At 60.2% G+C, this 57,671-nt stretch carries 49 protein-coding genes and 4 tRNA genes (1 of these 53 only partly in view); 23 read left to right on the top strand and 30 right to left on the bottom strand.

What is annotated here, in order from left to right; genetic code table 11:
* Positions 1-37 precede the first annotated feature (37 nt).
* Complete coding sequence (locus V3W40_RS07940; protein WP_330214795.1) at positions 38-1,342, top strand: protein kinase; 1,305 nt, start codon at positions 38-40, stop codon at positions 1,340-1,342.
* A 227-nt stretch (positions 1,343-1,569) separates the two neighbouring features.
* Here V3W40_RS07940 and V3W40_RS07945 read toward each other — a convergent pair whose 3' ends face one another.
* The gene (locus tag V3W40_RS07945) at positions 1,570-2,277 is read right to left on the bottom strand and encodes a YebC/PmpR family DNA-binding transcriptional regulator (protein WP_027606258.1); all 708 of its coding nucleotides are present in this window, start codon (positions 2,275-2,277) and stop codon (positions 1,570-1,572) included.
* A 99-nt stretch (positions 2,278-2,376) separates the two neighbouring features.
* The gene (locus V3W40_RS07950) at positions 2,377-3,234 is read right to left on the bottom strand and encodes a LysR substrate-binding domain-containing protein (RefSeq protein ID WP_074847207.1); all 858 of its coding nucleotides are present in this window, start codon (positions 3,232-3,234) and stop codon (positions 2,377-2,379) included.
* 113 nt (positions 3,235-3,347) lie between these two features.
* Here V3W40_RS07950 and V3W40_RS07955 point away from each other — a divergent pair, with 113 nt between their 5' ends.
* The 3 genes from V3W40_RS07955 (at position 3,348) to V3W40_RS07965 (ending at position 5,983) form a co-directional block, all read left to right on the top strand.
* Positions 3,348-4,457: a 2-aminoethylphosphonate--pyruvate transaminase gene (locus V3W40_RS07955; RefSeq protein ID WP_330214796.1), complete on the top strand. Its 1,110-nt coding sequence runs from the start codon at positions 3,348-3,350 to the stop codon at positions 4,455-4,457.
* Positions 4,458-4,484: 27 nt separating this feature from the next.
* On the top strand, positions 4,485-5,312 hold the full coding sequence (gene phnX / locus V3W40_RS07960) for a phosphonoacetaldehyde hydrolase (RefSeq protein WP_330214797.1): 828 nt from the start codon (positions 4,485-4,487) through the stop codon (positions 5,310-5,312).
* A gap of 113 nt (positions 5,313-5,425) precedes the next feature.
* On the top strand, positions 5,426-5,983 hold the full coding sequence (locus V3W40_RS07965) for a cytochrome b (protein WP_065924135.1): 558 nt from the start codon (positions 5,426-5,428) through the stop codon (positions 5,981-5,983).
* Here the strand turns inward: V3W40_RS07965 and V3W40_RS07970 are convergent.
* Positions 5,973-6,863 carry a 1-aminocyclopropane-1-carboxylate deaminase/D-cysteine desulfhydrase gene (locus tag V3W40_RS07970; protein WP_065924136.1) on the bottom strand — a complete coding sequence of 297 codons (891 nt, stop codon included), beginning with the start codon at positions 6,861-6,863 and terminating at the stop codon, positions 5,973-5,975. The two genes, V3W40_RS07965 and V3W40_RS07970, sit on opposite strands and share 11 nt — an antisense overlap.
* 57 nt (positions 6,864-6,920) lie before the next feature.
* The gene (locus tag V3W40_RS07975) at positions 6,921-8,960 is read right to left on the bottom strand and encodes an NADPH-dependent 2,4-dienoyl-CoA reductase (RefSeq protein ID WP_323147053.1); all 2,040 of its coding nucleotides are present in this window, start codon (positions 8,958-8,960) and stop codon (positions 6,921-6,923) included.
* Positions 8,961-9,171: 211 nt separating this feature from the next.
* Here V3W40_RS07975 and V3W40_RS07980 point away from each other — a divergent pair, with 211 nt between their 5' ends.
* Positions 9,172-10,302, top strand: a complete 1,131-nt coding sequence (locus V3W40_RS07980; RefSeq protein ID WP_065924138.1) for a carbon-nitrogen hydrolase family protein — start codon at positions 9,172-9,174, stop codon at positions 10,300-10,302.
* Between the two features lie 4 nt (positions 10,303-10,306).
* Positions 10,307-11,341 carry an AraC family transcriptional regulator gene (locus V3W40_RS07985; RefSeq protein ID WP_330214798.1) on the top strand — a complete coding sequence of 345 codons (1,035 nt, stop codon included), beginning with the start codon at positions 10,307-10,309 and terminating at the stop codon, positions 11,339-11,341.
* Between the two features lie 8 nt (positions 11,342-11,349).
* Here V3W40_RS07985 and V3W40_RS07990 read toward each other — a convergent pair whose 3' ends face one another.
* Both V3W40_RS07990 and V3W40_RS07995 read right to left on the bottom strand, forming a co-directional pair.
* Positions 11,350-11,607: a hypothetical protein gene (locus V3W40_RS07990; RefSeq protein WP_137212152.1), complete on the bottom strand. Its 258-nt coding sequence runs from the start codon at positions 11,605-11,607 to the stop codon at positions 11,350-11,352.
* 26 nt (positions 11,608-11,633) lie between these two features.
* Positions 11,634-12,110, bottom strand: coding sequence for a MarR family winged helix-turn-helix transcriptional regulator (locus V3W40_RS07995; RefSeq protein ID WP_330214799.1), 477 nt, complete (start codon positions 12,108-12,110; stop codon positions 11,634-11,636).
* 145 nt (positions 12,111-12,255) lie between these two features.
* Between V3W40_RS07995 and aceE the strand changes: the two genes are divergently transcribed.
* A complete protein-coding gene (aceE, locus tag V3W40_RS08000; RefSeq protein WP_330214800.1) occupies positions 12,256-14,916 on the top strand; it encodes a pyruvate dehydrogenase (acetyl-transferring), homodimeric type in 2,661 nt (886 codons plus the stop codon).
* A gap of 1 nt (position 14,917) precedes the next feature.
* Here aceE and V3W40_RS08005 read toward each other — a convergent pair whose 3' ends face one another.
* Both V3W40_RS08005 and V3W40_RS08010 read right to left on the bottom strand, forming a co-directional pair.
* A complete protein-coding gene (locus V3W40_RS08005) occupies positions 14,918-15,700 on the bottom strand; it encodes a DUF2242 domain-containing protein (RefSeq protein ID WP_027606248.1) in 783 nt (260 codons plus the stop codon).
* An 89-nt stretch (positions 15,701-15,789) separates the two neighbouring features.
* Entirely contained in the window at positions 15,790-16,686 is an 897-nt protein-coding gene (locus V3W40_RS08010; RefSeq protein WP_065927027.1) for a LysR family transcriptional regulator, read from the bottom strand.
* A 115-nt stretch (positions 16,687-16,801) separates the two neighbouring features.
* On the opposite strand from V3W40_RS08010, the gene V3W40_RS08015 reads away from it, so the two are divergent.
* Positions 16,802-18,007, top strand: coding sequence for an MFS transporter (locus V3W40_RS08015; RefSeq protein WP_330214801.1), 1,206 nt, complete (start codon positions 16,802-16,804; stop codon positions 18,005-18,007).
* On the opposite strand, the gene V3W40_RS08020 is transcribed toward V3W40_RS08015, so the two are convergent.
* From V3W40_RS08020 to V3W40_RS08070, 11 genes are all read right to left on the bottom strand, one after another.
* Complete coding sequence (locus V3W40_RS08020) at positions 17,954-18,478, bottom strand: GNAT family N-acetyltransferase (RefSeq protein ID WP_141690815.1); 525 nt, start codon at positions 18,476-18,478, stop codon at positions 17,954-17,956. The genes V3W40_RS08015 and V3W40_RS08020 overlap by 54 nt on opposite strands.
* Before the next feature lie 101 nt (positions 18,479-18,579).
* Positions 18,580-20,454, bottom strand: a complete 1,875-nt coding sequence (locus tag V3W40_RS08025) for a SurA N-terminal domain-containing protein (protein WP_027606244.1) — start codon at positions 20,452-20,454, stop codon at positions 18,580-18,582.
* Positions 20,455-20,685: 231 nt separating this feature from the next.
* Positions 20,686-20,958, bottom strand: coding sequence for an HU family DNA-binding protein (locus V3W40_RS08030; protein WP_003174819.1), 273 nt, complete (start codon positions 20,956-20,958; stop codon positions 20,686-20,688).
* Positions 20,959-21,107: 149 nt separating this feature from the next.
* Positions 21,108-23,504: an endopeptidase La gene (gene lon, locus V3W40_RS08035; RefSeq protein WP_065927024.1), complete on the bottom strand. Its 2,397-nt coding sequence runs from the start codon at positions 23,502-23,504 to the stop codon at positions 21,108-21,110.
* A gap of 162 nt (positions 23,505-23,666) precedes the next feature.
* Positions 23,667-24,950: an ATP-dependent Clp protease ATP-binding subunit ClpX gene (gene clpX, locus V3W40_RS08040; protein WP_003238279.1), complete on the bottom strand. Its 1,284-nt coding sequence runs from the start codon at positions 24,948-24,950 to the stop codon at positions 23,667-23,669.
* A 112-nt stretch (positions 24,951-25,062) separates the two neighbouring features.
* Entirely contained in the window at positions 25,063-25,698 is a 636-nt protein-coding gene (clpP, locus tag V3W40_RS08045) for an ATP-dependent Clp endopeptidase proteolytic subunit ClpP (RefSeq protein WP_003174822.1), read from the bottom strand.
* Between the two features lie 91 nt (positions 25,699-25,789).
* Positions 25,790-27,100: a trigger factor gene (gene tig, locus V3W40_RS08050; RefSeq protein ID WP_330214802.1), complete on the bottom strand. Its 1,311-nt coding sequence runs from the start codon at positions 27,098-27,100 to the stop codon at positions 25,790-25,792.
* A 397-nt stretch (positions 27,101-27,497) separates the two neighbouring features.
* Positions 27,498-27,573, bottom strand: a tRNA-His gene (locus V3W40_RS08055).
* A 76-nt stretch (positions 27,574-27,649) separates the two neighbouring features.
* A tRNA-Leu gene (locus V3W40_RS08060) sits at positions 27,650-27,734 on the bottom strand.
* A gap of 56 nt (positions 27,735-27,790) precedes the next feature.
* Positions 27,791-27,866: transfer RNA gene (locus V3W40_RS08065), tRNA-His, on the bottom strand.
* Between the two features lie 32 nt (positions 27,867-27,898).
* Positions 27,899-27,975 (bottom strand) — tRNA-Arg (locus V3W40_RS08070).
* 275 nt (positions 27,976-28,250) lie between these two features.
* On the opposite strand from V3W40_RS08070, the gene folD reads away from it, so the two are divergent.
* Entirely contained in the window at positions 28,251-29,105 is an 855-nt protein-coding gene (folD, locus tag V3W40_RS08075) for a bifunctional methylenetetrahydrofolate dehydrogenase/methenyltetrahydrofolate cyclohydrolase FolD (protein WP_065927023.1), read from the top strand.
* A gap of 208 nt (positions 29,106-29,313) precedes the next feature.
* The gene (gene pbpG / locus V3W40_RS08080; protein WP_115488534.1) at positions 29,314-30,237 is read left to right on the top strand and encodes a D-alanyl-D-alanine endopeptidase; all 924 of its coding nucleotides are present in this window, start codon (positions 29,314-29,316) and stop codon (positions 30,235-30,237) included.
* Positions 30,238-30,280: 43 nt separating this feature from the next.
* Here the strand turns inward: pbpG and V3W40_RS08085 are convergent, their stop codons facing one another.
* A complete protein-coding gene (locus V3W40_RS08085) occupies positions 30,281-30,943 on the bottom strand; it encodes a peptidase C39 family protein (RefSeq protein WP_065948396.1) in 663 nt (220 codons plus the stop codon).
* Positions 30,944-31,154: 211 nt separating this feature from the next.
* On the opposite strand from V3W40_RS08085, the gene V3W40_RS08090 reads away from it, so the two are divergent.
* A complete protein-coding gene (locus V3W40_RS08090) occupies positions 31,155-31,316 on the top strand; it encodes a hypothetical protein (protein ID WP_330214803.1) in 162 nt (53 codons plus the stop codon).
* Here V3W40_RS08090 and V3W40_RS08095 read toward each other — a convergent pair.
* Positions 31,313-31,723 carry a PA0061/PA0062 family lipoprotein gene (locus V3W40_RS08095; RefSeq protein ID WP_065927021.1) on the bottom strand — a complete coding sequence of 137 codons (411 nt, stop codon included), beginning with the start codon at positions 31,721-31,723 and terminating at the stop codon, positions 31,313-31,315. The genes V3W40_RS08090 and V3W40_RS08095 overlap by 4 nt on opposite strands.
* Positions 31,724-31,930: 207 nt before the next feature.
* Between V3W40_RS08095 and V3W40_RS08100 the strand changes: the two genes are divergently transcribed.
* From V3W40_RS08100 to V3W40_RS08110, 3 genes are read left to right on the top strand one after another with little or no spacing between them, the layout of a single operon-like run.
* Positions 31,931-35,152: an efflux RND transporter permease subunit gene (locus tag V3W40_RS08100; RefSeq protein ID WP_330214804.1), complete on the top strand. Its 3,222-nt coding sequence runs from the start codon at positions 31,931-31,933 to the stop codon at positions 35,150-35,152.
* On the top strand, positions 35,142-36,311 hold the full coding sequence (locus V3W40_RS08105) for an efflux RND transporter periplasmic adaptor subunit (RefSeq protein WP_330214805.1): 1,170 nt from the start codon (positions 35,142-35,144) through the stop codon (positions 36,309-36,311). Before V3W40_RS08100 ends, V3W40_RS08105 begins: the two co-directional genes overlap by 11 nt.
* Complete coding sequence (locus V3W40_RS08110) at positions 36,295-37,713, top strand: efflux transporter outer membrane subunit (RefSeq protein WP_074843751.1); 1,419 nt, start codon at positions 36,295-36,297, stop codon at positions 37,711-37,713. Before V3W40_RS08105 ends, V3W40_RS08110 begins: the two co-directional genes overlap by 17 nt.
* 97 nt (positions 37,714-37,810) lie before the next feature.
* On the opposite strand, the gene V3W40_RS08115 is transcribed toward V3W40_RS08110, so the two are convergent.
* Both V3W40_RS08115 and V3W40_RS08120 read right to left on the bottom strand, forming a co-directional pair.
* A complete protein-coding gene (locus V3W40_RS08115; protein ID WP_074847219.1) occupies positions 37,811-38,263 on the bottom strand; it encodes a hypothetical protein in 453 nt (150 codons plus the stop codon).
* Complete coding sequence (locus V3W40_RS08120; RefSeq protein WP_065927017.1) at positions 38,241-38,624, bottom strand: polymorphic toxin type 44 domain-containing protein; 384 nt, start codon at positions 38,622-38,624, stop codon at positions 38,241-38,243. Before V3W40_RS08120 ends, V3W40_RS08115 begins: the two co-directional genes overlap by 23 nt.
* Before the next feature lie 369 nt (positions 38,625-38,993).
* On the opposite strand from V3W40_RS08120, the gene V3W40_RS08125 reads away from it, so the two are divergent.
* Complete coding sequence (locus tag V3W40_RS08125) at positions 38,994-39,452, top strand: REP-associated tyrosine transposase (protein ID WP_053138490.1); 459 nt, start codon at positions 38,994-38,996, stop codon at positions 39,450-39,452.
* Positions 39,453-39,574: 122 nt separating this feature from the next.
* Here V3W40_RS08125 and V3W40_RS08130 read toward each other — a convergent pair whose 3' ends face one another.
* On the bottom strand, positions 39,575-40,858 hold the full coding sequence (locus tag V3W40_RS08130; RefSeq protein WP_330214806.1) for a Zn-dependent hydrolase: 1,284 nt from the start codon (positions 40,856-40,858) through the stop codon (positions 39,575-39,577).
* 25 nt (positions 40,859-40,883) lie between these two features.
* On the bottom strand, positions 40,884-42,365 hold the full coding sequence (locus tag V3W40_RS08135) for an NCS1 family nucleobase:cation symporter-1 (protein WP_065948399.1): 1,482 nt from the start codon (positions 42,363-42,365) through the stop codon (positions 40,884-40,886).
* Between the two features lie 591 nt (positions 42,366-42,956).
* On the opposite strand from V3W40_RS08135, the gene hydA reads away from it, so the two are divergent.
* The 3 genes from hydA to preA all read left to right on the top strand — a co-directional run bounded on the left by hydA (position 42,957) and on the right by preA (position 47,194).
* Entirely contained in the window at positions 42,957-44,396 is a 1,440-nt protein-coding gene (hydA, locus tag V3W40_RS08140; RefSeq protein WP_330214807.1) for a dihydropyrimidinase, read from the top strand.
* Between the two features lie 156 nt (positions 44,397-44,552).
* Entirely contained in the window at positions 44,553-45,920 is a 1,368-nt protein-coding gene (locus V3W40_RS08145) for an NAD(P)-dependent oxidoreductase (RefSeq protein ID WP_330214808.1), read from the top strand.
* Complete coding sequence (gene preA / locus V3W40_RS08150) at positions 45,920-47,194, top strand: NAD-dependent dihydropyrimidine dehydrogenase subunit PreA (RefSeq protein ID WP_065927011.1); 1,275 nt, start codon at positions 45,920-45,922, stop codon at positions 47,192-47,194. Before V3W40_RS08145 ends, preA begins: the two co-directional genes overlap by 1 nt.
* 312 nt (positions 47,195-47,506) lie before the next feature.
* On the opposite strand, the gene V3W40_RS08155 is transcribed toward preA, so the two are convergent.
* The 5 genes from V3W40_RS08155 to V3W40_RS08175 form a co-directional block, all read right to left on the bottom strand.
* On the bottom strand, positions 47,507-48,127 hold the full coding sequence (locus tag V3W40_RS08155; protein ID WP_027606227.1) for a TetR/AcrR family transcriptional regulator: 621 nt from the start codon (positions 48,125-48,127) through the stop codon (positions 47,507-47,509).
* 125 nt (positions 48,128-48,252) lie between these two features.
* A complete protein-coding gene (locus V3W40_RS08160; protein WP_330214809.1) occupies positions 48,253-48,681 on the bottom strand; it encodes a TetR family transcriptional regulator in 429 nt (142 codons plus the stop codon).
* A complete protein-coding gene (locus V3W40_RS08165; RefSeq protein ID WP_330214810.1) occupies positions 48,678-50,558 on the bottom strand; it encodes an integrase in 1,881 nt (626 codons plus the stop codon). The genes V3W40_RS08160 and V3W40_RS08165 overlap by 4 nt, the downstream gene beginning before the upstream one ends.
* Positions 50,551-52,224, bottom strand: a complete 1,674-nt coding sequence (locus V3W40_RS08170; protein WP_330214811.1) for a hypothetical protein — start codon at positions 52,222-52,224, stop codon at positions 50,551-50,553. Before V3W40_RS08170 ends, V3W40_RS08165 begins: the two co-directional genes overlap by 8 nt.
* The gene (locus V3W40_RS08175; RefSeq protein WP_330214812.1) at positions 52,224-53,369 is read right to left on the bottom strand and encodes a tyrosine-type recombinase/integrase; all 1,146 of its coding nucleotides are present in this window, start codon (positions 53,367-53,369) and stop codon (positions 52,224-52,226) included. The genes V3W40_RS08170 and V3W40_RS08175 overlap by 1 nt, the downstream gene beginning before the upstream one ends.
* A 260-nt stretch (positions 53,370-53,629) precedes the next feature.
* Here V3W40_RS08175 and copC point away from each other — a divergent pair, with 260 nt between their 5' ends.
* From copC to V3W40_RS08200, 5 genes are all read left to right on the top strand, one after another.
* Entirely contained in the window at positions 53,630-53,995 is a 366-nt protein-coding gene (copC, locus tag V3W40_RS08180; protein ID WP_065927010.1) for a copper homeostasis periplasmic binding protein CopC, read from the top strand.
* 3 nt (positions 53,996-53,998) lie between these two features.
* Positions 53,999-54,856, top strand: coding sequence for a copper homeostasis membrane protein CopD (gene copD / locus V3W40_RS08185; RefSeq protein ID WP_330214813.1), 858 nt, complete (start codon positions 53,999-54,001; stop codon positions 54,854-54,856).
* A gap of 191 nt (positions 54,857-55,047) precedes the next feature.
* Positions 55,048-56,298: an OprD family porin gene (locus V3W40_RS08190; protein ID WP_330214814.1), complete on the top strand. Its 1,251-nt coding sequence runs from the start codon at positions 55,048-55,050 to the stop codon at positions 56,296-56,298.
* Positions 56,299-56,554: 256 nt separating this feature from the next.
* Positions 56,555-57,373: an NAD-dependent epimerase/dehydratase family protein gene (locus V3W40_RS08195; protein WP_092490251.1), complete on the top strand. Its 819-nt coding sequence runs from the start codon at positions 56,555-56,557 to the stop codon at positions 57,371-57,373.
* A 30-nt stretch (positions 57,374-57,403) separates the two neighbouring features.
* Positions 57,404-57,671: the 5' end (the start) of an SMP-30/gluconolactonase/LRE family protein gene (locus V3W40_RS08200; RefSeq protein ID WP_330214815.1), read on the top strand. It continues 608 nt past the right edge of the window; the window shows 268 of its 876 coding nt (coding positions 1-268); it begins with the start codon at positions 57,404-57,406; its stop codon lies beyond the right edge, outside the window.

Below are 57,671 nucleotides of genomic sequence, written 5' to 3' on the forward strand. Positions count from 1 at the left end.
GCCATTTACGCCCCCTTGCCGAGTGATCGCGCCGTTCATGAATACCCTCGCCCAACTCAAGGCCGGCCACTTGGCCGGCATTACGCGCCTGGACCTGTCCTGCGGACTCACCGAATTCCCTGAGGAAATCTTCGGGCTGGCCGACTCCCTGGAAATCCTCAACCTCAGCGGCAATGCCCTGAGCCGCCTGCCCGACGACCTGCACCGCCTGCCGCACCTGCGCGTGCTGTTCTGCTCGGACAACGCCTTTACCGAACTGCCGGAATGCCTGGGCCAATGCGCCAAACTGAGCATGATCGGCTTCAAGGCCAACCAGATCAGCCACGTGCCCGCCGCCGCGCTGCCGCCGTTGCTGCGCTGGCTGATCCTCACCGATAACTGCATCAGCCAGCTCCCCTGCGAGTTGGGCGAGCGGCCGCTGCTGCAGAAACTGATGCTCGCCGGTAACCAACTGACGCAGTTGCCGCAGAGCCTGGCCAACTGCAGCAATCTGGAGCTGATCCGCATTGCCTCCAACCGCCTCACACGCTTGCCCGAATGGCTGTTGACGCTGCCGAGCCTGACGTGGCTGGCCTATGCGGGCAACCCGGTGGAAATGGCCGTGGATGTGGCGGTGGACGACACGACAGCGGCTATTCCCTGGACGGAACTGGAACTCGCCGACGTGCTGGGCGAAGGTGCCTCGGGGGTGATTCGCAAGGCCCTGTGGACCCCCATGGCCAAGCCCGTCGCCGTCAAGCTGTACAAGGGCACGATCACCAGCGACGGCTCGCCGCTGCACGAAATGCAGGCCTGCATCGCCGCCGGGTTGCACCCTAACCTGATCAAGGTGCAAGGCCGCGTGGTGGGTGCCCCCGAGGACCAGGCCGCGTTGGTCATGGACCTGATCGACCCGAGCTACCGCAACCTCGCCGCCCTGCCGAGCCTGGCCTCGTGCACCCGCGATGTCTACGACCCCGCCACCCGCTTCAGCCTCGACGTAGCCTTGCGCATGGCCCGGGGCATCGCCTCCTTGGCCGCGCATCTGCACCGGCACGGCATCACCCATGGCGACCTGTACGGGCACAATATCCTGTGGAATGACGCGGGCGATTGTTTGCTCGGGGACTTTGGCGCGGCGTCGTTCCATGCCAAGGCAGACACCTTGGAAACACGAGCCTTGCAACGCATTGAAGTGCGCGCGTTCGGGGTGTTGCTGGGGGAATTGCTGGAGCGGGTTGAAGCGGGGTTGATTGACGAGGCGCTGGTAGCGTTGCAGAAAAGCTGTTGCCAGCCCGACGTGTTGGCACGGCCGAGCTTCGAAGAAATCAACGCCTTGCTGCAATCCATCCAACACCACTAAGCAACTGTGGGAGGGGGCTTGCCCTAATGCCAGTCAGTTAAGCGTAGATCGCCTCCTGTAGGAGCGAGCTTGCTCGCGAAAAACGTCAACGATAACGCGTGCTTCCTGAATGAGCGCGGCGCCTGTGAGTTTTTCGCGAGCAAGCTCGCTCCTACAAAAAGCCTTAACTGACTGGCATTAAGGCTTGCCCCCTCCCACATTTTGAATGCGTTTCTTCAGCGGATAAATCAGCCCGCCAGTCCGACGAACATATCCTGCACGTCGTCGTGGTTGTCCAAGCCTTCGAGGAAGGCTTCGACTTCAGCCATCTGCTCATCGGTCAGGCCACTTACCGGGTTCTTCGAGATGTAGCCCAACTTGGCCGACAGCACGGTGAACCCCTGTTCCGGCAGGGCTTTTTGCACGGCGTCCAGGTCGGTGGTCTCGGTGATGAACAGGGTGGTGCCTTCCTCTTCGCCGTCTTCAAAGTCCTGCGCACCGGCTTCGATCGCGGCCATTTCCGCATCGGCATCCGGGGTGTCCGGCGAGGCTTCGATCAGGCCGACATGGTTGAAATCCCAGGCCACGGAGCCGGAAGCACCCAGCTGCCCCTTGCGGAACGCCACGCGGATTTCCGCCACGGTGCGGTTGATGTTGTCGGTCACGCACTCGACGATCAACGGTACCTGGTGCGGGGCGAACCCTTCGTAGGTCACGCGGTGGTATTGCACGGTTTCACCGAGCAGACCGGCGCCCTTCTTGATCGCGCGTTCCAGGGTTTCCTTGGGCATCGAGGCCTTTTTGGCCTGTTCCACCACCAGACGCAGGTGGGCGTTGGTCGCGGTGTCGGCACCGTTGCGGGCGGCGATGGTGATTTCTTTCACCAGCTTGCCGAAGATCTTGCCCTTGGCATTGGATGCCGCTTCTTTATGTTTGACTTTCCACTGTGCGCCCATGACTCACTCTCTTCTATACATCGCGCCGAAACGTCTACTGGCCGGCGCTTTGGGGGCAGAGTTTATAGCGCGAGAACGCATCGTTCCACCAAAAAACCCTCAGGGCGCCAACTCGAAAAACGCCTGAATCAGGCGCAACGAACGGCGCCGCTCCATGCAACCGAGCAGGTGCCGGTTGAGCAGCCCCTCGCCCTCAATCGGCACCGCCTGCACCCGCGGGTCGGGGCTGACTTCCATGGACGAGACCACGCCCACCCCCAGCTCAGCGGCGACGGCTTCGGTCACCGCCTCGCGGCTGTCCAGCTCCAGCAGCACCTTGGGCTGCACATTCGCGGCCATGCAGGCCTCATCGAAGGTACGCCGGGTGATCGAGCTGGGCTCGCGCAGCACCATGATCATGTCGTTGAGTTGCTCGAGGCGAATACCCTCGGGTTGCTGCGCCCACGGGTGGCTGGCCGGCACCAATGCGCACATCCGCGACTCGCTCAACGGTTGCAGGTGCAGACCGTTGCGCGGTTCCACTTCGGTGAGCACCGCCACATCCGCATGCTCGGACAACAGCGCGGCCAGGGTTTCCTGGGCATTGCCCAGGCGCAGGTTGACGGTAATCCCGGGGTAGCGCGCGCGCAGGCTGGCAATCATCGGCATCACCAGGTGCGGGCCGTCCGCCGCGACTTCCAGGCGCCCGCTCAGCAGTTGGCGGTTGGCCTCCAGCATGGTCTGGGCTTCGTCCACCAGGCCAAAGATCGCCCGTGTGATCGCCGCCAGCCGCGCGCCCTCTTCGGTCAACTCCACCCGCCGCGCGGTGCGGCGCAGCAACGGGATCTGGTAGTGCTCCTCCAGGGCCTTGATATGCCCGGTCACCGCCGGTTGGCTGATGAACAGCCGCGCGGCAGCACGGGTAAAACTGCCCTCGCGGGCCACGGCATCGAATGCGCGCAGTTGGAACAGGTTCATGGTTATCGGCCTCACTGATAGCTCGCATAACAACAAACAATTTGATTGATGACAAGCCAAACTGCAATTTAGGCGTCGTAGCTTCAACCCCCGATGCCTTGCGAGGACTTGAGATGACCACTGCCGCGCCGATCCTGCTGACACCTGGCCCCCTGACCACATCGAACCGCACCCGCCGGGCCATGATGGTGGACTGGGGTTCATGGGATGACCGCTTCAACCAACTCACTGCCAGCGTCTGCGCGCAATTGCTGGCGATCCTCCACGGCGAAGGCAGCCACCATTGCGTGCCGTTGCAAGGCAGCGGCACCTTTGCGGTCGAGGCCGCCATCGGCACCCTGGTCCCGCGTGACGGCAAGGTACTGGTGCTGATCAACGGCGCCTACGGCAAGCGCCTGGCCAGGATCTGCGAAGTGCTCGGCCGTGATTTGAGCACCTTTGAGACCGCCGAGGACCAGCCTACTACCGCCGCCGATGTGGACCGCCTGCTGGCGGTAGACAGCGCCATCACCCACGTTGCGTTGATCCACTGCGAAACCAGCACCGGCATTCTCAACCCGCTGCCGCAGATCGCCGAGGTCGTCAAACACCACGGCAAGCGCCTGATCATCGACGCCATGAGCTCCTTCGGTGCGCTGCCGATCGATGCCCGCGAAGTGCCGTTCGACGCACTGATCGCCGCGTCCGGTAAGTGCCTGGAAGGCGTGCCGGGCATGGGCTTCGTCTTCGCGAACAAACAGGCGCTGGCCACCGCCCAGGGCAACTGCCATTCCCTGGCGATGGACCTGTTCGACCAGCACAGCTACATGACCAAGACCGGCCAATGGCGCTTTACCCCGCCGACCCATGTGGTCGCCGCCCTGCACGAAGCGCTGCTGCAATACCAGGAAGAAGGCGGCCTGCCCGCGCGCCACCGACGCTATGCCGACAACTGCCAGGCATTGCTCGACGGTATGGCCGCACTGGGCCTGCGCAGCTTCCTGCCGACGGCGATCCAGGCACCGATCATCGTGACCTTTCACGCACCGCAGGACCCGCGCTACCAGTTCAAGGACTTCTACGAACGGGTCAAGGCCAAGGGGTTCATTCTGTACCCGGGCAAATTGACCCAGGTGGAGACGTTCCGCGTGGGCTGCATCGGCCATGTCGATGCGCAAGGGATGCGCGCAGCGGTCAAGGCGATCGCCGAGGTGCTGGAAGAAATGGAAGTGTCGGACATCTGATTGCCCCTTACCCACAGGATCTGAACCATGAACTATCAAAACCCCAACACCCTCCAGGCCGTCATCCTCGACTGGGCCGGCACCGTGGTCGACTTCGGCTCCTTCGCCCCCACGCAGATTTTCGTCGAGGCCTTCGCCGAATTCGATGTGCAGGTATCCATCGAAGAAGCCCGTGGCCCGATGGGCATGGGCAAGTGGGACCATATCCGCACCCTGTGCGACCAGCCGCAAGTCGCCGAGCGCTACCGCCAGGCATTCGGCCGCACGCCCACCGATGACGACGTGACGGCCATCTACCAGCGCTTCATGCCGTTGCAGATCGAGAAGATCGCCGAACACTCGGCGCTGATCCCCGGCGCCCTCGACACCATCGCCCGACTGCGTGTGCAAGGCATCAAGATCGGCTCTTGCTCCGGCTACCCCAAGCAAGTCATGGACAAGGTCGTCGCGCTGGCCACCACCAACGGCTACGTCGCCGACCACGTGGTCGCCACCGACGAAGTGCCCAACGGCCGCCCATGGCCAGCCCAGGCACTCGCCAACGTGATCGCCCTGGGCATCGACGATGTGGCGGCGTGCGTCAAGGTCGACGACACCGTGCCAGGCATCCTCGAAGGCCGCCGCGCCGGGATGTGGACCGTGGCCCTGACCTGCTCCGGCAATGCCCTGGGCCTGACCTACGCGCAGTTCCGCGCCCTGGACAGCGCCACGTTGGCCAGCGAACGCACGCGCATCGAAGCGATGTTCGCAAGCTCCCGCCCCCATTACCTGATCGATACCATTACCGACCTGCCGGCCGTCATCGCCGACATCAACCAGCGCCTGGCCCGTGGCGAAATGCCGCAAAGCGACTGATAGAGGTCAAGACAACGACATCGCACCGGGCAAACCGCGCAAAACAGGCTTACAGTAAAAGGACTTCGTCGCCAAAGAACGAAGGTTCGCCCTGATGAGTGAGGAACCCAGCGATGCCGTGGAAAAATTCCGATACGCGCTACAGCACCATGTCGATTGCGCTGCACTGGTTGATGGTGGTGCTACTGGCGGTGGTCTACGCCTGCATTGAGTTACGCGGACAGTTTCCCAAAGGCAGCGGTGCACGGACGTTGATCGTCGAGATGCATTTTATGTTCGGCCTCACCGTGTTTGTGCTGGTGTGGCTGCGCCTGTTCGCGCGCAGCCTGGGGGTTGCGCCGAGGATCGTCCCCGCCCCGCCGCAATGGCAAAGCCTGCTGGCCACGCTGATGCACTTCGCGCTGTACGCCTTGATGATCGGCATGCCGATTGCCGGTTGGCTGATCGTCAGTGCCGAGGGGCATTCGGTGATGTTCTATGGGATCGAGTTGCCGCCGCTGATCGCTGAAAACAAGGCGCTGGCCAAAGAGATTGAAGGCTGGCATGTGTGGTTCGGCAAGGCCGGTTACTGGCTGATCGGGCTGCATGCGTTGGCGGGGATCTTTCATCATTATGTGATGCGTGATAACACGGCGCTGCGGATGATGCCGGGTAAGCGTGCTAGGCTGTAAACCCTCGGCGGCCCTGCAAGCCGCCGGTATGCACGAAGATCAGGCGAGTGCCGGGTACGAACCGCCCGGCCTCGATCTGCTGCTTCAACGCCAACAACGCCTTGCCGGTATAGAGCGGTTCCAGCGGTACACCGCAGGCCTGTTCAGCGGTCTCGATAAAGTCCAGTAGCAGCGGATCTACCTTGGCAAAACCGCCCCGACTGGCGTCCAGCAATTCATAACCACCCTGCACCAGAGCACTCACGTTCTGTGCCACACCATGATCATCCGGTACCGCCATGGCGCCATACACCGGATGCGCACCCGCCTCCGCCAACGCCAACCCCGCCAACGTCGTACCGGTGCCTGCCGCCAACCACCAGGCATCGTAATCGGCCCAGCCCACGGTGCTCAATTGCCGGCGTGCCTGCTCGACCAAGACCCCGCAACCCAATGCCCCGGCCATCCCGCCGCCGCCTTCGGGCACGGGGTAAAGATCGGGATATTGCGCGCGCCACGGCAACCAGAAATCCTCCGCGTGGCGCGCGCGGTAGCCGGCATAGCCCAGCCAATGCAACTGCATGCCAAAGGCTTTCAGATCGAGGACTGTGGGGGTGTCTTGAGGGTGACCACGCAACAGGCCGACGGTGGGAAAACCAAAGCGCTTGCCCGCCGCTGCCAGCGCGTGCAGATGGTTGGAGTAAGCACCGCCGAGGCTGACGATGCCGCTGGCACCGGCCTGCTGCGCCTGGGCCAGATGTTGGGTGAGCTTGAACCACTTATTGCCGCTGATCAGTGGGTCGATACGGTCCAGGCGCAGCACGGCCAGCTCGACGCCGTTCAGCCACTCCAGCGCTAACGGTTCAAGCGGTGCATGGGGAAGCCAATCGAAAGGACCCATCGGGCGGCATCTGCATCGAAAAAGGGGCGGTAGTCTAACACCGCCCCTTGCGTCGCCTTACAGCTCGGCGGCGAGCCGTGAGCCTTGGTTGATGGCGCGCTTGGCGTCCAGCTCGGCCGCCACATCGGCGCCGCCGATCAGGTGCACGTTCTGCCCTGCGGCGACCAGGCCGTCCTGCAACTCGCGCAGCGGGTCTTGCCCGGCGCAGATGACGATGTTGTCCACGGCCAACAGCTGCGGCTCACCTTCGGCACCGATGCGGATATGCAGGCCGTCATCGTCGATCTTCAGGTACTCGACGCTGTTAAGCATCTGCACGCGCTTGTTCTTCAAGCCGGTACGGTGGATCCAGCCGGTGGTCTTGCCCAGGCCGTCGCCGACCTTGGAAGCCTTGCGTTGCAACAGGAACACATCACGGGCCGGGGCATGGGGTTGCGGCTTGATCCCGGCCACACCGCCACGGGCTTGCAACTGGGTGTCGATGCCCCACTCTTTCCAGAACGCTTCGCGGTCGAGGCTGGTAGACACGCCTTCATGCACGAGGAATTCCGACACGTCAAAACCAATGCCGCCGGCGCCGATCACCGCGACGCGCTTGCCCACCGGCTTGCGCTCGAGGATCACGTCCAGGTAGCTCAGCACTTTGGCATTTTCAACGCCCGGAATCGCCGGCGTGCGCGGCGCAATGCCGGTGGCCAGGACGATCTCGTCGTAACCGCCCGCCACCAGTTGTGCGGTGTCGACACGGGTGTTGAGGCACAGCTCGACGTGGGTGGTCTGCAACTTGCGATTGAAGTAGCGCAGGGTCTCGAAAAACTCTTCCTTGCCCGGTACGCGCTTGGCGATATTGAATTGGCCGCCGATCTCACTGGCCGAATCGAATAAGGTCACCTGGTGGCCACGCTCAGCCGCCACGGTGGCGGCGGCCAGGCCTGCGGGGCCGGCACCGACCACGGCGATTTTCTTGATCTGCTTAACCGGCAGGTAGTTGAGTTCGGTTTCATAGCAGGCCCGCGGGTTAACCAGGCAGGTGGTCAACTTGCCGCCAAAGGTGTGGTCCAGGCAAGCCTGGTTGCAGCCGATGCAGGTGTTGATTTCATCGGCGCGGCCGGCGGCGGCCTTGTTGACGAACTCGGGGTCGGCGAGGAAAGGCCGCGCCATCGAGACCATGTCGGCATCGCCTTCGGCGAGGATCTGCTCGGCAATCTCCGGTGTGTTGATGCGGTTGGTGGTGATCAGCGGGATCTGCACCGCACCGCGCAATTTGGCCGTGACTTTGCTGAACGCGCCACGGGGTACTTTGGTGGCGATGGTCGGGATACGCGCTTCGTGCCAGCCGATGCCGGTGTTGATGATGGTCGCGCCGGCCTGCTCGATGGCCTTGGCCAACTGCACAATTTCTTCCCAAGTGCTGCCGCCTTCCACCAGGTCGAGCATCGACAGGCGGAAGATAATGATGAAGTTCGGGCCCACCGCTTCACGCACGCGGTGCACGATCTCCACCGCCAGGCGCATACGGTTTTCGTAGCTGCCGCCCCAACGGTCGGTGCGGTGGTTGGTGTGGGCGGCGAGGAACTGGTTGATGAAGTAACCTTCGGAACCCATGATTTCCACGCCGTCGTACTCGGCGACCTGGGCCAGCAGCGAGCAGGTGACGAAATCCTGGATCTGCTTCTCGATGCCCTCCTCGTCCAGCTCCTTGGGCTTGAACGGGTTGATCGGTGCCTGGATCGCACTCGGCGCCACCTGTTTGGGGCTGTAGGCGTAACGGCCGGCGTGGAGGATCTGCATGCAGATCTTGCCGCCCGCCTCATGCACGGCCTGCGTGACGATCCTGTGCTTCTGCGCTTCTTCTTCGGTGGTGAGCTTGGCCGCGCCGGAATACACCCCGCCTTCATCATTCGGGCCAATGCCGCCGGTGACCATCAGGCCCACGCCGCCACGGGCGCGCTCGGCAAAGTAGGCCGCCATGCGTTCGAAACCACCGGGCTTTTCTTCCAGGCCCGTGTGCATCGAGCCCATCAGGGTGCGGTTACGCAAGGTGGTAAAACCCAGGTCCAACGGGGCCAGCAGGTGCGGGTAGGCAGCAGCGGTCATGGTACAGCTCCACAACGGATCATCACGGGACGTGGAGGGCTCGAATGGCACCCCATCGGTTTATGTCCCACAGACTAAGAGGCGGTGGACGACGGCTCAATGACTGAAACTGACAAGTTATTGATCCAAATGCACAGCGCCCCTTGGCAAGCCGCTGCCGGGGCCCTACCCTAGTCGCGAACCCTGCACCCGGTCTGTTGTCTGTTGCCCCATGCGTAAACTTCTCGCTTTTACCGTCTCCATGGCCCTGGTTGCCGCAGTCGCCGCGTATCTGGTCTGGACCCAGGAGCGCCCCGTGGGGCATTACCTGTCGGACCTGCGCATCACCCTCGCCGTCAACGAAGGCCTGCCCGCCGATCGCGGCAACTTGCTGGGCATCCAGCCGGAGCTGTTTCCCGCCGATTACCAGAGCCTGGAACGCTTGCACCTGAAGCTCGCGGCCTATCTGCAAAAGGCCCGGGACCAGGGGTTGATCAACGAAAAAACCATCGTGGTGCTGCCTGAACATATCGGCACCTGGCTGATGTTGACCGGTGAAAAAAATGAGGTGTACCAGGCGCTGCACGTGAAGGATGCGATGAACTGGCTGTCGGTCAGCAACCCGCTGCTGTTTGCGCGTGCCTGGATCAGCGCAACCGGCGATAACCGCACCGATGACGCCTACCTGCGCATGAAAGCCTCCGGCATGGCGCGGGACTATCAGGTGCTGTTCGGCGGCCTGGCCAAGGAGTTTGGCGTCACGCTGGTGGCCGGCTCCATCGCCCTGCCCAACCCCAGCGTCAGCCAGGGCCAACTGCAGGTCGGCCATGGCGCCTTGTACAACGCCAGCGTGGTGTTCGCGGCGGACGGATTGCCCCTCGGTGATCCCCAGCGCCAGCTTTATCCGATCTACGATGAACGCGGTTTTATCGAACCCGGTGACGAAAACATCGTCAGCGTGGTCGACACCCCGGCCGGGCGCCTCGGCGTGTTGGTCGGCAGTGACAGCTGGTACCCGGACAACTATCGCAAGCTCAACGAGCAAGGTGCGCAACTGATTGCGGTACCGGCCTTTGTGCTGGGTCGCGATACCTGGGATCGACCATGGCGCGGCTTCAAGAGCGTGTCCACGCCACCGGAAATCAGCCTCAAGCCTGAAGAACTCAGCGAAGGTGAGGCCTGGCGGCGCCTGACGCTGATCAGCCAGCAACCCGTCAGCCAGGCAACCGCTGGCATGAGCGTATTCCTGCGTGGGCAGTTCTGGGACCTGGGCACGGCCGGGCACAGCTTTCTCAGCAGCTACGGGCAGATCAGCGCCGACGGCGACGCCCGTGGTGCGCGCCTGCTGAATATCTGGCTGTAACCCCGTGAAGCCGGTGCGCCTGGGTGATTTGTCGGTGGGCTTCGTGCACACTCTGGCCGACGCGATCCACAGCCACGGCCTCGACCCGCAACCGCTGCTGCTGCAATACGGCCTCGACCCCGCGCGCCTCGCCGAAGCGGGTGCACGCTTGTCGATCCCCCGTTATATGCGCCTGGGCCATGCGGCCATCCAACTCACCGGCGACCCCGGCCTGGGCCTGCGCATGGGCCAGCTCAGCCGCCTGAGCCAGGCCGGGCTGGCCGGGGTCACCGCCGCCCAGGCACCCAACGTACGTGAGGCGGCGCGCACCCTGACCCGCTTCGAGGCGCTGTACGGCTCCAACTATCGCGGCCAATCAAGTTTTCACGAGGACGCCGAAGGCGCCTGGCTGCGTTTCTATTCCATCAGCCCCTATAACGCCTACAACCGCTTCGTGGTGGACTCGATCATCGCCGGCTGGCTGCAGCAACTGTCGAGCCTGGCCCAGCAAACGGTGCAGGCGCAGCGGATTGAAATCGAGTTTGAAGCGCCGGACTACAGCGAACAGTACGCGGTGCTGGGCGATGGCCCGATCCAGTTCGGCGCCGACGCCAATCAACTGCGCCTGAGCCACCAAACCCTGGCCCTGCGCAACCCGCAGCATTGTCCGAGTACCTGGCACCTGTTGCTGCAACTGTGTGAACGGGAACTGGAGCAGTTGACCCGCACCCGCAGCCTGCGCGAGCGCATTACCCGGTTGCTCGGGCCGATGCTCAATGGCGGCCGGGAACCCGACCTGGAAGAAGTGGCGGCACGCTTGAAGCTGCCGACCTGGACACTGCGCCGCAAACTGGCCGAAGAAGGCACACAGTTTCGCGCGATTCTCAACGATACCCGCCGCGACCTGGCCATGACCTACATTCGCGATACGGAACTGGCATTCGGCGAAATCGCCTACTTGCTCGGTTTTGCCTCGGCCCAGGCGTTTCAACGGGCGTTCAGGCGATGGAACAACCAGACCCCAGGGGAATTTCGCCGCAGTCAGCGGCATTCCGCCTGAAGTCGGTCTTACAGCTCGGTGGCGTCATCGGCCGGATCCAGAGGATCCAGTTCAAAGGCCTGGTACTCCAGCAGTTCTTCCTGATATTCGTCCATGGTGGGCTCCTTGTTTTGAATTAAAAGCGGCTGCAGATAAATGACCTGCACAGCCAGCCTAAAGTGCCGTGATGACGAAAAAATGTCGACGTCATGACGTTCCTGCACTCCAGGATTAAACGTAGCAGCGTTGTGCGGATTTAGCACCGGGGTTTTGAGGCGCGATTGCAATCAGGGATGCACTGAAATGGAATGCATCAAGTTTCAGACTTGCGTCGACCACGGGTTTGGACACCCGCCTCCACCGCCATCCCGGCGGTACGCTCCAACGCCTCGGCAAACGCCTGGCGCTGCTGCGGTTCGATCTGCGACAGGAACAACTCGTCCACCGTACTTTCGTAGATCTTCCACATTTTTTTACGCAACGCCCGGCCGGCATCGGTGATCGACGCAAAGGCCGCGCGCCCATCGCCGTCGGAACGTGAACGCAGCACCAGGCCGTCCTTTTCCAGGCGATCTACCAGGCGCGTGAGGTTATAGCGCTCGATGGCCAGCACATCGGCCAATTCGTGCATGCGGCGGGTGCCTTCGGGGCCGCTTTCAAGGCCCCACAGTGCATCGTACCAGGCGTAAGGCGGCAAGGCGGCGGCCGCCAGGCGGCGCTCGATTTCGCGGATGACGGTTCTGTGGGCCCTGACAAAACGGAACCATACATCAGGCTCTTTCGACGACATGCAACACCATCCGGCGGATTTCAAGAAGGTTGCAATAGTAGCTCATCCCGCGCTAGATTCGGCCATGTAGTTGCAATTGCAACAACTTTGACGACGTTCCCACAAGGAGCCCGCCACTTGAAATCCGCCGACCGTGGAGCCTCACATGACCCCGAATAACGTAGTCAGACGCGACGTCGATCCACAGGAAACCCGCGAGTGGCTGGAGTCCATCGAATCGGTGCTGTCCACCGAAGGTCGCCCGCGCGCCCATTACCTGATCGATCAGTTGCTGGATTTCGACGTGGCGCGGCATGGTGATTTCTACGGGCGGGTGACCACGCCTTACGTCAACACCATCCCGGTGGAACGCCAGTTGCCCTACCCCGGCAACCTGGTCATCGAACGCCGTATCAACGCGTTTATCCGCTGGAACGCCATGGCCATGGTATTGCGTGCAGGCAAACACTCCGGTGTGGGTGGGCATATCGCCACTTATGCGTCAGCCGCTGTGCTGTACGACGTAGGTTTCGACCACTTCTTCCGTGGCCGCACCGACAACTTCGACGGCGACCTGGTGTACATCCAGGGCCACTCCTCGCCAGGCATCTACGGCCGTGCCTACCTCGAAGGCCGCATCAGCGAAGCACACCTGGATAACTTCCGCCGCGAAGCCGGTGGCGAGGGCATTTCGTCCTACCCCCACCCACGGCTGATGCCGGACTTCTGGCAATTCCCCACCGTGTCCATGGGCCTCGGGCCGATCACGGCGGCCTACCAGGCGCGCTTTATGCGCTACCTGGAGTTTCGTGACCTCAAGCAACACCAGGGCCGCAAGGTCTGGGCATTCCTCGGTGATGGCGAAATGGACCAGCCGGAATCCCTGGCCGCCATTTCCCTGGCCGGGCGCGAGAAACTCGACAACCTGATCTTCGTGGTCAACTGCAACCTGCAACGTCTGGACGGCCCGGTACGCGGCAATGCCAAGGTGATCCAGGAGTTCGAAAGCCTGTACCGCGCCGCCGGCTGGAATGTGATCAAAGTGATCTGGGGCGGTGGCTGGGATGCGCTGCTGGAAAAAGACACCGGCGGCCTGCTGCGCCAGCGCATGATGGAGTGCGTGGACGGTGACTACCAGAACTACAAATCCCAGAACGGCGCCTATGTGCGCGAACATTTCTTCGGCAAATACCCGGAGTTGCTGGCACTGGTTGCAGACCTGTCCGACGACGATATCTGGAAACTCTCACGGGGCGGCCATGACCCGGACAAGGTCTACAACGCCTATGCTGCCGCCGTACGCCACAGCGGCCAACCAACGGTGATCCTGGCAAAGACCGTCAAGGGCTTTGGCATGGGCGAAGCCGGCGAAGGCCAGAACATCAATCACCAACTGAAAAAGATGGGCGCCGATGCCGTCAAAGCCTTCCGCGACCGCTTCGGCCTGGAAGTGCCCGATGAGCAACTCGCTGAAATTCCGTACCTCAAGCCCACCGCCGACAGCGAAGAAGCCCGTTACTTCGCCGCGCGTCGCCAGGCCCTGGGCGGCTATGTACCCGCGCGCCACACGGCGGTCGAACCGTTGCAGATCCCCGAACTGAGCGCCTTCGCCACTCAGCTCAAGGACACTGGCGAGCGCGCGATATCAACCACCATGGCCTTCGTGCGCATCCTCGGCACCCTGCTGAAAGACCCGCACCTGGGCAAGCTGATCGTGCCCATCGTGCCGGACGAATCACGCACCTTCGGCATGGAAAGCCTGTTCCGTCAGATCGGTATCCACTCTGCCGTCGGCCAGCTCTACACCCCACAGGACTCCGGGCAACTGAGCTATTACAAGGAGAGCAAGGACGGACAGATCATGCAGGAAGGCCTGAATGAGTCCGGGGCCATTTCCTCGTGGATAGCGGCGAGTACGTCCTACAGCAATCACGGCCTGATGACCGTGCCGTTCTACATCTTCTATTCGATGTTCGGCTTCCAGCGCGTCGGCGACCTGGCCTGGGCAGCGGGCGATGCACGGGCACGTGGTTTCCTGCTGGGTGCCACGGCCGGGCGCACCACGTTGATGGGCGAAGGCCTGCAGCATGACGATGGCCATAGTCATATCCTGTCGTCGGTGATTCCGTGCTGCGTGTCCTATGACCCGACCTTTGCCTACGAACTGGCGGTGATTATTCGCGAAGGCATGCGGCGTATGTATGTCGAACAGGAGGATATTTACTACTACATCACCCTGCTCAACGAAAACTACCCGCACCCGGCAATGCCCGAAGGTATGGAGGATGGCATTGTTAAAGGCATGTACCGCCTGAGCGGCAGCCAGCACGCCAAGGTGCAACTGATGGGCAGTGGTTCGATCCTGCGCGAAGTGATCGCCGCCGCCGACCTGCTCGCCAACGACTTTGCCGTGCAATGCAATGTATGGAGCGTGACCAGCCTGACCGAATTGCGCCGTGACGGGCACGCGGTGGAGCGCTGGAACCTGTTGCACCCCGAGCGTGAGCCACGCGAGAGCTACGTCGAGCAATGCCTGGCCGGGCAAACGGGACCGGTGGTGGTGGCGACGGATTACGTGAAGCTGTTCGCCGATCAGATCCGTCCGTTCGTGCCGGGCCGACGCTTTGTCGCACTGGGCACTGATGGTTTCGGGCAATCAGACACCCGGGAAGCCTTGCGCGCGTTCTTTGAGGTGGATCGCCACTTCATCGCCCTGGCTGCCCTGAAGGCACTGGCGGATGACGGCGTGATCGGTCGCGACAAGGTCAGTGAAGCGATCAAACGCTACGGGATCAACGTCGACAAGGCCGACCCCGTAGCGGTTTGATTTACTGCGCAGGCGTCGGCAGGGGCGGAATCGCTTCTGTCGGCGGCGGCAGGTCCGGCGTGGTGGCAGCGGGTGCGGGCTCGGCCTGCGGCGCAATCGGTGCAGCCTCAGGCGCGGGCACAACCGGCTCCGAGGCAGCCGGTGCGGCAGGCTCTTCCTTCGGCGCCTCGACTTTCTCTGCAGCCGGTGCGGCCTTCGGCTCCGGCACACCGAGGTCGGCCTTGGGCTGCTCGGGGATATGCTCGGCCTTCTTCACTTCCTGTGGCAGGAACACATCCACCAACGCAAAGTAACGGTCGTAGAACTTCGGCGCGGACACCGTCTCACTGGCCACCTTCACCATCGAGTCATCGGTAGAGCCGATCGGCATCGACACCGACCCCAGCACGCCCACGCCCAGGCTCGCGGAGTTGTTGACCTTCTTCAGCGCATAACGATCCTGCAGGGCATTGGCGAACATCGTCGAGTGGTTCTTGCCTTTGCCATCATCGGCGCACACCACGTTGAAGCTGATCTGCAGGTGCGTTTCGCCGGTCTGCTGGAAGCTCTTGTTACCCACGACCAGTTTCGGATCGCTGCTGGTGATGATGTAGCCCTGGCTCAGCAAGGCGCGCCGCGCGGCCTCGCACGCCGCTACATCGGTAACCGGGTAATCCCGGGAAAATGTACCGGAGTCGTCGAAGTTCTCATGTTCATAAATAGCGGTCTTGGGTGACGAGCAGCCCGCGGCGCCCGCCAGCACCAGCGCCAGCCCGAGGCTACGCAAGTGGAATGATGTCGACATTGATAATCCTGAGGAAAACGGTCTGGGCGGTATTGTGCAACAGAACGAGGCCTTGGCGCGCGCATTCCTGTCGGTAAAACGTCACAGGGTTACGCGCCAGGGCCTGCAGGGAAAAGCCCGGCGCACATATGGTCAATAAATACGCGGAGCTTGGCCGAGGTATGGCGACCGGGCCACAATATCCAGAAATTGCCCCGATGCTCCAGGTCATCATCCAGCACCCGTTGCAAGCGCCCTTCGTCCACGGCCTGGTTGACCATGTAGTCCGGCAGGCAGGCAATGCCCAAGCCCTCGAGCACCACATGCTTGAGGGACTCGATGGTGGTGCTGACCAGCGGCGTACGCAACAGCGGTTCCGCAGCCCCCGGGGCAAGGCGCAACGGCCAGGGCTCGAGCTTGCCCGTGGCGCAGAACTTGTGGCGCAGGCAGGCGTGGCCATTGAGGTCCTGTGGTTGCTGCGGCGTGCCGTGTTGGGCGAAGTAGCCCGGCGTGGCGACGAGTACCAACTGGTAGTGGCCCAGATGACGCGCCATCAAACGCGAATCTTCCGGCTTGCCCGTGCGAATCACCGCATCGAAACCTTCCTCGATCACGTCCACCATGCGGTCGGAAAAATCCACGTCCAGCTCGATCTCCGGGTAGGTGCGCATAAAGTCACTGAGCACCGGCATCAACAAGCCGCGCACCTGCGGCACACTGATGCGCAACTTGCCCCGTGGCGTTGCAGCGGCGTCCGTCAGCTCCTGCTCGGCCGCTTCCACCTCAGCGAGAATCCGCCGCGAGCGCTCAAGGAACAGTGCACCTTCACTGGTCAAGGTGATACTGCGCGTGCTGCGGTGAAACAGCCGCACGCCCAGGCGCTCTTCCATCCGCGCAATGCTTTTGCCCACGGCCGACGACGACACCCCCAGCACGCGGCCGGCGGCGGTGAAGCTGAGCGTCTGCGCCACCTGCACAAATACCGACAGGCTGCCCAAGCTGTCCATGATCTGCCTCCAATTACGGACATCCGCGTCCGATAAGTTCGGAACCTTAGCCTGTTTTTCCGTCAACCACAGCCCCCTACTCTGCCTGCTTGCCCTTTTACCTGGATAAAACGTCATGAGCAGCAGCCCTTCACTCACCGCATCAGCCCAACGGGATTCTTTACCCTTGGGCGGTCTAATGGCCCTGGCCAGCGCCGGCTTTATTACCATCCTCACCGAAGCCATACCCGCCGGGCTTCTGCCGCAGATGGGCGACGGCCTGGGCGTGTCGCCCGCCTTGGTCGGCCAATTGGTTACCCTCTACGCCCTTGGCTCCCTGCTGGCAGCCATCCCGCTGACGCTGCTGACCCGCGGCTGGCGCAGGCGGCCGTTGTTGCTGCTGGCCATTGGCGGCTTTGCCTTGGTCAATAGCGTAACCGCGCTGTCCAGCCATTACGGGTTGACCCTGGTGGCGCGCTTTTTTGCCGGGGTCTTCGCCGGGTTGCTGTGGGCGTTGCTGGCGGGTTATGCGAGCCGAATGGTGGCGCCACACCTGCAAGGTCGCGCCATTGCCGTGGCGATGCTGGGTGCACCCCTGGCGCTGTCGCTGGGTGTACCTGCGGGCACCTTCCTCGGCACCGCCGTTGGCTGGCGCTTGAGCTTTGCGATCATGACCGGGCTGACCCTGGTGCTGCTCGCCTGGGCACGCTGGCAACTGCCGGACTTTGCCGGCGAACGGGCGGATAAACGCCTGGGGCTGCGCCAGGTGCTGAACCTGCCGGGCATTCGTCCGGTGCTATGGGTGACGTTTACCTACGTGCTGGCCCACAACATTCTGTACACCTACATCGCCCCGTTGCTGGTGCCCGCAGGGGTCGATGCGGACGTTGACCGAGTACTGCTGGTGTTCGGCCTCGCGGCAGTGCTGAGCATCTGGCTGGCAGGTGTATTGATTGACCGGTGGTTGCGCGCCTTGCTGCTGATCAGTTGTGCGCTGTTTGGCCTGATCGCCCTTGCGCTGGCGTTGTGGATCAATGTGCCGGCAGTCATCTATATCGCCGTGACGTTATGGGGCCTGGCGTTCGGCGGTTTGCCGGCATTGCTGCAAACCGCACTGGCCCAATCGGCGGGCAAGTCGGCGGATGCCGCACAATCCATGCTGGTGACCGTGTGGAACCTGGGGATAGCCGGTGGCGGCCTGGCGGGTGGCGTATTGCTTCAAGGTTGGGGCGTCACGGCCTTTCCATGGGCGGTTGTGCTTCTGATGCTGCTGGCCTGGGCCGGTGCATCACAGACGGCGCCCCAGCAGTTGGCCCGGCCACCCCGCCAAGTCGAACGTTGAAATGCGCTGGTAGCCACAGGACTCATAAAAACGCACCAGATCCCCTGTCCCGCCGCCGTAGCAGTCCACACGCAAGCGCGTGACTCCTGCTGCGCGGGCCTGGTCATCGGCAAAGGCCATCATGCGCCGGCCAAGGCCGCGAACACTCGGGTCACGCGCGGCAATCAACAGGCGCACATACACCTCGGGCTCAGTCGCCGAAGGTACATAAGGCATGGGATCGCCCACCACCAGCGCTCCTCGGAGATGCCCCTCGGGGTCCTCGACAACCCAGGCCCCGGGCAACGCGCAGGCTTCAGCCACTTGCGCGACCCGCCGGGGCGACCCCGACCAGGGCTCGGTGCCCCACTGATGGGTATTGCCCCTGCCAACGAACCAGGCGATCACCTCGTCGAACACCTGCAGCACCGCAGGAACATCCGCCACGCTGGCGCGGCGGATCAGCAAGCCATCCATTCCTTGAATCAACACGCTTGGAACTCCTGGGTCGACGATACCGAGTACCCAGTCTAGCGCACACATAAAAAAGCCCCCGGTCTTTTCAGGCCGGGGGCTTCTTGTTCAAAGCGACATCAGTACTTCTTGATATCAGCCTTGGTTTCCAACTGCTTGCGGTACGCCGCAAAGTCCTGCTGGCCGACACGGGAAGCGAGGAAGCGGCGGTATTGCGCCTTTTCTTCGTCCGTTGGGGCGGCCGCTTCGTTGACGCCGTTCAAGCGCACGATCACCAGGCTGCCATCAGCCAGGGTCACGGTGGTGAAGGTCGGCTTGTCCTTGGCCGCAGGCTTGGGCATGCGGAACAGGGCTTGCAGCACGGCCGGGTCAATCGCTTCCTGGCTACGGGTAGCCGCTTCAGTGACTTTCCAGGCCTGGCCGTCGACCGGCTGGTTCAGCGGGGTCTTGCCATCACGCAGGCTGGCGATCAGTTCGTCAGCGTGAGTCTTGGCAGCCGCGCTGGCGCGCTCCTTGGCCATCTGTGTGCGAATCGCCGCGGCAACGCTTTCCAGCGGCAGTTGCGCCGGTTTGCGGTGCTCTTTGGCACGCAGCACGATGATGGTTTCCGGGTCCAGCTCGATGGCGCTGCTGTTGGCACCCTCATCCAGCACTTCCGGGCTGAACGCAGCGGTGACCACGGCGCGGTTGGCCGCGACACCGTCACCACCTTCACGGCCAAACGGCGCGGAGGTGTGTACGGTCAGCTTCAGGTCCGATGCTGGTTGGGCCAGGTCGGAGGCTTCGAATGCCGCATCTTCCAATTGCTTGGTTGCTTCGACAAAACGCTGCTCGACCTGTTGGGTCTTGAGCTCGCGGGTCAGCTTGTCTTTCAGGCTGGCAAACGTCGGCACTTGCGGTGCTTCAACGCCCAACAGCTTGATCAAATGCCAACCGAAGGTGCTGCGCACCGGCGCCGAAACCTGGTCTTTGTTCAACGCGTACAAGGCAGCTTCGAAGTCAGGGTCGTAGACGCCAGGGCCGGCAAAGCCCAGATCGCCGCCATTGTTGGCCGAACCTGGATCCTGGGAGAACTCCTTGGCCAGGGCCTCGAACTTCTCACCCTTGGCCAGGCGTGCCTGGATTTCTTCGATCTTGGCCTTGGCTTGCGCGTCGGTGACCTTGTCGTTGACTTCAATCAGGATGTGCGCGGCACGACGTTGTTCAGCGAGGTTGGCGGTTTCTTTCTGATAGGCAGCCTGCAGTTCATCGTCCTTGACGCTGACCTGGTCGAAGAAGGAAGACTTCTTCAGTTCCAAGTAGTCAATGACCACCTGGTCCGGGGTCATGAACTCCTTGGCGTGCTGGTCATAGTAAGCCTTGACCTCGTCGTCGGTGAGTTTCACCGCCGCAGGGTTGGCCTTGATATTGACGGTAGCGAAATCGCGGGTCTGTTTTTCCAGACGGGCGAATGCCAGCACTTCGGCGTCGGTCACGAAACCGCTGCCGGCGATGCCTGCGCGCACCTGGCCGATCAGCATTTCCTGGGTCAGCATCTGACGGAACTGCAGACGGCTGTAGCCCAGCTGACGGATCACCTGGTCAAAGCGTTCGGCGTTGAACTTGCCGTCCACCTGGAATTCCGGCGTCTGCAGGATCACCTGGTCCAGTGCAGCTTCAGAGAAGCCAAACTTGGAGTCGGCAGCGCCTTGCAGCAGCAGCTTGCGATCGATCAGGCCCTTGAGGGCCGCTTCGCGCAGCAGTTTTTCGTCCAGCAGTGAAGCATCGAAATCCTTGCCCAGCTGTTGCATCAGCTGACGACGTTGCATGTCGACGGCCTGGCTCAGTTCAGTCTGGGTGATTTCTTCACCGTTGACCTTGGCCACGTCCTGCTTGGTGTTGGTCGAAGCCTGGAAAATGGCCTCGATACCGGTGAACGCCATCAATGCGACGATGATCCCGATAATGGTCTTGGCAATCCAGCCTTGTGAATTGTCCCTGATATTTTGCAGCATGCGTCCCCCAGAAACGGTTGAACTTCAAAAATTGGCAACCGTGGAGCGTGGGTAGAGTCCGGATAGAAGAAAGGCGCATCCGAGGATGCGCCTTCTCGTAACTGGCGGAGCGGACGGGGGGGTTGAATCTACACCCCCGGCTTGGCGACCCGATGGATACTTGGGTCAGCTTTCGCTCCGCTGCCAGGCCAGACCTGCGTCCGACCCGGGTAGCAAAGGCTTGATCGAAGCTTAGTTAACCGCTTCTTTCAGGGCTTTACCGGCTTTGAAACCTGGTTTCTTGGCAGCAGCGATTTGCAGTGCTTTGCCAGTCTGTGGGTTACGGCCAGTGCGAGCTGGGCGGTCAGTCACAGAGAAAGTACCGAAGCCTACCAGTACCACGGAGTCGCCGGCCTTCAGAGCGCCAGTGACGGATTCGATTACTGCATCCAGCGCACGGCCGGCAGCAGCTTTCGGGATATCAGCGGATGCAGCGATAGCATCAATCAGTTCCGACTTGTTCACTCTAAGTCCCCTTATATATCTATTGAGTATGATTCTAAGTTTTTTGGTAAACAGCAAAAACCAGTGCTGAATGGCCTACAGACACTTAAGAGCCGCTTTATAACAAGGGCTCTAAAAAGCTGTCAAGGAAGCCCCCAGGCTTATTCACATTAATGCGTGCTAATTCTTTCCTTGGAATCAGACTCTCGTTTTTCGTCCTTTGCAACTATCTCCGGAACCACATCCGGCAAGGGCTCCGGCGCGTATTGCAGCGCAATTTGCAGGACCTCGTCAATCCATTTAACCGGTTTAATCTGAAGATCCTGCTTGATATTGTCAGGAATTTCCTTCAAGTCGCGAACATTCTCTTCAGGAATGATCACAGTCTTGATGCCACCGCGGTGTGCAGCCAGCAATTTCTCTTTCAGGCCACCAATGGCCAATACCTGGCCACGCAGGGTGATTTCCCCGGTCATCGCAACATCGGCGCGCACCGGTATGCCGGTCAATGCCGAAACCAGGGCCGTGCACATGCCTACGCCAGCGCTCGGACCATCCTTCGGTGTAGCCCCTTCCGGCATGTGGATGTGGGTGTCGTGCTTCTCGTGGAAGTCCAGGGGGATCCCCAGGCTCCTGGCGCGGCTGCGCACCACGGTCTGCGCGGCGGTAATGGATTCGACCATCACGTCACCGAGGGAGCCGGTCTTGATCAACTGGCCCTTGCCGGGGATCACCGCAGCTTCGATGGTCAGCAATTCGCCGCCCACCTGGGTCCACGCCAGGCCAGTCACCTGCCCTACCTGATCCTGCTGCTCTGCCAGGCCGTAACGGAATTTACGCACACCCAGGAAGTGCTCAAGAGCGTCGGCCGAGACCTTCACCGAGAAGCGTTTTTCCAGCGCGTGCTCCTTGACCGCCTTGCGGCAAATCTTCGCGATCTGGCGCTCAAGGCCCCGGACACCGGCCTCGCGAGTGTAGTAGCGCACGATGTCGCGGATCGACTCGACGTCGAATTCGATCTCGCCCTTCTTCAGGCCATTGGCCGAAATCTGCTTGGGCGCGAGGTATTTGACGGCGATATTGATCTTCTCGTCTTCGGTGTAACCCGGCAGACGAATCACCTCCATCCGGTCCAGCAATGCCGGCGGGATGTTCATGGAGTTGGAGGTGCACAGGAACATTACGTCGGACAGGTCGTAGTCGACCTCCAGGTAATGGTCGTTGAAATTGTGGTTCTGCTCAGGGTCGAGCACTTCCAGCAAGGCCGATGCCGGATCACCACGCATGTCGCTGCCCATTTTGTCGATTTCATCGAGCAGGAACAGCGGGTTGCGCACACCCACCTTTGTCATTTTTTGAATCAATCTTCCTGGCATCGAACCGATGTAAGTCCGGCGATGGCCACGAATTTCCGCCTCATCGCGCACACCACCGAGGGCCATGCGCACGAATTTACGGTTGGTGGCATTGGCGATGGACTCGGCCAGGGAGGTTTTACCTACCCCAGGCGGGCCAACCAGGCACAACACCGGGCCACGAATCTTCTTCACGCGCTTCTGCACGGCGAGGTATTCGAGGATGCGTTCTTTGACTTCTTCAAGGCCATAGTGGTCGGCATCAAGGATATCTTCGGCACGGGCCAGGTCCAGGCGTACCTTGGTCTGGGCCTTCCACGGCACCTGCACCAGCCAGTCGATGTACGAGCGCACCACGGTGGCTTCGGCCGACATCGGCGACATTTGCTTGAGCTTGTTCAACTCGGCGGTGGCTTTGGCCAGGGCGTCTTTCGGCAGGCCGGCAGCATCGATGCGCTTTTTCAGCTCTTCGATTTCGTTGTGGCCTTCCTCGCTGTCGCCGAGTTCCTTCTGAATGGCCTTCATCTGCTCATTCAGGTAGTACTCGCGCTGGCTGCGCTCCATTTGTTTTTTGACCCGACCCCGGATGCGCTTCTCGACCTGGAGCAGGTCGATCTCGGCATCCAGCAACGCCAGCACGTGTTCGACACGGGCCGACAGGTCAATGATTTCGAGGATGTCCTGCTTCTGCTCGATCTTCAGCGCCATGTGCGCGGCCATGGTGTCGACCAGGCGGCTTGGCTCATCGATGCTATTGAGGGAAGACAGGACTTCAGCCGGGACTTTCTTGCCCAACTGCACGTACTGCTCGAACTGCGAGAGCAGGCTGCGCACAAACACTTCGGACTCGCGCTCAGGGGCCTCGACTTCGTCGATCAGCACCACTTCGGCGCGCAGGTGGCCGTCCACCTCCATGAAACGCTCTACCGCACCGCGCTGCTCGCCTTCCACCAGCACCTTGACGGTGCCATCGGGCAGCTTGAGCAGTTGCAGGACAGTGGCAATGGTGCCGACGCGATACAGGGCATCTTCGCCTGGATCATCATCGGCAGGATTTTTCTGGGCCAACAGCAGGATCTGCTTGTCGCCCGTCATCGCGGCCTCGAGGGCTTCGATAGACTTCTCGCGCCCCACGAACAGCGGGATAACCATGTGCGGATAGACGACGACATCACGCAACGGCAGGAGAGGCAATTCGATGGTTGTCTTCATGATTTCGCCTCTATGACAGTTGAAAAATAAGCTTGAAACCAAGATGGGGGCTGCGTGTAAAAAAAACAAGCTCAATGCTGGCAGTTACACGCAGTAAAAATCCTTACGAAAAACAAAGGAGCCCCTAGAGGCCCCTTCGTTTGTACCAAAACTGCGAAACGCTTACGCGTCTGGCGCAGCCTTGGCAGTCGGCTCACTGTTTTCGTAGATATACAGTGGCTTGGACTTACCTTCTATAACGCTTTCGTCGATCACCACTTTACTCACCTCGGACTGCGAGGGGATTTCGTACATGGTGTCGAGCAATACACCTTCGAGGATCGAACGCAGGCCACGTGCACCGGTCTTGCGCTCCAGTGCCCGCTTGGCCACCGATTTGAGCGCGTCGGTTCGGAACTCGAGGTCCACACCTTCCATCTCGAACAGCTTGGCGTATTGCTTGGTCAGGGCGTTTTTCGGTTCGGTGAGGATCTGAATCAGAGCCGCCTCATCCAACTCGTCCAACGTGGCCAGGACCGGCAGACGGCCAACGAATTCCGGGATCAGACCGAACTTGACCAGATCGTCAGGCTCGACTTCACGCAGGGACTCGCCCACCTTCTTGCCTTCTTCCTTGCTGCGCACTTCTGCACTGAAACCGATGCCGCCACGGGTAGACCGTTGCTGAATAACCTTCTCCAGGCCGGAGAATGCACCGCCACAGATAAACAGGATGTTGCGCGTATCAACCTGAAGGAATTCCTGCTGCGGGTGCTTGCGGCCGCCTTGTGGCGGTACGGAAGCAACCGTGCCTTCGATCAGTTTCAACAGGGCCTGCTGCACGCCTTCACCGGAAACGTCCCGAGTGATCGACGGGTTGTCGGACTTGCGCGAGATCTTGTCGATTTCGTCGATGTAGACAATACCCATCTGGGCCTTCTCTACGTCGTAGTCGCACTTCTGCAGCAGTTTCTGAATGATGTTCTCGACATCTTCGCCCACGTAGCCAGCCTCGGTGAGGGTGGTGGCGTCAGCGATGGTGAACGGAACGTTCAGCAGGCGAGCGAGGGTTTCTGCAAGCAGGGTCTTACCCGAGCCTGTAGGACCGATCAGCAAGATGTTGCTCTTGCCGAGTTCGACTTCGTCGCCTTTCTTGTCACGCTGGTTCAAGCGCTTGTAGTGGTTGTATACCGCTACGGCCAGAACCTTCTTTGCACGCTCTTGACCAATCACATACTGATCAAGGATGCCGCTGATTTCTTTAGGCGAAGGCAATTTATGCGCGCTGCTTTCGGCCTGGGCTTCCTGCACCTCCTCACGGATGATGTCATTGCACAGGTCGACGCACTCGTCGCAGATAAAGACCGAGGGGCCGGCAATCAATTTGCGCACTTCATGCTGGCTTTTGCCACAGAAGGAGCAATAGAGCAGCTTGCCGTTGTCCTCGCCGTTGCGGGTGTCAGTCATTCGTTCGATCCAAATCCGATAGGCTTGCAACACAAGATGAAGGCTTATGCGGGCTTTTTCAAGCCCGCAGATGATCGGGAAACCCGACCAGCCCTATTTTGAGCGGCTTATATTAAGCGGGGCGCTTTTCGATCACTGCGTCGATCAACCCATATTCACGTGCGGCTTCGGCGCTCATGAAGTTGTCACGGTTGGTGTCGCGCTCGATTTCTTCCAGGGTGTGCCCGCTGTGCTTGGCCATCAGCGTGTTGAGACGTTCGCGGATGAAGAGGATTTCCTTGGCGTGGATTTCGATGTCCGACGCCTGGCCCTGGAAACCGCCCAGTGGCTGGTGAATCATCACGCGCGAGTTCGGCAGGCAGTAACGCTTGCCCTCGGCACCTGCGGTCAGCAGGAACGCGCCCATGCTGCAGGCCTGGCCAATGCAGGTAGTCGATACGTTCGGCTTGATGAACTGCATGGTGTCGTAGATCGACATGCCCGCTGTCACCGAACCGCCCGGCGAGTTGATGTAGAGATGGATGTCCTTGTCCGGGTTTTCCGCTTCAAGGAACAGCAGTTGCGCACAGATCAGGTTGGCCATGTAGTCCTCTACCGGGCCCACCAGAAAGATCACTCGCTCCTTGAGCAGGCGCGAGTAGATGTCGTAGGCGCGTTCGCCACGAGCGGACTGCTCGACAACCATCGGGACCAGGCCGCCTGCGGCCTGGATATCAGAGTTCTGCTGAATATAGGAATTACGGAACATGCTCTGCAGTTACTCCCAAATAGTCATGTCTTGAAAACGCATAAGCCAGCGCGAGGCTGGCTTATGGTTGAATTTCCAACGAGTTGGACAATCAGTCGGCTTGTGCTGCTTCCGCCGGCTTGACTGCTTCTTCGTAAGAGACCGCTTTATCGGTCACCTTAGCCTTCTGCAGAACAGTATCCACAACTTGTTCTTCCAGCACAACCGAACGTACTTCGTTCAGTTGCTGGTCGTTCTTGTAGTACCAGGCCACGACCTGCTCAGGCTCCTGGTAGGCCGAAGCCATTTCCTGGATCATTTCGCGGACGCGATCTTCGTCAGGCTTGAGGTCGAACTGCTTGACCACTTCAGCCACGATCAAACCCAGCACCACACGGCGCTTGGCTTGCTCTTCGAACAGCTCGGCCGGCAGCTGGTCTGGCTTGATGTTGCCGCCGAACTGCTGGACAGCCTGTACGCGCAGGCGATCCACTTCGTTGGACAGCAGGGCCTTAGGCACTTCGATCGGGTTGGAGGCCAGCAGACCGTCCATGACCTGGTTCTTGACCTTGGACTTGATAGCCTGGCGCAGCTCGCGCTCCATGTTCTTGCGAACTTCGGTGCGGAAGCCTTCGATACCGGTTTCCTTGATGCCGAACTGATTGAAGAATTCTTCGTTCAGCTCTGGCAGCTTAGGCTCGGAAACGCTGTTGACGGTCACGGCGAACTCGGCGGCTTTGCCAGCCAGGTCCAGGTTCTGGTAGTCAGCAGGGAATTCCAGGTTCAGGACCCGCTCTTCGCCAGCCTTGGCGCCAACCAGGCCGTCTTCGAAGCCAGGAATCATGCGGTTGGAACCCAGCACCAGCTGAGTACCCTTGGCGGAGCCGCCAGCGAATGCTTCGCCGTCAACCTTGCCAACGAAATCGATGTTCAACTGGTCTTCGTTCTGGGCAGCACGGTCGACCACTTCGAAACGGGTGTTCTGCTTGCGCAGGATTTCCAGCATGTTGTCCAGGTCCGAATCAGCCACTTCGGCGCTCAGGCGCTCGATAGCGATACCGTCGAAACCGGCCACTTCGAACTCGGGGAACACTTCGAATACGGCAACGTATTCCAGGTCCTTGCCCGCTTCCAGGGACTTGGGTTCGATCGAAGGCGAACCAGCCGGGTTCAGCTTTTGCTCAACCACTGCTTCGTAGAAAGAAGCCTGGATCACGTCACCGACGGCTTCATTGCGTGCATCAGCACCAAAACGGCGCTTGATTTCGCTCATTGGCACTTTGCCTGGACGGAAACCAGCGATCTTGGCCTTTTGGGCAGTCTGCTGCAGACGCTTGTTGACCGCAGTCTCGATGCGCTCAGCCGGCACGGTGATGCTCATGCGGCGCTCGAGAGCAGTAGTATTTTCAACAGAAACTTGCATGGATATTCCTCGTTGCACAGACGTTAGCCGGCCATTTCCGACCCCAATCAAGGGCATGCATTCTAGTGGGTCAAACTCAAGAAGTCACCCTACTGGAAATACGCCCGTAAACAGCCGGCAATTTATCGATACGAAGGCACTGTCGCGCCCCGCCCCGGTGACAAATAAAGCCAATCACGCCAGGGCTCTGCGCCGCCCCTTCTATATATAGAAGGGGTCGTCGCTCATCTCCCTGACGCCCACCCCGCAGTGAGGGCAGATAACAACGCAGTATCATCGAGACACATAAATACGATGAAACGCACCGCCATCGCGACCCAGAACCTGCAGCCACGACAATCCGAACCGCCAAAACCAAAAAAGGCGCCAGACTGTTAAATCTGGCGCCTTTCGAATATGGGGTGGACGAAGGGGATCGAACCCTCGACAACGGGAGTCACAATCCCGTGCTCTACCAACTGAGCTACGCCCACCATATTGCGTTAACAAAGAAACCAAACCACTTCTTTGTCGAGCCCTACCCTGCGTATAGACCGAGTAAAGCTTTATTGGTGCGGATGAAGAGACTCGAACTCTTACGCCTTGCGGCGCTGGAACCTAAATCCAGTGTGTCTACCAATTCCACCACATCCGCGCTTGAAGCTCTTAAAGCAAAGGCGCCAGACGGTTAATCTGGCGCCTTTCAAAATATGGGGTGGACGAAGGGGATCGAACCCTCGACAACGGGAGTCACAATCCCGTGCTCTACCAACTGAGCTACGCCCACCATATAGCGCTACTTGTGCCAAAGCTGCCTAATGGCGCACCCGGCAGGACTCGAACCTGCGACCATCCGCTTAGAAGGCGGATGCTCTATCCAGCTGAGCTACGGGCGCCTTATTAATCTGTACTCTTGGAGGATTACAAACTAAGTGCTTCCAGCCTTGCAGAACAACGATTCTGCTCGACCTTCTTAACCAGTGCTAGGCTGTGCCCGACAAGTGCGACGAATAGTATAGAGGGCCTGGAAACCCGTCAAATCTTTTTTGAAAAAAATTCATTTTATTTAAGGGGTTAGGCCAATTTGCGGACCAAGCGCCTTTGCCCTCACGCCGTGGCGTGCGAGAATGCGCGCACTTTTCCTCCCCCTCTCGATGGTTAATCACGCGTAATGACTGCACAACTTATCGACGGCAAATCAATCGCCGCCAGCCTGCGCCAGCAGATCGCCAAACGAGTCACCGAGCGCAGCCAGCAAGGCTTGCGCACGCCTGGCCTCGCGGTGATCCTGGTCGGCAGCGATCCTGCCTCTCAGGTTTATGTCTCGCACAAGCGTAAAGACTGTGAAGAGGTCGGCTTTCTTTCCAAGGCCTACGACCTGCCTGCCGACACCACCCAGCAGGCCCTGACCGACCTGATCGACAGCCTCAACGACGACCCGGCGATGGACGGCATCCTCCTGCAATTGCCATTGCCCGCGCATCTGGACGCGTCCAAGTTGCTCGAGCGCATCCGCCCTGACAAAGACGTCGACGGTTTCCATCCCTATAACGTCGGCCGCCTGGCCCAGCGTATCCCGCTGCTGCGCCCGTGCACGCCCAAAGGCATCATGACCCTGCTGGAAAGCACCGGTGTCGACCTGTACGGCCTCGATGCCGTCATCGTCGGCGCGTCCAACATCGTGGGCCGCCCCATGGCCATGGAGTTGCTGCTGGCCGGTTGCACCGTCACCGTGACCCACCGTTTCACCAAGGACCTCGCAGGCCACGTTGGCCGTGCCGACCTGGTCGTCGTGGCCGCCGGCAAGCCGGGCCTGGTCAAGGGCGAATGGATCAAGGAAGGCGCCATCGTCATCGACGTGGGCATCAACCGCCAGGAAGACGGCAAGCTGGTCGGCGACGTGGTGTATGAAACCGCCCTGCCCCGCGCTGGCTGGATCACCCCGGTGCCGGGTGGCGTTGGCCCGATGACCCGTGCCTGCCTGCTGGAAAATACCCTGTACGCCGCAGAAACCCTGCACGGTTAATAACCAGTCGTACTGAAAAAGCCCTGCCTTATCGCAGGGCTTTTTATTGCCCGGAAGAAAACCTGTTTTTTCTTAGTTTTTAAGCACTTTCGTCTGGTTTTAGAAGAACATTCGACAGTCTCTCGTCCATACTCCTAAAATGTAATGCCATTTGTCACAAAACCCGTTTCCCAACGGTATTTCTTACTTTTTTAGCGAGTTCATCCGCGTGAAAATTCGTCTTTCCATTGTCAGCCTATTTTTTGCTTTCACCGGCACCTTTGCGCACGCCGCCGAATCCACCCTGGCGCCGCGCGATCCGTCCAAACTGCAGATCGCTTCCGGCAGCGCCATGCTGGTGGACCTGCAAACCAACAAGGTCATCTATGCCAGCAACCCCGACGTGGTAGTGCCTATCGCTTCGGTGAGCAAGCTGATGACGGGCCTGATCGTGCTTGAAGCCAAGCAGAACATGGACGAGTACATCGACATCAACATCACCGACACGCCGGAGATGAAAGGCGTGTTCTCCCGCGTGAAGATCGGCAGCCAGATGCCGCGCAAGGAGATGCTGCTGATCGCCCTGATGTCCTCGGAAAACCGCGCCGCCGCGAGCCTGGCGCACCACTATCCGGGCGGCTACGCGGCCTTTATTGCCGCGATGAACGCCAAGGCCAAGGCCCTGGGCATGACCAGCACCCATTATGTCGAGCCCACCGGCCTGTCGATCCACAACGTGTCCACCGCCCGCGACTTGAGCAAGCTGCTGGCCTACGCGCAAAAATTTCCGATGCTGAGCCAGTTGAGCACCACCAAGGAAAAGACCGTAGCGTTCCGCAAGCCCAACTACACCCTGGGTTTCTCCAATACCGACCACCTGATCAACCGCGCCAACTGGGATATCAAGCTGACCAAGACCGGTTTCACCAACCAGGCCGGTCATTGCCTGGTGCTGGTCACCCGCATGGGTAATCGTCCGGTGTCGCTGGTGATCCTGGATGCTTTCGGCAAATTCACCCACTTTGCCGATGCCAGCCGTATCCGTAGCTGGGTCGAGACCGGCAAGGGCGGCTCGGTGCCGGACGTCGCTCTGCGCTACAAGGCTGACAAGAACCTGAAGAACCGCGCGAATGCCGCCGAAGTCCGCCGCTAAGGAACACCGAGAACGCATTTAGGAGGGGCTCGCCCCTCCCATTTTATTTGTGTTCCGCCAACACCTTGAGCGCCTGCGCCGCCGCCCGCTCCTGCCCGGCCTGGGCCGTTGCGTTCGCCGAGTCCCGCCAGCGCTGCGCATCCACATTGGCCGGCAACTGGCTCGGGCGCTGAGTGAGGATTGCCCAGTGCCCGGCACTGCTCCACTTCGACTCAAAGTCGCTGAAGCTCATCAGCAGGCGTCGGTCCATGCCTGAACGCAACAGCACCGTGCTTTTCTGCTGGTTGAAACCCACCACGACCACGTAGCGCGCGTCAGACAACAGGCCGCCGCCAATCCGCGCCATCACCGGGTAACCCGCCGCCACCTGCGCCAGTACCGCGGTCAGCTTGGCATCCAGCGGGTACACCATCAGCCCGTACTCACGGGCCAGCACCTGCATGTTGCGCTCCAGGTCCGCTTCCCCGCCCGGCAAATGCAACGGTTTATCCAACAAGCCCGGTGTCATCACAATGCCTTGTTGCGACAGCATGCTGGCTAACGCTGTAGGACCACTCTGATAAGCCTCGCTGCGAAAGGTCGGCACACCATTGAGTTCGACACGTTCCGGCAGGCCCGGAAGTTTCGACGGCTGCCCGGAACAGGCCGCGAGCCCCAGGGCACAGGCCAGCAACAAGGATGTTTTAAGGTTCGACCGTAACCGCAATTTTTTACTCTCTTGATCAACTGCCGGTGAGGGCCCTGATCATAGGACGCTCTGCCACGCGGGTATAGCCCACAGGCTCAGTAAAGCGTCGCGGATAGAGCAAACGAGTTGGACGAACACGACCATTGGTCAATAGCAGGCAACCGCCGGGTAGCTAGACTGTCCATTGAGAAGACTGTGTGTGCCCCCTGCGGGGCGAAAGGAGGCCAAAATGAGCCTTGCAACAACGATTTTCCTGTTGATCTGCGGTTGGCTGGCGGTAGCCGGCGCCATGTTGTGGGGGGTGTTGCGCATTACTCGCCGGCACCATCACCCCCACGTCAAACCTACGGCACCCGCCAAGCCCCATAGAGCGGCGGTGCACCACGCCTAGCCAGGCATGCAATTGAAATCCTGAGTCGCTGCGACTTCCTTACCGTGCCCGTCCATCAGGGATGCGCGCACGGTGGTGCCCAGGCTCGACTCCACCAGGGTGTAATGCTCACCCGCCTTGAAATCCTTGTACTCGACCCGACCCTGGCAGTCCTGCTGGTTGTCGTCGCCTGCCTCTTCCTCGAACAACGTCACGTCCAGGCGGTGATCCCCGGGGGTCACCTCGAAAAAGCGCCCGTCGTCGACACGCTTGCCGTCCACACGTTCGGCCATCAGGTCGTTCGGCGCTTCTTCTTTCAAGCCGATCCAGGCTTCGCTGGGGTCCGCCTTGGGAATCGGGCCGGCACAGGCCGACAACAACAAAACAGCCCCCAGGGCGGGGATCAACAATAAAGGTTTGAGTGACATGGCAGGGCTCCAAAGAACATCAGTTAAAAGACAAGTCGTCCGATGGGATGCAAGCTTGGGCAGCCACGCCCTGTAGAACAAATGAATCCATATGAAACGATCTTCAGCCCTTACCTAAATGTTCCTTCACCTGGCTGAAAGGCGCGTGTTAGGTGGGTCGGGCAAGACTGCCGGGGTTTGCAATCCTGCTCCCTCGGAGGTTCACGCATGCTCGGGCTGGTAAAGACCGCACTGCAAAAGCCGTACACGTTTATCGTGTTGGCCATATTCATCTGCATCATCGGGCCGATGGCGGCCCTGCGAACCCCCACCGACGTGTTTCCCGATATTGGCATCCCTGTGGTCGCTGTGGTCTGGCAGTACAACGGCCTGTCACCGGACGCCATGGCCGGCCGGGTGATCTACACCTATGAACGCTCCCTGAGCACCACCGTCAACGACATCGAACATATCGAATCGCAATCGCTGCCCGGCATGGGCATCGTGAAGATTTTCTTCCAGCCCGACGTCGACATCCGCACCGCCAACGCCCAAGTGACCGCCGTATCACAAACCGTGCTCAAGCAGATGCCACCGGGCATCACGCCGCCGCTGATCCTCAACTACAGCGCCTCCACGGTGCCGATCCTGCAAATGGCGTTCTCCAGCCCCACGCTGTCGGAAGCCAAAATTCGCGACCTGGTGCAGAACAATATCCGCCTGCCCCTCAGCGCCCTGCCCGGCCTGGCTATGCCCACGCCGATGGGTGGCAAGCAGCGGCAGATCACCCTCGACCTCGACCCCCAGGCGTTGGCGGCCAAAGGCTTGTCGGCCCAGGATGTGGGCAATGCCCTGGCGCTGCAGAACCAGATCATCCCGGTGGGCACCGCCAAACTCGGCCCCAATGAATACACGATCCTGCTCAACAACAGCCCCAAGGCCATCGATGAGCTCAACGACCTGCCGATCAAGACCGTCGACGGCGCGCTGATCACCATCGGCCAGGTCGCCCACGTGCGCGACGGTTCGCCGCCGCAGACCAACATCGTGCGCGTCGACGGCCATCGAGCGGTGCTGATGCCGGCGTTGAAAAACGGCAGCATTTCCACCCTGTCGATCATCGACGGTATCCGCCAGATGCTGCCGCGCATCAACGAAACCCTGCCGCCGTCATTGAAGACCTCGTTGCTGGGCGACGCCTCGGTATTCGTCAAGCAATCGGTGGGCAGCGTGGCCCAAGAAGGCATCATCGCCGCGCTGCTGACCAGTGCGATGATCCTGCTGTTCCTCGGCAGCTGGCGCTCCACGATCATTATCGCGGCGTCAATTCCCCTGGCGGTGCTGTCGGCCATTGCGTTGCTGGCGGTCAGCGGGCAGAACCTCAACGTCATGACCCTTGGCGGGCTGGCGTTGGCGGTGGGGATCCTGGTGGACGACGCCACGGTGACCATCGAAAACATCAACTGGCACCTGGAACAAGGCAAGGCGGTGAAGACCGCGATCCTCGACGGCGCCGCGCAAATTGTCGGCCCGGCGTTCGTCTCGCTGCTGTGCATCTGCATCGTGTTCGTGCCGATGTTCCTGCTGCAAGGCATCGCCGGTTATCTGTTCCGGCCGATGGCGCTGGCGGTGATCTTCGCCATGGCCAGCTCATTCATTCTTTCGCGCACCCTGGTGCCGACGCTGGCGATGTTCCTGCTCAAGCCGCACACGCCGGAGCCAGGCGTGGGGCACCATCCCGAAGATGCATTCATCAACCACCATGAGGGCGAGCAGCACCCGAAACCGCGCAATGCCGGACTGCAAGCGGTGCTGAATTTCCAGCAGGGTTTCGAGCGTCACTTCTCGAATATCCGCGACACCTACCACGGCCTGCTGACCTCGGCCCTGGGCAATCGCAAGGGTTTTATCGTCGGTTTCCTGGCCTGCGTGCTCGCCTCATTCCTGCTGTTGCCCAGCCTGGGCCAGGACTTTTTCCCGGCGACGGATGCCGGTGCGCTGGCCCTGCATGTGCGCCTGCCGCTGGGCACGCGCATCGAAGAAAGCGCCGCCGCCTTCGACCGCATCGAATCGCGGATCCGTGAAGTGATCCCCGCCGAAGAGCTGGACACCATCGTCGATAACATTGGCATTCCGCTCAGCGGCATCGACATGGCCTACAGCAGCAGCGGCACCATCGGCCCGCAGGATGGCGACATCCAGGTCAGCCTGAAAAAGGACCATGCGCCCACCGCCGACTACGTGAAAAAACTGCGTGAAGCGCTGCCGCAAAGTTTCCCTGGCAGCCACTTTGCGTTCCTGCCGGCGGACATCAGCAGCCAGATCCTCAACTTCGGTGCGCCGGCGCCGCTGGACGTGAAAATCTCCGGGCGCAGCGATGCAGAAAACCGCGCCTATGCCGTCGAGTTGGAACGTCGCCTGCAACACGTGCCTGGTATCGCCGACCTGCGCATCCAGCAGTCCACCGGCTACCCGTCGCTGCAGGTGAGTGTCGACCGCATGCGCGCCAACGGCCTGGGCATCACCGAGCGGGACGTGACCAACAGCATGGTGGCGTCGCTGGCCGGCAGTTCGCAGACCGCGCCGACCTTCTGGCTCAACCCGGCCAACGGCGTGTCCTATTCCATTGTCGCCGCCACCCCGCAATACCGCCTCGACAGCCTGCCGTCACTGGAAGCGCTGCCCGTCACCGGCGCCGATGGGCAGTCGCAGATCCTCGGCGGCGTGGCAACCATCTCCCGCGTGCAAAGCCCGGCGGTGGTGACCCACTACAACATCGAACCGACCCTGGACCTGTACGCCAACGTGCAGGGCCGCGACCTCGGCGGCGTAGCCCGCGACGTGCAAAAGGTGCTGGATGACACCGCGCATCTGCGTCCCAAAGGCGCGACGATCAGCCTGCACGGACAGATCGATGCGCTACATGAAGCCTTCAGCGGCTTGAGCCTTGGCCTGCTGGGTGCGGTGGTGCTGATCTACCTGCTGATCGTGGTCAACTTCCAGTCGTGGGCCGACCCATTCGTCATCATCACCGCGTTGCCGGCGGCGCTCGCAGGCATCGTGTGGATGCTGTTCCTCAGCGGCACCTCCTTGTCGGTGCCGGCACTCACCGGCGCCATCCTGTGCATGGGCGTCGCCACGGCCAACTCGATCCTGGTGGTGAGCTTCTGCCGTGAGCGCCTGGCCGAACATGGTGATGCGTTGAAAGCCGCCATGGAGGCCGGTTACACGCGCTTCCGCCCAGTGTGCATGACCGCCCTGGCGATGATCATCGGCATGTTGCCCCTGGCGATTTCCGAGGAGCAGAACGCCCCGCTCGGGCGCGCCGTCATCGGCGGTTTGATCTTCGCCACCCTCGCCACATTGTTGTTTGTTCCCGTGGTCTTCAGCCTGGTCCACGGTCGTCACCCTACTCGCGCAGTTGCAGGAGAAACCCCACATGTCGTCTGATCACAAACCCTCGCGCAAGCGTCTGATGCTCATGGGTGTCGGCGGCCTGACCCTGGCCGCCCTGTTGGTCGCCAACGGCCTGCATGCCCGTACGCTGCACGAACAATCGGTCACGGCCTGGACCGAGACCGCCGCCATCCCGCACGTGATGGTGTTCCAGCCCAGGCAGAATGTGGCCGGCGATACCTTGCGCCTGCCGGCGCACCTGGAAGCCTGGAGCAAGGCGCCGATCCACGCCAGGGTCAGCGGTTACCTGAAGGATTGGAAAGTCGATATCGGCAGCCACGTCAACGCCGGGCAAGTCCTCGCGGAAATCGACAGCCCCGACCTTGATCAACAGTTGGCGCAGACCCATGCACGCCTGGTGCAGGAACAGGCCAACGCACGCCTGGCCGAAACCACCGCCACGCGCTGGCAAAACCTGCTGGCCAGCCATTCGGTATCGCGCCAGGAGGCGGATGAAAAAACCTCCAATGCCGCTGCCGCCAAGGCCAACGCCGAGGCCGCCGCTGCCGACTACGCCCGGCTGTCGGCGCTGGAAAGCTACAAGACCCTTCGCGCCCCGTTCGCCGGCACCATCACCGCGCGCAACACCGATATCGGCCAGCTGATCAAGGCCGACACCGACAGCGATCCGGAACTGTTCAACATTGCCGACACCCATCAATTGCGCCTCTATGTACCGGTGCCGCAGAACTACGCAGCGGTCATCCATCCCGGCCTTGAAGCCGAGCTGACCGTGCCCGAGCACCCCGGCAAGCATTTCAAGGCGCGCCTGATCGGTGACTCCACCGCCATCGACCGCCGCTCCGGCACCCTGCTCGCCCAGTTCGTCGCCGACAACCCCGACGGCGAACTGCTGCCCGGTGATTATGCCGAAGCCACCTTGCCGATTCCGGCCGATACCCATGGTGTGAGTATCCCGGCCAGCGCGCTGATCTTCCGCGCCCAGGGCACCCAGGTGGCGGTGTTGGACGGGCAGAACCATGTGCACCTGCAGGCCATCCATATCGGCCTCGACCTGGGCGAACGCCTGGTGATCGACCAGGGCTTGAAACCCACCGACCGCATCGTCGACAACCCGCCCGATGCCCTGCGCGAAGGTGATCCCGTGCAACTCGCCGATACCTCCGGAGGTGCGCATGCGCATAAGGCTTAAACCGCTCGCCGCATTGACGCTGCTGGTCTTGCAGGGTTGCTCGATGGCGCCGACCTACAAGGTGCCGGCGATCGACCTGCCGGCCAACTACCGCGAACAGACCAGCGATGGGCCCTGGCACAGCGCCCAGCCCTCCGACCAACTGGCGCCCGAATGGTGGAAGCTCTACAACGATTCGCGCCTGAATGACCTGCAACAGCAGCTGCTCAAGGCCAACCCGGACCTGGCGGCGGCGCTGGCGCACTTCGACGCTTCCCAGGCGTATGCCAGCCAACTGCACGCAGGCCTGTTCCCGCAGATCAGCGCCAGCGCGCAACCGCTGCGCCAGCGGCAATCGGATTCGCGACCGTTGCGGGGGGATACGCAACCGTCGGTGTACAACAGCAACATCGCGGGCTTTTCGTTGAGCTATGACCTGGACCTGTGGGGCAAAATCCGCAACCAGGTCGCGGCCGGCGATGCCCAGGCGCAAGCGTCCGGGGATGACCTGGCGGTGGCACGCCTGAGTTTGCAGCGTCAGTTGGCGACCTTGTACGTGCAGCTCAATGGGCTGGATGCACAGAGCCGGATTCTCACTCGCTCGCTGGATGATTTCAGCCAGGCATTGCAATTGACCCGCAGCCGCTACGAGGGCCAGATAGCCTCGGAGCTGGACCTGACCCGTGCGCAAAATCAACTGGCGCAGGCCAGGGCGCAATTGGATGAAGTGCGTGGGCAACGCAACCTCACCGAGCACGCCATCGGCGAGTTGGTGGGTGTGGCAGCCAGCGACTTTACCTTGCCGCCCGGCCAGCAACTGATCGCCCTGCCGGGAATTCCGTCGCAGTTGCCAAGCCACCTGTTGCAACGTCGCCCGGATATTGCAGCGGCAGAGCGACGGGTGTTTGCGGCCAACGCAAATATCGGCGTGGCCAAGGCGGCGTGGTATCCGGACTTCAGCTTGACCGGGTTGATTGGCGGGCAGACACAGGGCGTCGGCAATCTGCTGTCGGCGGGTAATCGGTATTGGGCACTGGGCCCGTTGGTGAACCTGCCGATTTTCGACGGTGGCCGCTTGAGCGCCAATGAACGCCAGGCCAAGGCCGAGTTTGAAGAGGCGTCGGCGCAGTACCGTAGCCAGGTGCTGAAGGCCGTGCGCGAGGTGGAAGATAACTTGGCGCAACTACGGGATTTGCAGCAGGAAGCGCAGGATGAACAGGCGGCGGCGGATGCGGCGCAGCATACACAATCATTGGCGATGAACAGCTATCAGGCGGGGGCGGTGAGTTACCTGGATGTGGTGACCGCGCAGACCGCGGCGTTGCAGGCGCAGCGGACATTGCAGGCGGTGCAGACGCGGCAGTTGCAGGCCAGTGTAGGACTCGTGACCGCACTCGGCGGCGGCTGGCAACCTGGCGCCTGACATCGCCCCAAGGCACAGTTCAGGCTAAATGCAGGAGAGAGCTTGCCCCCGATGGCGGTGGCTCAGTCAACCACCACTGACTGAGCCACCGCACATTTCAGCCCTCTGGCCGACTATTAAGAAAAACACTCACCACTGTGTAATCACTACCATTGGCATGCCGATACAGGGTACTGCTGTGATAGTCGGATACATCCCCCGACACCGAAACCGTAATCGAACGGCTCTCGACATCAACTTTTACCGCCCCGTCACGCGTAACTAGAAACGGATTGGCATCTTTCAATACAGCCAATATTTCACTATCGGTTCCCAAGGTGCGGTAAACGTAATATCGGTAACTGAACGGCACAGTGGCCCCTCCGCGATCATCCTTGACGCCATAGATCGAAGCGTCATCACTGATCGGCACGCGGAGTACAACCTCCGTCAATTGCGGACGGCCCGGCGAGAGCAGCCAATCACCAGCGATATACACCAAGCAAAGCGCCAGCAAGATCGTTGTGACCGTTGAATAAAGCGACTTTCTAGTAGTTCCTGAACCTGGCATAGCTGATTCCTTTCTTGATCCAATATTGGTCGACTGGATCGTCACCGAAAGGCGCATCCCCCCACCAACGACCAAACTCGGGTTTATCCGTACCCGCTCTGGTTTGAGCAAGTCCCGCTGCGCGTAAAAGCACTTCCTCGCTGAAACCCGCCGCAATCCCCACCGCACCATAGTGAAAATTTCCAAACGCTTCATATTCTTTGGAAATTTGCTTGTAGTCCCACGGGCCGCGATTGCGGACCTGAGTATAAAACCAAGAGTACATAAACGCTGAACCGGCTTTCAGTACATTCTTTTTATGAAAAGCGGTGGCCATATTTTCGTCAACAGATACACCAGGCGGGGGTATAGGGTTCGCCATTGCATGCTTCCTCTGCATTAGGTTTTTGCGCGGCAGAACCTAACACCAGATAGCCAAGATGATGAGCGAGGAGAAGAACAAAAGAGACTTCGTACAAAGGAGTAAGACATGCCTTACACCACAGCCTCAAAACAAGGTACTTCCACGTCCAATGAGGTTTCGGCAGCGTCAGTTCCGGCCTCATCGGGAGCAAGCCCCCTCCCACACTGGTCCCACGTCAGACACACAATGTATGAACACCGCTGAGCCAATGTGGGAGGGGGCTTGCCCCCGATCGCGACCGTCCAGACACATCCTGCCAAAAGCCCGCCCATCAACCTCTTGCTCTCCAATCTAGCCTCTCTAAGCACATCTAGAGAGGGCCAGGGAATGGCAGATTTACCCGCTTCACACCGCCTGCGCATCGGTCGATTCAGCGACCCCAACCGCATCTACCTCATCACCACCAACACCCACGAACGCATACCGATATTCGACAATTTCCAACTCGCTCGCCTGGTGGTCTGGCAATTTCGGTTAGCCCAGTACCAAGGGCTGGCCAACTCCCTGGCATGGGTCATCATGCCGGACCATTTCCATTGGCTGCTTGAACTGAAAAAAGGCTCGCTGGCGGACTTGATGTGCCAGGTGAAGTCAAAAAGCACCAGGACCGTCAATGCTGTGAGTGGTCGCAAAGGACGGCTTTGGCAAGAAAGCTTTCATGACCGGGCACTGCGCAAGGAAGATGACTTGGTGAAAATGGCCCGGTATGTGGTGGCTAATCCATTGCGAGCGGGTCTGGTCGAGCGGATTGGCGACTACCCACTGTGGGATGCCATCTGGGTTTAACGTCAAACACAGTTCAAATGTGGGAGGGGGCTTGCTCCCGATTGCGGTAGGTCAGTCAACTTATCTGTAACTGATACACCGCTATCGGGAGCAAGCCCCCTCCTACATTTTTTACCCGCATTTCAAGCCGCGAGTTTGCCGCTGGCGATGGCGGCTGAAGCGGCCACCATGGCCCGCAACAACACCGCACACCCCGCCGCCAGGTCATCCGGGGCGGCGTTCTCGATTTCGTTGTGGCTGATGCCCCCTTCACACGGCACAAAGATCATCCCCGCCGGCCCCAACTCGGCGACGAAAATCGCGTCGTGCCCTGCCCCGCTGACGATGTCCATGTTCGACAAGCCCAGCCCATTGGCCGCATCGCGCACGGCGTCCACACAGCCTTTGTCGAAGTACAGCGGCGGGAAGTCAGCCGTGGGTTCCATTTCAAAACTCAGCCCATGCTTGGCGCAGGTCTCGTCAATCACCTGGCGCACCTGGGCAATCATCGAATCCAACCGCGCTGGTTCCAAGTGACGGAAGTCCAGGGTCATGCGCACTTCGCCCGGAATGACGTTGCGTGAACCGGGATACGCCTGCAGGCAACCGACGGTCCCGCACGCATGGGGCTGATGCCCCAACGCCGCGGCATTGACCGCCGCAACCACCGCCGCTGCGCCTACCAGGGCGTCCTTGCGCAGGTGCATCGGCGTCGGCCCCGCATGGGCCTCGACACCGCGCAGTTTCAGGTCGAACCACTTCTGCCCGAGGGCGCCGAGCACCACGCCGATGGTCTTTTTCTCATCCTCCAGAATCGGCCCTTGTTCGATATGTGCCTCGAAATACGCGCCGACCTTGTGCCCACTCTCAGGACGGGTTCCCGCGTAGCCAATCGCATTCAGCGCATCACCCACGCTGACCCCATCCGCATCGACCTTGGCCAAGGTATCCGCCAGGGTGAATTTCTTGGCAAATACCCCCGAGCCCATCATGCACGGCGGGAAGCGCGAGCCTTCCTCGTTGGTCCACACCACCACTTCCAAGGGCGCCTCGGTTTCGATCTTGAGGTCGTTCAGCGTACGCAGCACCTCCACCCCCGCCAGCACACCGAAACAGCCATCGAACTTGCCGCCCGTAGGCTGGGTGTCGATATGGCTGCCGGTCATCACCGGCGGAAGGTTGGGATGACGACCGGGACGACGCGCGAAGATATTGCCGATGCCGTCGACGGTCACGGTGCAACCGGCGTCTTCGCACCATTGCACAAACAGGTCGCGGGCCTTGCGGTCGAGGTCGGTGAGGGCCAGGCGGCACACGCCGCCCTTGGGGGTGGCACCGAGTTTGGCCAGGTCCATCAACGACTGCCACAAGCGGTCGCGATTGATGTGCTGGTGGGGCGATTGCAGAACGTCAAGGGCAGCGTTCATGGGGATCTCCTCAGGCTTGTATTTCTTATGAATTGACAACCACCGGGCTGGCTCCACGCCTGGCATTCAGGCCGTAATACAACAACCCGCCCAACGCCGAACCGGTAAACCAGCCGTAGCTGTAGAACCAGCTGAACGCATCACTGCCCAGGGACAGCAAGGTCAGCACCACCGGCACACCGAAGGCGATAAAACCGCTCCAGTTCCACGCCGGGTACACGTCGTCGCGGTACAGGCCGGCCAGGTCCAGTTGTTGTTTGCGGGTGATGAAGTAGTCCACCACCATGATCCCGGCAATCGGCCCCAACAGGCTCGAATAGCCCAGCAACCAGTTGGAATACACGGTTTCCAGGCTCACATCCGAGACGATCAAGCCGAGTTTTTTCAGCAGTTCATGGCCCATCAACGCCAAGCCCACCAACCCGGTGAGGATCACCGCCGTGGTGCGGTTGATCAGCTTGGGCGCGATGTTCTGGAAGTCGTTGGTGGGCGAGACGATGTTCGCGGCGGTGTTGGTGGACAAGGTGGCGACGATGATCAGCGCCATGGCCACGGCCACCCACACAGGGCTCTGGATATGCCCGATCAGCGTCACCGGGTCGGACACGCTGACGCCCACCAGTTTCACCGACGCGGCGGTCATGATCACGCCGAGGGCGGCGAACAGGAACATGGTCAGTGGCAGGCCGAAGATCTGCCCGAGGATCTGGTCCTTCTGGCTTTTGGCGTAGCGGCTGAAGTCGGGAATATTCAGCGACAAGGTGGCCCAGAAGCCCACCATCGCGGTCAGGCCGGCCATGAAGTAACCGGTAAGGCTCGCGCCCTCCGGACGCTTGGGCGGGATCGCCATCAGTTCGCTGAGAGACACATTCGGCATCGCCCACACCAGCAGGCCAATGCCCACCGCCACCAGCAACGGCGCCGACAGGGTTTCCAGGCGCTTGATCGACTCGGCGCCGCGCAGCACCACCCATAAATTCAGGCACCAGAACATCATGAAGCCGATCACTTCACCAGTGCCGCCGAGGGACTTCCACCCCTCGAAAATCGAGCCCAGGAACAGGTGAATCGCCAGCCCGCCAAACATCGTCTGGATACCAAACCAGCCGCACGCCACCAGCGCGCGGATCAGGCACGGCACGTTAGAGCCGAGGATGCCGAAGGACGAACGCAGCAACACCGGAAACGGAATGCCGTACTTGGTGCCGGGGAAGGCGTTGAGGGTCAGCGGGATCAGCACCACGATATTGGCGAGCAAAATCGCCATCAACGCCTCGCCCACCGACAACCCGAAATACGCGGTGAGCACACCGCCCAGGGTGTACGTGGGCACGCAGATCGACATGCCGACCCACAGCGCGGTGATGTGCCACTTGTTCCAGGTGCGTTCGTGCACCTTGGTCGGTGCCATGTCATGGTTGTAGCGAGGGCTGTCGAGGACGTCGGGACCGGCGTCGAGTTCGTACAGGCCGTTGCGCTCAATGACTTGCGATCTGTTCTGTTGCATGGCCGCTCCACGGTTTTTTCGAATTATTGTTGCTCACTCCGCGCTGAACGCAGGGTGGCCGGAGTACCTCGTAAACAACATGACATCACGGGCCCGGCCAGCCGCCACTGCACTCAATAACCGTGCCGACAACCGCTCTTGAACCCGCACCGCTTATATAACTCGCTGATGTTAATCAGCTTTCCGATTGTGCCTGCGGTACTTGCCGCGATACTCAGGCTAAATAACGCGCCAATTATCCGAACGGTCAGGACTCAATCTGGTGCACCACAATTATTTTTATTGACCGACCCCGTCAAGAGGCATGTCTCAAGCGTCTGATTTGCAATAAGAAATGTTGCTCATATTGGGAACCTGTCAAGTGCGTCAAAATGGTGAGAGACCGCTACATTTTGGTGATTTTGTATTTTTATTCTTATAAATCAATAGATTAAATACGATATAAGCTTATAAAAAATCTTCTTGCTCAATCTAAAAACTCGGTCTAGTTTCTATTCCTGTCACCGATGACAGGAATTAACCGACCATCGGCGCGTAGCCATACAACACTTAGAACTGGCACAAGCCGGTCAAGCCTGTGAGGAACTCGACATGTCGCTGTTGATCCGTGGCGCCACCGTTATTACCCATGATGAAAGTTACCGCACCGATGTTTTATGCGCAGGCGGTCTGATTCGCGCCATTGGCACGGACCTGGATATTCCCGCCGGCACTGAACAACTCGACGGCAGCGGACAATATTTGATGCCCGGCGGCATCGATCCCCATACCCATATGCAACTGCCCTTCATGGGCACCGTGGCCAGTGAAGATTTCTTCAGCGGCACGGCGGCGGGTTTGGCGGGGGGCACTACGTCGATTATCGACTTCGTGATTCCCAACCCGCAGCAATCGCTGATGGAAGCGTTCCATCAGTGGCGGGGCTGGGCGGAAAAATCCGCGTCCGACTATGGCTTTCACGTAGCAATCACCTGGTGGAGCGAGCAGGTGCGCGAGGAAATGGCCGAGCTGGTCAGCCACCACGGCATCAACAGCTTCAAGCATTTCATGGCCTACAAGAACGCGATCATGGCGGCCGACGATACCCTGGTGGCCAGCTTCGAACGCTGCCTGGAACTCGGCGCCGTGCCCACCGTGCATGCGGAAAACGGCGAACTGGTGTACCACCTGCAACGCAAGCTGATGGCCCAGGGCATCACCGGGCCGGAAGCGCACCCGCTGTCGCGCCCGTCCCAGGTGGAAGGCGAAGCGGCCAGCCGCGCGATCCGTATCGCCGAGACCATCGGCACGCCGCTGTACCTGGTGCACGTGTCCACCCGGGAAGCGCTGGATGAAATCACCTACGCCCGGGGCAAGGGCCAGGCGGTCTACGGCGAAGTGCTCGCCGGCCACCTGCTGCTGGACGACAGCGTCTACCAGCACCCCGACTGGCAAACCGCCGCCGGCTACGTGATGAGCCCGCCGTTCCGCCCGCGCGGGCATCAGGAAGCGCTGTGGCATGGCCTGCAATCGGGCAACCTGCACACCACCGCCACCGACCACTGCTGCTTCTGCGCCGAGCAAAAAGCCGCCGGGCGTGACGACTTCAGCAAGATCCCCAACGGCACCGCCGGTATCGAAGACCGCATGGCGCTGCTGTGGCACGAAGGGGTCAATACCGGGCGCCTGTCGATGCAGGAGTTCGTCGCGCTGACCTCCACCAACACCGCGAAGATCTTCAACCTCTACCCACGCAAAGGCGCGATCCGCGTGGGTGCGGATGCCGACCTGGTGCTGTGGGACCCCGAGGGTACGCGGACCATCTCCGCCAAGACCCATCACCAGCAAGTCGACTTCAACATCTTCGAAGGCAAGACCGTGCGCGGCGTGCCGAGCCACACCATCAGCCAGGGCAAGCTGGTCTGGGCCGATGGCGACCTGCGCGCCGAGCGCGGGGCCGGGCGCTATGTGGAACGGCCGGCGTATCCGTCGGTGTTCGAACAGTTGAGCAAGCGGGCGGAGCATTCCAGGCCGGTTGCTGTGAAGCGCTGAGACCGCTATCGGGGGCAAGCCCCCTCCCACACTTGACCGCATTCATTCAGATACAACTCGGTCGAATGTGGGAGGGGGCTTGCCCCCGATGAGGCCCGAACAGGCAACAAAAATGCCCACTTAGAGGCAATCCAAAAAAACCGTGAGGCCCACACCGTGATCCAGACCCTGACCCACCTCCCCCATCCCCATGAAGACGGGGCCACCCTCGCCAGCCATTTCACCGACCTGGCGCCGCCGCTCAACGCGCGCCAGGCCCAACTGGAAGCCTCGCGCTGCCTGTATTGCTACGACGCCCCTTGCGTGAACGCATGCCCCAGCGAAATCGACATCCCGTCGTTCATCCGCAATATCCACACCGACAACGTCCAGGGCGCAGCGCAGAAAATCCTCTCGGCCAACATCCTTGGCGGCAGCTGCGCGCGGGTCTGCCCGACAGAGATCCTCTGCCAGCAAGCCTGCGTGCGTAACAACGCCGAAGAATGCGCGCCGGTGCTGATAGGCCTGTTGCAACGCTACGCCATCGATAACGCCCACTTCAGCGAACACCCGTTCCAGCGTGCCGCCCCCACCGGCAAACGCATCGCCGTGGTCGGCGCAGGTCCCGCAGGGCTGGCCTGTGCCCATCGCGCCGCGCTGCACGGGCATGACGTGGTGATCTTCGAAGCGCGGGAAAAAGCCGGCGGCCTGAATGAATACGGGATCGCCAAATACAAGCTGGTCGACGACTTCGCCCAGAAGGAACTGGATTTTCTCCTGCAGATCGGCGGCATCGAAATCCGCCATGGCCAGCGCCTGGGCGACAACCTGACCCTGAGCGAACTGCACCAGCAATTCGACTCGGTGTTCCTCGGCCTGGGCCTGGCGGCCAGCAAGCAACTCGGTTTACCCCATGAGGACGCCCCCGGCCTGCTCGCCGCCACCGACTATATCCGCGAACTGCGCCAGGCCGACGACCTGAGCCAACTGCCCCTGGCCGACCGCTGCATCGTGCTCGGCGCCGGCAATACCGCCATCGACATGGCCGTGCAAATGGCCCGGCTCGGTGCCCGTGATGTGAACCTCGTCTACCGCCGGGGCCTGGCCGATATGGGCGCCACCCAGCATGAGCAGGACATCGCCAAGGCCAATCAGGTGCGCCTGCTGACCTGGGCCCAACCCGAAGCAGTCCTGCTCGACGACCAGGGCCACGTACGCGGCATGCGCTTCGCCCGCACCCGCCTGGAAAACGGCCGCCTGCAATCCACCGGAGAAACCTTCGAACTGGCCGCTGATGCCATCTTCAAGGCCATCGGCCAGGGCTTCGACAACGACGCTTTGCACGATCCCCTGGCGCAACAGCTGCACCGCGTCGGCGAGCGTATCTTCGTCGACGAACAGCTGCGCACCAGCATCCCTGGGGTCTACGCCGGCGGTGACTGCGTCAGCCTCGGCCAGGACCTCACCGTGCAGGCGGTGCAACACGGCAAGCTGGCCGCCGAAGCCATGCACGCCCAACTCATGCTGAATGTGGAGGCTGCGTAATGGCCGATCTCTCGATTGTGTTCGCCGGTATCAAGGCCCCCAACCCATTCTGGCTGGCCTCCGCGCCGCCCACCGACAAGGCCTACAACGTGGTGCGTGCGTTTGAAGCGGGCTGGGGCGGCGTGGTGTGGAAGACCCTGGGTGAAGACCCGGCGGCGGTCAATGTGTCATCGCGCTACTCGGCGCACTACGGCGCCAACCGTGAAGTGCTGGGCATCAACAATATCGAACTGATCACCGACCGTTCCCTGGAGATCAACCTGCGGGAAATCACCCAAGTCAAAAAGGACTGGCCCGACCGCGCGCTGATCGTGTCGCTGATGGTGCCCTGCGTGGAGGAATCCTGGAAAAACATCCTGCCCCTGGTGGAAGCCACCGGCTGCGACGGTATCGAGCTGAACTTCGGCTGCCCCCACGGCATGCCCGAACGCGGCATGGGTGCGGCGGTGGGCCAGGTGCCGGAGTACGTGGAACAGGTGACGCGCTGGTGCAAGACCTATTGCTCGCTGCCGGTGATCGTCAAGCTCACGCCGAATATCACCGACATCCGCGTGGCGGCACGGGCAGCGTATCGCGGCGGTGCGGACGCGGTGTCGCTGATCAACACCATCAACTCCATCACCAGCGTGGACCTGGAACGCATGGTCGCCCTGCCGATGGTCGGCACCCAGAGCACCCACGGCGGTTACTGCGGCTCGGCGGTCAAGCCGATTGCCCTGAACATGGTTGCCGAAATCGCCCGTGACCCGCAGACCCAAGGCCTACCGATCTGCGGGATCGGCGGCATCGGCAACTGGCGCGACGCCGCGGAATTCGTCGCCCTCGGTTGCGGCGCGGTGCAGGTGTGCACGGCGGCGATGCTGCATGGTTTTCGCATCGTGGAAGAGATGAAGGATGGGCTGTCGCGATGGATGGACAGCCAGGGCTACACCAGCCTGCAAGAATTTTCCGGGCGTGCGGTGGGCAACACCACGGACTGGAAGTACCTGGACATCAATTACCAGGTGATCGCCAGGATCGACCAGGCGGCGTGCATTGGCTGTGGGCGTTGCCATATTGCCTGTGAGGACACCTCACACCAGGCCATCGCCAGCCTGAAACAGGCGGACGGCACGCATAAATACGAAGTGATCGATGACGAGTGCGTGGGCTGCAACCTGTGCCAGATCACCTGCCCGGTGGCGGATTGCATCGAGATGGTGCCCATCGACACGGGCAAGCCGTTTTTGAATTGGACGCAGGATCCGAGGAATCCTTACCGGGAAGCGGTGTAGGCCTGTAGGCCGCTATCGGGGGCTTGCCCCCGATGAGCATGGGTATCTACACAACTTCCAGTGAATACGGAATCTATGGCAATTAGGCTTCTGTGGTGAGCGGGCTTGCCCCGCGCTGGGCTGCGTAGCAGCCCCAATAAGAACGCTGCAGTGTGCCAGACAGTTCCGGGGCTGTGTTTTGGGGCTGCTGCGCAGCCCAGCGCGGGCGGTGCGACGATTCGACAAGCCCGCTCACCACAGAGTTATGTGTCAGCCTTTAAGAGTTGTGTAGATACCTATGCCCCGATGAGGCCCTCAGCCCCACCACAACACTCAAGGCTCCAACCCAATCCCGCGCAAAATCACACTGGTCACCGTCTGGATCGCCTTCTCGAACTGCATATCCGACAACGGCTGGTGATCATTCAAAATCTTCACCTGGTGATCAAAGTCGGCATAGTGCTGGGTCGACGCCCAGATCATGTACAGCAGGCTCGACGGCTCCACCGGCAGGATGCGTTTGTCTTCCACCCACTGGCGAATTTTCGCTTCCTTCATCTTGGCCCAGTCGTACAGGCTTTCATCCAGGGCCTCACCGAGTGTCGGCGCGCCGTGGATGATCTCGTTGGCCCAGACCTTGGAGCCATAGGGCCGCGTGCGCGAGCGCTGCATCTTGGCGCGGATATAGCTGCTTAGCACCACCCGGGGGTCATCGAAGGTTTCGAAGCTGAGGGCGTCCTGCTTCCACACTTCCAGCAGGTCGAACAGCACCGCGCTGTACAGCTCGCTCTTGGTGGTGAAGTAGTAATGCAGGTTGGAGCGCGGCAGTTGTACTTCTTCGGCGATATCGGCCATGGCAGTGCTGCCGTAGCCCTTTTCGGCGAAGATTTTCTCCGCCGCCAGCAGGATTTTCTCGACGTTGACCCGGCGAATTCCGCTCTTGTGATTGCCCATAAGTTCCGGAGCCTTTTTAACTGTTAAAAGAGCTTTACACTCTAAAAATCAATAAGTTACCTTTATTAACTGTTTTATAGATTTTTGTGTACAGACGCGCGTCAGATCGCCATCTGATGCGGGACTTATCTGCGCGAGTGAGACAAAGGCATCTGAACCACTTTTCGTTCCTTCAGCTTATCCCTGAGTGTCTGGTTCTCGTCCAGCAACACCTCATTGATGGATGCGATGCTCGCGAGCTTTGCCCGAAGTGCCTCTATCTCTTGACGGTAACCAGCAGACTTTCGGCGCTCGGCTATTAGGTCTTGATGTTTTACATCTCGTATGGCACGGCTAGATCGTCCCTGGATCTCCCGTATGGCCTCAGCGATTGCCGGATAGTGATTGTGGATCAGCGCTGTGGAAACGCCGGCCTCGCGGGCAACAGCGGCGATGGTCACCTTGGTTTCTTTGGTATGAGCTAGCCCCTTTTGGAGACGGTAGATGGCCAGCTTGAGATCCTTTACTCGATCCTTTGCAGGCTTGTAGTTAGCCGCTTTTTCATTGCTGTTCATGCGATCAAGGCCTCTAGCGGTATACCCAGCTGTAACAGCACGTCTCGGCAACGACTCATGTCGCGCTCAACGCGTTGGCGGCCCCCCTCACCGATATCCCCGCAGTTCAGCAACCCTTTCAGATCATCATAGAGTCGCTGATAGATAGGCGCATGGGGGCGTCCGATTACCGAGTGGTCGCAACCACTGCAGCGGGTTCGTTCGAGGGTATTGCCGATGCAGCCGTCGTCGTCTGCCGTACACCAGGCATGGCCGTTGCTGCGGATAGCAGTACTTTCAGCTATGGATTTCAGCATTGAAGCGTGATCTTTGAAGATCAGGAGGTTCTGCGGCTCCCGACGCCACACCTGGATGGCTTGTCCGTAGCCTCCTCCCAAAGACTCATCGCTCATCCAATTGCCTACAACGCCGAGTTTGATATCTTCCAACTCATCTTGCATATCGACGTACATTTCAAGATCCAGATGGCGTCCCCAGCCATCGTCCATGGCGTAACCTAGGGTCATGTCCAGAGACCAGTGCGCGTAATGCTCCTTTAGGTAGCGCAGGTCGCCAAAGCGGCTATGCGCGGCGTAATTCGCGAACTTGCGCCGGAATTGGTGGCTTGCGAGACTCCAATTTAATCCGCAATCCTTGGCGAAGGATTTGAGTTTGCCATCCCAGCTGGAATTGGTAAGTGTGCGCACTCGGTTGTTCCCTTGAGAATACACACCTAGAAAGAGTGAATGGCGGTGCTTGTATGCTTCTACGATTTGCGGATCGTGCGGATTGATGCGACGTCGCTGGTTGATTTCGTCCACGATCATCGCTTGATAAGGCGCAGACCAACGCTCCATGACGCGCAAGGCACGCACTGCGGCTTCGGGGATCATCCAGTCATGGACACCAGCATCGGTTTTTTCAGATCGAGAACGCATCCAGTGGTATATGGTGCCCTGATCGTCCTCGGTGCGGTGGTGAGCGCTCGACTGCAAATTAGCCAGCTCATGATTACGACAGCCAGAAGTGCTCGCTAGCACGACATAGCAGGCGGTGCGTAGAGTCAATAGCGACTGTGAGAATGCACTCAAACCAGCTTCCCATCCACTAGCATTCAGGTGGCGATTTTTAGCATAATTTATACCTGCTGAAGTTCGACACTTAGATGCGGCCTCCATAGCATGCAAATCATCACGCAGGTCAAGTAAATGCTTACCGCGCTCAACTTGCTGATGAGCTTGTTCGAATAGCGTGCAGAACACCGCATCAGGGATTAGCGGCGTTTTACCCGCTTTGACCATACCGAGACCTCCCGCCATTGACTTTGCAGAGGTGTCAGGCCACGGATGCCGCAGAATCTCGTCGTCGGTGTAATGGCTTAGCTCATGGATCGCTTCTACCGTCATGTAGTGCCTACGCAGCGTATCGACCGACAGAGGCTTGCTAGATCCGGCGACTCTTTGAGCCTTGCAGGCGGTCACATAGGTCTCAGCAATCATCGGTGTTATCGCGCTCAAGCGCTCGATCTTGAGAGCCTCTAAGTGCCGCAAGAACAACCTTGCAGTACTAAAAAAATCACGAATCGTGGAGCCCTTTGGCCGAACTGCATCACGACGACCTCGTCTGATGTAGCGATAAACCATAGCCTTCATAACCACGCGGAATGCCTGAGGCAGGCTGCTAAAATTCAGCTGTCTTCTGTGCGCTGGAGTGTTGCTAGGAAAACCCTCGATATGCCAGATATCGTCACCGTAGCGACTTAGGATGACCCAGCGTCCCTCTATCTGGGTCGCAGTAATGATCAGTCGGTCGCGCTCGGATTCAGGGAGTCCGCGCACATCTCCAGGCTGAGCGGTAACTAACGCCCAAGGCAGTGCTAGCGAGGTGCTGTCATTCATAAAAGGCCTCAAGGCTGTCGATGAGATCAACTGACCAGAAAGGGTGGGGTTGGGTGCGGGCGTGCTCACGAGCGTCGTCCACGGCTGCAGCCTTGAAAGTGCCACGGCGCAGTCCTTCGGCTATGATGTAATGATCGATCAGACGAGGGATGTGTGCGTACTCCCGTGCCCAGCGCCGTTTGTCCATACGGGAGCGCTCAGCCAGAACGCGAAAGTAGAAGCTGAACAGTTTGTATAAGTCTTCTGCGGTCACTACGTAATGCTTGCAGCGCAGACAGTTCATAAAGTTCATGCACGTCGCGCCCTCACGCTTCGGGGCGAACTGGCCATTTACCGGATCGGCACACCGACCTAGGGGGTTTTCTTTATATGTTGCACCGATGGTCGCAGCGAGCAACTCCTCCACCAGTATCTCTCCCATGAACTGCCAATTCCGACGGGCACTCTCGGAGGGTGCTAAATAGTTCTGGTCGGCTACCCTTGGGGTGTTGCCAAGAGCAGAGGCGGTGATCGCAAGATCGCCGTCCGTCAACTCAAAGATGCGGTTTGCAAAGGTTTTACGCAGACGGGAAATATTGATGCGCAGTGGTTTCCCATCACTATCCTTCAAGCCATGATCGACTACGAGACGGCCTATTCCCCTATTCAGCGTATTTTCTTGCAGCGTCACGACTTTGTTATTGGACGGGTTGCGATAGAGCCACACACGTCCTTTGAAGCTGCCCGGAGCCTCTAAATCTAAGGGTTCAGTCAATGCCATCACTCGGCGGATTAAACGCTCCACGTTGATTCTGACGGCGGGCATTGCTTCCAGCACGCGGTCGCCTTTCGATTCGGCCCGCAGTGCTACTTTGCTGAAGTTGTAGCCACGCCTCTTCCACAGCACCAGGAAAACGGTGTCGTCCTTGGGATGTGGACGCAGGCAATTGCGGCCCATTTCTAACAATGGGGTGGTATTGCGGCCGGTATGTAGCGCTATGACCAGTAGAGCAAAGACCAAAAGGTCCCCGGTGATAATGGTGTCATCGTTCCAAAGCGGCTTGATGGCCTGTCGCAATGCCGCCGCAACCCCCTGCCGCTCGCGCTTCGAGAGCGCCGTCTCACCCTTACTTTTGCGATTACTATTTGGGAATGGATTACGTGGGAAGGTAGCTTCATCGCCAGATGTGACTAAAGGGAATAGTCCACGCTGCGCAAGGGCAAGAAGTACCGACTTGGTTTTGGCGTAGCAGCTTTTTTGGTTTGTGGTCGCTGTACCCTGTCCAAATAGGTGGCCGAGATAGCCGTCAATCAGCATTCGGTTCACATCATTCAGAGTCAAAGTACGCTCAAAAGCCATCGCTTGGAGTACGCAATAGTCGAGAAACCGGCATAGCCCACTATTACAGTAGGAAACGACGGTAGTTATGGATGCGGTGCTGTCTTGCCCCACTAGGAAGCGCTCAATTTGACGCTGACACGCGTAAGTAATGGCATCAACTTCCACACCATACCATCTTGCGAAATCGAAGCCCCTAGTATTGGTTGAGTTGTGGCCGAAAGTAACCATAGTGTTCTTCGGAGGAATCGCCTCAGGCAAGATGACCACGTTGCCTATCGTATCCAGGCTGTGCTCGATTTGCGGGACGCTGAGATCAGTCTTGGTAAAAACCTTGCGCTTCCCCATCAGGCAAATCCTGCCATCTCATTCAATTCGTCGTCATATGCCAGCACGGCCTCATCAGCTAACTCATTGATTAGGTGCAGGTACACCATGGTGGTCTGAATCGAACTGTGGCCTAGTTGCCGTTGAAGGAACACCAGAGGATCAAGCCCGTTCTCGCGGTGGCGCTGAAGGTTGGCCAAAGTGTGGGTTGCATAGGTGTGGCGTAACATGTGCGTGTGGACCTCAACTCCAGCTCGCTTTCCGATATCGCCAATGATCCGATTTAGACTCTTGCCGGCGTTGCCATAAATATCTCCGAGATGGTTGAGGAGCATTGCATTTTGGTTCTTTCCAAGGGATGCCCGTTCGCCACGATACTTTGCCACGTAGCGGTAAAGTTCGGACATGAACTTGCGACTGATCAATATTTCTCGTTCCTTGCAACCCTTTGTATCCATACCAGTGCCGTCAAAAGGATCAAGTCGAATGCGAATGTTGCGTTCGGTTCGACCAGCCTTGTCCGGGTCGAAAACATATGCCACTGGGAAAGTAGCAAGTTCGTTACGACGTAGGCCTGTGCGCAGCGCCAGTTGAATCATCATTCTATGATGTGGGTTCTCCGCTACTGCAAGGAGCGACTTGACCTGGGCGATGCTCAGGAACTTGGGTAGAGGTTTGTGACGGCGCGGCATCACATCGTTCACCAGGGTTTTCCCTTCACTGGCGTCGATATGTTCAAGGAAGCTTGTTTCACGCTTTACGGTGCGCTCTTCATGAGCGAAGGGGAGACGTTTTACCCAGCCTTTGTCCCGGGCGAACTCGTAGAACTTGCAGATGTACGTCAGTCGCTGCCGAGTAGTGTTTCGTGCCAGCCCACATGTCACCAAGCAGTAGTCTCGATAGGCAGCTACTAGGCTCTTGGCCTCACCGCGATCTACGTCCCGCCAGTCAAGATCATGGGCTTGCATAAAACTGAAAAAGTCATATATCGCCCGTCCAGTACTAGGCCAGGATTCCTTGGAACCGATGTCCCCGCGAAGGAGATAGTAGCGGAAGAACTGATTGGCCTGGCTACAGGTCGCCATCGAGTCCCACAGCAGAATGGGAAACCCTTCATAAGGCTGTCCAGCGATCACGAAATCCCTCGTGCCCCACAAAAGCTCCATCTATCACCCAATCATCGACCAATCACTATGTGCCTCTGCCTGCATGGGCTAGATTCAGGCTTCTGCTGCAGCCCTCCACTCCCGGTCAGATGGTCCTATGATTTTGATACCATATAGAGATAACTACAGCAACGCTCCAGATCATAAGGGCTCCCTGACAAAGACATGCCCCAAAGACTACCACCGCTCTAGATCGGGGCGACAGGCGCAGTCGAAACTTCGTACACTGCCCGCTCCTAACCATTGATGGGTATTGCACAATGTTGATCAAGAAAACCCTGACCACTGTCGCCCTGCTCGCCTCCCTGCTGGGTGCCTCCGCAGCATTTGCCCATGCTCATCTCAAAAGCTCCACGCCTGCGGCAGACAGCAGCGTCACCGCGCCCAAAGACCTGCGCCTGACCTTCAGCGAAGGCGTCGAAGCCACCTTCACCAAGGTGTCCCTGAGCAAGGACGGCACCGAAATCGCCATCAAAGGCCTGGAAACCCCGGACGCCGACAAGAAAACCCTGGTGGTGACACCGGCCGCCCCACTTGCGGCGGGCACCTACAAGGTGGTGTGGAATGCGGTGTCGGTCGACACCCACAAGAGCAACGGTGAGTACAGCTTCAAGGTCGGCCAATAACCCATGGCAACGCTGCTGGTGCTGTGCCGGTTCGTGCATTTCATCGTCGTGCTGTTGATGTTCGGGGCCCGTGTATTCAGGCCCTGGCTCCTCGGCGCTGAACCGCAGCCGGTGCTGGACCGGCAATTGTTGCGCATCACCCATGGGCTGGCATGGACGGCCCTCGCGTCGGGGGTGATCTGGTTACTGTTGATTACCGCCAGCATGGCCGGTTCATGGCCGGCGGCGCTGGAACTGTCGACCGTGCAGTTGGTGCTGGGCAAGACCTTTTTTGGCCAGGTGTGGACCTGGCACCTGATCGTCAATGGCTTGCTGGTCATCGCCCTGATGACCCCGTGGAAAGCCCCGCGCCTGCCATTGCTCACACTGTTGCTGATGACTCTCGCCCCGGTCGGCCATGGCGCCATGCTCGACGGGCTGAGCGGGCAGTTGTTGATCCTCAACCAGGTGATGCACCTGATATGCGTCGGCGCATGGCTGGGTGGGTTATTGCTGCTGGTATTGATCCTCAGGCAGTCACACCGTGTTGAGCTGGCGCCTGTCCTGCGTCGTTTCAGCGGCGTGGGTTATGGCCTGGTCACCGGCTTGCTGGTGACCGGCCTGATCAATGTGCGCGTACTCACCGGACAGCTGTGGCCCACGCCGTTGTTCAGTGGTTTTGCCCTGATTCTGCTGATCAAGGTGATGCTGGTGCTGGCCATGCTGGCGCTGGCATTGTTGAACCGGTTGCGCCTTGATAGCGGCGAACAGCGGTTGGGCAGCTTGAAGGCCAGCGTGATGCTGGAATGGCTGCTCGGTGTTTGTGCAGTCGCGGCCGTTTCACTCCTTGGCACTTTGCCGCCGATGGTCCTGGCGGGCTGAATGTGGAAGGGGCAAGTCGAATCGTCGCACCGCCCCTCCCACATTGACCCTGTACGCTCTGGATCAACCCACACCTAGTCATCGTATAACTTCTGCTTGACACACCCTGAAAACCCCGCAAATATCCGCTCCAATGTTGTACGACGACGTATAACAAATAATAAAAACAACAAATGAAAGGGAGCGTCACTGTGAGTCCATTCGCCCGCAATTCGTCCGCGCGTCTCAGTGTTATCGGCCTGTTTACCCTGCCCCTCCTCGCCCATGCCGACGGTTTCGTCGATGATGCCAAGGCCACGCTCAACCTGCGCAACGCCTACTTCAACCGCAACTTCACCAACCCGAGCAACCCCCAGGGCAAGGCCGAAGAGTGGACGCAGAGTTTTATTCTCGACGCCAAGTCCGGCTTCACCCAGGGCACCGTGGGGTTCGGCATTGATGTGCTGGGGCTGTATTCCCAGAAGCTCGATGGCGGCAAAGGCACCGGCGGTACCCAACTGTTGCCGATCCACGACGACGGCCGCCCCGCCGACAACTTCGGGCGCCTGGGCGTGGCGCTGAAAACCAGACTGTCGAAGACCGAATTGAAGGTCGGCGAATGGATGCCGGTGCTGCCGATCCTGCGCTCCGACGATGGCCGCTCGCTGCCCCAGACCTTTCGCGGCGGCCAGGTGACGTCCAGCGAAATCGCCGGCCTGACCCTCTACGGCGGCCAGTTTCACGGCAACAGCCCGCGCAACGACGCGAGCATGGAAGACATGTTCATGAACGGCAAAGCCGCGTTCACCTCCGATCGCTTCAACTTCGGCGGCGGCGAATACACCTTCAACGACAAGCGCACCCAGGTCGGCGTGTGGTACGCCGAGCTGGCCGATATCTACCAGCAGCAGTACTTCAACCTGACCCACAGCCAGCCCGTGGGCGACTGGACCTTGGGGGCCAACCTCGGTTTCTTCAACGGCAAGGAAGACGGCAGCGCCCTGGCCGGCGACCTCGACAACAAAACCACGTTCGCCCTGCTCTCGGCCAAATACGGCGGCAACACCTTCTATGTGGGCCTGCAAAAACTCACCGGCGACAGCGTGTGGATGCGCGTCAACGGCACCAGCGGTGGCACCCTGGCCAACGACAGCTACAACGCCAGCTACGACAACGCCAAGGAAAAATCCTGGCAGGTGCGGCATGACTTCAACTTCGTGGTACTCGGCGTGCCGGGGCTGACCCTGATGAACCGCTATATCAGCGGCAGTAACGTACACACCGGGGCGATCACCGATGGCAAGGAATGGGGGCGCGAATCGGAGCTGGCCTACACCGTGCAGAGCGGTGCGTTGAAGAACCTCAACGTTAAGTGGCGCAACTCGACCATGCGTCGAGATTTCAGCAACAACGAGTTCGACGAAAACCGGATCTTTATCAGCTACCCGATCTCCTTGCTTTAACTCACGCCGGCCGCCCTAGCGTAGCAGCTGTCGAGCCCCGGCGAGGCTGCGTCGGCCGCGACTCGAGCTTGAATCGGCAGCGCGCCCGACGCAGCCTCGCTTGCGCTCGGCAGCTGCTACGGTTTTGCGCGGATTTGGATAAGACGGTATCTACGTGCGGACTAATTCGATCAATGGCGCGTTGACAACCTGGGGGATCCCTAACAATACTTCGGCATAGTCATACGACAACCTACAACAAAAATTTGGAATCCCCATGACCACGACCACCCCCACTCCCTTCAACCGCCTGCTGCTCACCGGTGCCGCCGGCGGCCTCGGCAAAGTCCTGCGCGAACGCCTGCGTCCCTACACCCAGGTGCTGCGCCTGTCGGACATCGCCAGCATGGCCCCGCCGGTGGATGCCTCGGAAGAAGTCCAGGCCTGCGACCTCGCCGACAAACAAGCGGTGCACCACCTGGTGGAAGGCGTCGACGCCATCCTGCATTTCGGCGGTGTATCGGTGGAGCGTCCGTTTGAAGAAATCCTCGGCGCCAATATCAGCGGTACCTTCCATATCTACGAAGCCGCACGCCGCCATGGGGTAAAACGTGTGATCTTCGCCAGTTCCAACCATGTGATCGGCTTTTACAAGCAGACCGAAACCATCGACGCCCACTCCCCACGCCGTCCCGACAGTTACTACGGCCTGTCCAAGTCCTACGGCGAAGACATGGCGAGTTTCTACTTCGACCGCTACGGCATCGAGACCGTGAGCATCCGTATTGGCTCCTCGTTTCCCGAACCGCAGAACCGCCGGATGATGCACACCTGGCTGAGCTTCGACGACCTGACCCAACTGCTCGAACGCGCGCTGTATACGCCGAACGTCGGCCACACCGTGGTCTACGGCATGTCGGATAACCTCGACACCTGGTGGGACAACCGCTACGCCGCGCACCTGGGCTACGCCCCGAAAGACAGTTCCGAAGTCTTCCGCGCCCAGGTCGAAACCCAGCCACCGGTGGCCGCCGATGACCCGGCCAAGGTCTATCAGGGTGGGGCGTTCTGCGCCGCCGGGCCGTTCGGTGACTGAGTTCACACCAACCCAAGGGAATGAGTGGCCATGATTGCTGAATTGATTGTCGACGCCCGCAATGCCGTGGGCGAATGCCCGGTGTGGGTGCCCGAGGAAAACGCCCTGTACTGGGTGGATATCCCCAACGGCGGCCTGCAAAAATGGAGCGCCGCCAGCGGCCACGTTGCCGCCTGGAAAGCCCCGCAGATGCTTGCCTGCATTGCCCGCACCACGGCGGGCAACTGGGTCGCCGGGATGGAAACCGGTTTCTACCAACTCACGCCCCACAACGACGGCAGCCTCGATACCGCGCCGT

This window comes from Pseudomonas sp. AM8, assembly GCF_036346475.1.
GTDB classification, from domain to species: Bacteria; Pseudomonadota; Gammaproteobacteria; order Pseudomonadales; family Pseudomonadaceae; genus Aquipseudomonas; species Aquipseudomonas marginalis.

Coding starts and splice junctions, on each gene's coding strand:
- V3W40_RS07940 (WP_330214795.1), top strand. CDS start 38: ATGAATACCCTCGCCCAACTCAAGGCCGGCCACTTGGCCGGCATTACG.
- V3W40_RS07945 (WP_027606258.1), bottom strand. CDS start 2,277: ATGGGCGCACAGTGGAAAGTCAAACATAAAGAAGCGGCATCCAATGCC.
- V3W40_RS07950 (WP_074847207.1), bottom strand. CDS start 3,234: ATGAACCTGTTCCAACTGCGCGCATTCGATGCCGTGGCCCGCGAGGGC.
- V3W40_RS07955 (WP_330214796.1), top strand. CDS start 3,348: ATGACCACTGCCGCGCCGATCCTGCTGACACCTGGCCCCCTGACCACA.
- phnX (WP_330214797.1), top strand. CDS start 4,485: ATGAACTATCAAAACCCCAACACCCTCCAGGCCGTCATCCTCGACTGG.
- V3W40_RS07965 (WP_065924135.1), top strand. CDS start 5,426: ATGCCGTGGAAAAATTCCGATACGCGCTACAGCACCATGTCGATTGCG.
- V3W40_RS07970 (WP_065924136.1), bottom strand. CDS start 6,863: ATGGGTCCTTTCGATTGGCTTCCCCATGCACCGCTTGAACCGTTAGCG.
- V3W40_RS07975 (WP_323147053.1), bottom strand. CDS start 8,960: ATGACCGCTGCTGCCTACCCGCACCTGCTGGCCCCGTTGGACCTGGGT.
- V3W40_RS07980 (WP_065924138.1), top strand. CDS start 9,172: ATGCGTAAACTTCTCGCTTTTACCGTCTCCATGGCCCTGGTTGCCGCA.
- V3W40_RS07995 (WP_330214799.1), bottom strand. CDS start 12,110: ATGTCGTCGAAAGAGCCTGATGTATGGTTCCGTTTTGTCAGGGCCCAC.
- aceE (WP_330214800.1), top strand. CDS start 12,256: ATGACCCCGAATAACGTAGTCAGACGCGACGTCGATCCACAGGAAACC.
- V3W40_RS08005 (WP_027606248.1), bottom strand. CDS start 15,700: ATGTCGACATCATTCCACTTGCGTAGCCTCGGGCTGGCGCTGGTGCTG.
- V3W40_RS08010 (WP_065927027.1), bottom strand. CDS start 16,686: ATGGACAGCTTGGGCAGCCTGTCGGTATTTGTGCAGGTGGCGCAGACG.
- V3W40_RS08015 (WP_330214801.1), top strand. CDS start 16,802: ATGAGCAGCAGCCCTTCACTCACCGCATCAGCCCAACGGGATTCTTTA.
- V3W40_RS08025 (WP_027606244.1), bottom strand. CDS start 20,454: ATGCTGCAAAATATCAGGGACAATTCACAAGGCTGGATTGCCAAGACC.
- lon (WP_065927024.1), bottom strand. CDS start 23,504: ATGAAGACAACCATCGAATTGCCTCTCCTGCCGTTGCGTGATGTCGTC.
- clpX (WP_003238279.1), bottom strand. CDS start 24,950: ATGACTGACACCCGCAACGGCGAGGACAACGGCAAGCTGCTCTATTGC.
- clpP (WP_003174822.1), bottom strand. CDS start 25,698: ATGTTCCGTAATTCCTATATTCAGCAGAACTCTGATATCCAGGCCGCA.
- tig (WP_330214802.1), bottom strand. CDS start 27,100: ATGCAAGTTTCTGTTGAAAATACTACTGCTCTCGAGCGCCGCATGAGC.
- folD (WP_065927023.1), top strand. CDS start 28,251: ATGACTGCACAACTTATCGACGGCAAATCAATCGCCGCCAGCCTGCGC.
- V3W40_RS08090 (WP_330214803.1), top strand. CDS start 31,155: ATGAGCCTTGCAACAACGATTTTCCTGTTGATCTGCGGTTGGCTGGCG.
- V3W40_RS08095 (WP_065927021.1), bottom strand. CDS start 31,723: ATGTCACTCAAACCTTTATTGTTGATCCCCGCCCTGGGGGCTGTTTTG.
- V3W40_RS08100 (WP_330214804.1), top strand. CDS start 31,931: ATGCTCGGGCTGGTAAAGACCGCACTGCAAAAGCCGTACACGTTTATC.
- V3W40_RS08105 (WP_330214805.1), top strand. CDS start 35,142: ATGTCGTCTGATCACAAACCCTCGCGCAAGCGTCTGATGCTCATGGGT.
- V3W40_RS08110 (WP_074843751.1), top strand. CDS start 36,295: ATGCGCATAAGGCTTAAACCGCTCGCCGCATTGACGCTGCTGGTCTTG.
- V3W40_RS08115 (WP_074847219.1), bottom strand. CDS start 38,263: ATGCCAGGTTCAGGAACTACTAGAAAGTCGCTTTATTCAACGGTCACA.
- V3W40_RS08120 (WP_065927017.1), bottom strand. CDS start 38,624: ATGGCGAACCCTATACCCCCGCCTGGTGTATCTGTTGACGAAAATATG.
- V3W40_RS08125 (WP_053138490.1), top strand. CDS start 38,994: ATGGCAGATTTACCCGCTTCACACCGCCTGCGCATCGGTCGATTCAGC.
- V3W40_RS08130 (WP_330214806.1), bottom strand. CDS start 40,858: ATGAACGCTGCCCTTGACGTTCTGCAATCGCCCCACCAGCACATCAAT.
- V3W40_RS08135 (WP_065948399.1), bottom strand. CDS start 42,365: ATGCAACAGAACAGATCGCAAGTCATTGAGCGCAACGGCCTGTACGAA.
- hydA (WP_330214807.1), top strand. CDS start 42,957: ATGTCGCTGTTGATCCGTGGCGCCACCGTTATTACCCATGATGAAAGT.
- preA (WP_065927011.1), top strand. CDS start 45,920: ATGGCCGATCTCTCGATTGTGTTCGCCGGTATCAAGGCCCCCAACCCA.
- V3W40_RS08155 (WP_027606227.1), bottom strand. CDS start 48,127: ATGGGCAATCACAAGAGCGGAATTCGCCGGGTCAACGTCGAGAAAATC.
- V3W40_RS08160 (WP_330214809.1), bottom strand. CDS start 48,681: ATGAACAGCAATGAAAAAGCGGCTAACTACAAGCCTGCAAAGGATCGA.
- V3W40_RS08165 (WP_330214810.1), bottom strand. CDS start 50,558: ATGAATGACAGCACCTCGCTAGCACTGCCTTGGGCGTTAGTTACCGCT.
- V3W40_RS08170 (WP_330214811.1), bottom strand. CDS start 52,224: ATGGGGAAGCGCAAGGTTTTTACCAAGACTGATCTCAGCGTCCCGCAA.
- V3W40_RS08175 (WP_330214812.1), bottom strand. CDS start 53,369: ATGGAGCTTTTGTGGGGCACGAGGGATTTCGTGATCGCTGGACAGCCT.
- copC (WP_065927010.1), top strand. CDS start 53,630: ATGTTGATCAAGAAAACCCTGACCACTGTCGCCCTGCTCGCCTCCCTG.
- copD (WP_330214813.1), top strand. CDS start 53,999: ATGGCAACGCTGCTGGTGCTGTGCCGGTTCGTGCATTTCATCGTCGTG.
- V3W40_RS08195 (WP_092490251.1), top strand. CDS start 56,555: ATGACCACGACCACCCCCACTCCCTTCAACCGCCTGCTGCTCACCGGT.